The 56,646-nt window shown below is 61.7% G+C and carries 51 protein-coding genes and 1 riboswitch; of the genes, 25 read left to right on the top strand and 26 right to left on the bottom strand.

Going from position 1 to position 56,646, the window contains the following annotated elements:
* Positions 1–323 precede the first annotated feature (323 nt).
* On the top strand, positions 324–2,498 hold the full coding sequence (locus tag M0D64_RS16605) for a M1 family metallopeptidase (protein WP_266258522.1): 2,175 nt from the start codon (positions 324–326) through the stop codon (positions 2,496–2,498).
* Between the two features lie 168 nt (positions 2,499–2,666).
* On the opposite strand, the gene M0D64_RS16600 is transcribed toward M0D64_RS16605, so the two are convergent.
* Positions 2,667–3,401 carry a hypothetical protein gene (locus M0D64_RS16600; RefSeq protein ID WP_266258618.1) on the bottom strand — a complete coding sequence of 245 codons (735 nt, stop codon included), beginning with the start codon at positions 3,399–3,401 and terminating at the stop codon, positions 2,667–2,669.
* 126 nt (positions 3,402–3,527) lie between these two features.
* On the bottom strand, positions 3,528–3,719 hold the full coding sequence (locus M0D64_RS16595) for a hypothetical protein (RefSeq protein ID WP_154560468.1): 192 nt from the start codon (positions 3,717–3,719) through the stop codon (positions 3,528–3,530).
* Between the two features lie 240 nt (positions 3,720–3,959).
* Between M0D64_RS16595 and M0D64_RS16590 the strand changes: the two genes are divergently transcribed.
* From M0D64_RS16590 to M0D64_RS16580, 3 genes are all read left to right on the top strand, one after another.
* The gene (locus M0D64_RS16590; protein ID WP_154560467.1) at positions 3,960–4,916 is read left to right on the top strand and encodes a metallophosphoesterase; all 957 of its coding nucleotides are present in this window, start codon (positions 3,960–3,962) and stop codon (positions 4,914–4,916) included.
* 30 nt (positions 4,917–4,946) lie between these two features.
* Entirely contained in the window at positions 4,947–5,291 is a 345-nt protein-coding gene (locus M0D64_RS16585) for a cupredoxin family copper-binding protein (RefSeq protein WP_171927107.1), read from the top strand.
* A gap of 1,202 nt (positions 5,292–6,493) precedes the next feature.
* Entirely contained in the window at positions 6,494–7,639 is a 1,146-nt protein-coding gene (locus M0D64_RS16580) for a GGDEF domain-containing protein (protein WP_266258521.1), read from the top strand.
* A 9-nt stretch (positions 7,640–7,648) separates the two neighbouring features.
* Here the strand turns inward: M0D64_RS16580 and M0D64_RS16575 are convergent, their stop codons facing one another.
* Genes M0D64_RS16575 through M0D64_RS16565 form a run of 3 tightly spaced genes read right to left on the bottom strand, consistent with a single transcriptional unit; the run spans position 7,649 to position 9,223 of the window.
* Positions 7,649–7,855, bottom strand: coding sequence for a DUF1289 domain-containing protein (locus M0D64_RS16575; RefSeq protein WP_266239265.1), 207 nt, complete (start codon positions 7,853–7,855; stop codon positions 7,649–7,651).
* A 2-nt stretch (positions 7,856–7,857) separates the two neighbouring features.
* A complete protein-coding gene (gene dmeF, locus M0D64_RS16570; protein WP_266258520.1) occupies positions 7,858–8,934 on the bottom strand; it encodes a CDF family Co(II)/Ni(II) efflux transporter DmeF in 1,077 nt (358 codons plus the stop codon).
* 13 nt (positions 8,935–8,947) lie between these two features.
* Positions 8,948–9,223, bottom strand: coding sequence for a metal/formaldehyde-sensitive transcriptional repressor (locus M0D64_RS16565; protein WP_154560462.1), 276 nt, complete (start codon positions 9,221–9,223; stop codon positions 8,948–8,950).
* A 192-nt stretch (positions 9,224–9,415) separates the two neighbouring features.
* Here M0D64_RS16565 and M0D64_RS16560 point away from each other — a divergent pair, with 192 nt between their 5' ends.
* The gene (locus M0D64_RS16560) at positions 9,416–10,261 is read left to right on the top strand and encodes a phytochelatin synthase family protein (protein WP_266239267.1); all 846 of its coding nucleotides are present in this window, start codon (positions 9,416–9,418) and stop codon (positions 10,259–10,261) included.
* A 65-nt stretch (positions 10,262–10,326) separates the two neighbouring features.
* On the opposite strand, the gene M0D64_RS16555 is transcribed toward M0D64_RS16560, so the two are convergent.
* The 3 genes from M0D64_RS16555 to M0D64_RS16545 all read right to left on the bottom strand — a co-directional run bounded on the left by M0D64_RS16555 (position 10,327) and on the right by M0D64_RS16545 (position 12,794).
* The gene (locus M0D64_RS16555) at positions 10,327–10,974 is read right to left on the bottom strand and encodes a glutathione S-transferase family protein (protein ID WP_266258519.1); all 648 of its coding nucleotides are present in this window, start codon (positions 10,972–10,974) and stop codon (positions 10,327–10,329) included.
* 135 nt (positions 10,975–11,109) lie between these two features.
* Positions 11,110–12,582 carry a sodium:solute symporter gene (locus M0D64_RS16550; RefSeq protein ID WP_266258518.1) on the bottom strand — a complete coding sequence of 491 codons (1,473 nt, stop codon included), beginning with the start codon at positions 12,580–12,582 and terminating at the stop codon, positions 11,110–11,112.
* The gene (locus M0D64_RS16545) at positions 12,579–12,794 is read right to left on the bottom strand and encodes a DUF3311 domain-containing protein (protein ID WP_154560458.1); all 216 of its coding nucleotides are present in this window, start codon (positions 12,792–12,794) and stop codon (positions 12,579–12,581) included. Before M0D64_RS16545 ends, M0D64_RS16550 begins: the two co-directional genes overlap by 4 nt.
* A gap of 347 nt (positions 12,795–13,141) precedes the next feature.
* Here M0D64_RS16545 and M0D64_RS16540 point away from each other — a divergent pair, with 347 nt between their 5' ends.
* Both M0D64_RS16540 and M0D64_RS16535 read left to right on the top strand, forming a co-directional pair.
* Positions 13,142–13,819: a MarC family protein gene (locus M0D64_RS16540; RefSeq protein ID WP_154560457.1), complete on the top strand. Its 678-nt coding sequence runs from the start codon at positions 13,142–13,144 to the stop codon at positions 13,817–13,819.
* An 86-nt stretch (positions 13,820–13,905) separates the two neighbouring features.
* Complete coding sequence (locus tag M0D64_RS16535) at positions 13,906–14,739, top strand: class II glutamine amidotransferase (protein WP_266258517.1); 834 nt, start codon at positions 13,906–13,908, stop codon at positions 14,737–14,739.
* A 124-nt stretch (positions 14,740–14,863) separates the two neighbouring features.
* Here the strand turns inward: M0D64_RS16535 and M0D64_RS16530 are convergent, their stop codons facing one another.
* The gene (locus M0D64_RS16530) at positions 14,864–15,817 is read right to left on the bottom strand and encodes a LysR family transcriptional regulator (protein WP_171927101.1); all 954 of its coding nucleotides are present in this window, start codon (positions 15,815–15,817) and stop codon (positions 14,864–14,866) included.
* A gap of 100 nt (positions 15,818–15,917) precedes the next feature.
* On the opposite strand from M0D64_RS16530, the gene M0D64_RS16525 reads away from it, so the two are divergent.
* Positions 15,918–16,283 (top strand): nuclear transport factor 2 family protein, encoded by a 366-nt coding sequence (locus M0D64_RS16525; protein ID WP_154560454.1) that lies wholly within the window; start codon positions 15,918–15,920, stop codon positions 16,281–16,283.
* Between the two features lie 98 nt (positions 16,284–16,381).
* On the top strand, positions 16,382–17,011 hold the full coding sequence (locus M0D64_RS16520; RefSeq protein WP_266258516.1) for a glutathione S-transferase family protein: 630 nt from the start codon (positions 16,382–16,384) through the stop codon (positions 17,009–17,011).
* 16 nt (positions 17,012–17,027) lie between these two features.
* Here the strand turns inward: M0D64_RS16520 and M0D64_RS16515 are convergent, their stop codons facing one another.
* Together M0D64_RS16515 and M0D64_RS16510 are read right to left on the bottom strand one after the other, a co-directional pair.
* Positions 17,028–18,779, bottom strand: coding sequence for a cobalamin biosynthesis protein CobT (locus M0D64_RS16515; protein ID WP_266258515.1), 1,752 nt, complete (start codon positions 18,777–18,779; stop codon positions 17,028–17,030).
* A gap of 24 nt (positions 18,780–18,803) precedes the next feature.
* Positions 18,804–20,030 carry an AAA family ATPase gene (locus tag M0D64_RS16510; RefSeq protein ID WP_266258514.1) on the bottom strand — a complete coding sequence of 409 codons (1,227 nt, stop codon included), beginning with the start codon at positions 20,028–20,030 and terminating at the stop codon, positions 18,804–18,806.
* 283 nt (positions 20,031–20,313) lie between these two features.
* Between M0D64_RS16510 and M0D64_RS16505 the strand changes: the two genes are divergently transcribed.
* Positions 20,314–21,420 (top strand): porin, encoded by a 1,107-nt coding sequence (locus M0D64_RS16505; RefSeq protein WP_266258617.1) that lies wholly within the window; start codon positions 20,314–20,316, stop codon positions 21,418–21,420.
* Between the two features lie 505 nt (positions 21,421–21,925).
* The gene (gene tkt / locus M0D64_RS16500; RefSeq protein ID WP_266258513.1) at positions 21,926–24,010 is read left to right on the top strand and encodes a transketolase; all 2,085 of its coding nucleotides are present in this window, start codon (positions 21,926–21,928) and stop codon (positions 24,008–24,010) included.
* 32 nt (positions 24,011–24,042) lie between these two features.
* On the opposite strand, the gene zapE is transcribed toward tkt, so the two are convergent.
* Both zapE and M0D64_RS16490 read right to left on the bottom strand, forming a co-directional pair.
* Positions 24,043–25,149, bottom strand: a complete 1,107-nt coding sequence (gene zapE, locus M0D64_RS16495; RefSeq protein WP_266258512.1) for a cell division protein ZapE — start codon at positions 25,147–25,149, stop codon at positions 24,043–24,045.
* 19 nt (positions 25,150–25,168) lie between these two features.
* Entirely contained in the window at positions 25,169–27,490 is a 2,322-nt protein-coding gene (locus M0D64_RS16490) for a PAS domain S-box protein (RefSeq protein ID WP_266258511.1), read from the bottom strand.
* Between the two features lie 759 nt (positions 27,491–28,249).
* Here M0D64_RS16490 and M0D64_RS16485 point away from each other — a divergent pair.
* The 3 genes from M0D64_RS16485 (at position 28,250) to M0D64_RS16475 (ending at position 33,646) form a co-directional block, all read left to right on the top strand.
* Positions 28,250–28,708: a response regulator gene (locus tag M0D64_RS16485; RefSeq protein WP_171927094.1), complete on the top strand. Its 459-nt coding sequence runs from the start codon at positions 28,250–28,252 to the stop codon at positions 28,706–28,708.
* A gap of 282 nt (positions 28,709–28,990) precedes the next feature.
* Positions 28,991–31,207 (top strand): glycogen debranching protein GlgX, encoded by a 2,217-nt coding sequence (gene glgX / locus M0D64_RS16480; protein WP_266258510.1) that lies wholly within the window; start codon positions 28,991–28,993, stop codon positions 31,205–31,207.
* Between the two features lie 285 nt (positions 31,208–31,492).
* Positions 31,493–33,646: a hybrid sensor histidine kinase/response regulator gene (locus M0D64_RS16475; RefSeq protein WP_266258616.1), complete on the top strand. Its 2,154-nt coding sequence runs from the start codon at positions 31,493–31,495 to the stop codon at positions 33,644–33,646.
* A gap of 45 nt (positions 33,647–33,691) precedes the next feature.
* On the opposite strand, the gene M0D64_RS16470 is transcribed toward M0D64_RS16475, so the two are convergent.
* Both M0D64_RS16470 and M0D64_RS16465 read right to left on the bottom strand, forming a co-directional pair.
* The gene (locus M0D64_RS16470; RefSeq protein WP_154560446.1) at positions 33,692–34,711 is read right to left on the bottom strand and encodes a class I fructose-bisphosphate aldolase; all 1,020 of its coding nucleotides are present in this window, start codon (positions 34,709–34,711) and stop codon (positions 33,692–33,694) included.
* Between the two features lie 41 nt (positions 34,712–34,752).
* Entirely contained in the window at positions 34,753–35,073 is a 321-nt protein-coding gene (locus M0D64_RS16465) for a thioredoxin family protein (RefSeq protein WP_266258509.1), read from the bottom strand.
* Between the two features lie 356 nt (positions 35,074–35,429).
* Between M0D64_RS16465 and M0D64_RS16460 the strand changes: the two genes are divergently transcribed.
* From M0D64_RS16460 to M0D64_RS16445, 4 genes are all read left to right on the top strand, one after another.
* Positions 35,430–35,792, top strand: coding sequence for a DUF2628 domain-containing protein (locus M0D64_RS16460; RefSeq protein ID WP_154560445.1), 363 nt, complete (start codon positions 35,430–35,432; stop codon positions 35,790–35,792).
* 128 nt (positions 35,793–35,920) lie between these two features.
* Positions 35,921–37,243: a sugar efflux transporter gene (locus M0D64_RS16455; protein WP_266258508.1), complete on the top strand. Its 1,323-nt coding sequence runs from the start codon at positions 35,921–35,923 to the stop codon at positions 37,241–37,243.
* A 404-nt stretch (positions 37,244–37,647) separates the two neighbouring features.
* Positions 37,648–38,682: a phosphogluconate dehydrogenase (NAD(+)-dependent, decarboxylating) gene (gene gnd / locus M0D64_RS16450; protein ID WP_323135770.1), complete on the top strand. Its 1,035-nt coding sequence runs from the start codon at positions 37,648–37,650 to the stop codon at positions 38,680–38,682.
* 15 nt (positions 38,683–38,697) lie between these two features.
* Complete coding sequence (locus M0D64_RS16445) at positions 38,698–39,402, top strand: HAD family hydrolase (RefSeq protein ID WP_171927091.1); 705 nt, start codon at positions 38,698–38,700, stop codon at positions 39,400–39,402.
* A 34-nt stretch (positions 39,403–39,436) separates the two neighbouring features.
* Here M0D64_RS16445 and M0D64_RS16440 read toward each other — a convergent pair whose 3' ends face one another.
* The gene (locus tag M0D64_RS16440; RefSeq protein ID WP_257021129.1) at positions 39,437–39,562 is read right to left on the bottom strand and encodes a hypothetical protein; all 126 of its coding nucleotides are present in this window, start codon (positions 39,560–39,562) and stop codon (positions 39,437–39,439) included.
* A gap of 324 nt (positions 39,563–39,886) precedes the next feature.
* Here M0D64_RS16440 and M0D64_RS16435 point away from each other — a divergent pair, with 324 nt between their 5' ends.
* From M0D64_RS16435 to M0D64_RS16420, 4 genes are all read left to right on the top strand, one after another.
* Positions 39,887–40,009, top strand: a complete 123-nt coding sequence (locus M0D64_RS16435) for a hypothetical protein (protein WP_266239280.1) — start codon at positions 39,887–39,889, stop codon at positions 40,007–40,009.
* Between the two features lie 31 nt (positions 40,010–40,040).
* Positions 40,041–40,247, top strand: coding sequence for a hypothetical protein (locus M0D64_RS16430; protein WP_101563197.1), 207 nt, complete (start codon positions 40,041–40,043; stop codon positions 40,245–40,247).
* Between the two features lie 373 nt (positions 40,248–40,620).
* A complete protein-coding gene (locus tag M0D64_RS16425; protein WP_266258506.1) occupies positions 40,621–43,014 on the top strand; it encodes a phosphoketolase in 2,394 nt (797 codons plus the stop codon).
* 12 nt (positions 43,015–43,026) lie between these two features.
* Positions 43,027–44,199: an acetate/propionate family kinase gene (locus M0D64_RS16420; protein ID WP_266258505.1), complete on the top strand. Its 1,173-nt coding sequence runs from the start codon at positions 43,027–43,029 to the stop codon at positions 44,197–44,199.
* On the opposite strand, the gene M0D64_RS16415 is transcribed toward M0D64_RS16420, so the two are convergent.
* A complete protein-coding gene (locus M0D64_RS16415; RefSeq protein WP_266258504.1) occupies positions 44,196–44,462 on the bottom strand; it encodes a BON domain-containing protein in 267 nt (88 codons plus the stop codon). The two genes, M0D64_RS16420 and M0D64_RS16415, sit on opposite strands and share 4 nt — an antisense overlap.
* 211 nt (positions 44,463–44,673) lie before the next feature.
* On the bottom strand, positions 44,674–45,885 hold the full coding sequence (locus M0D64_RS16410; RefSeq protein WP_154560438.1) for a D-amino acid dehydrogenase: 1,212 nt from the start codon (positions 45,883–45,885) through the stop codon (positions 44,674–44,676).
* A gap of 175 nt (positions 45,886–46,060) precedes the next feature.
* Positions 46,061–46,154: riboswitch (glycine riboswitch) on the bottom strand.
* Positions 46,155–46,386: 232 nt separating this feature from the next.
* Here M0D64_RS16410 and M0D64_RS16405 point away from each other — a divergent pair.
* A complete protein-coding gene (locus M0D64_RS16405; protein WP_168435690.1) occupies positions 46,387–47,019 on the top strand; it encodes a LysE family translocator in 633 nt (210 codons plus the stop codon).
* Positions 47,020–47,131: 112 nt separating this feature from the next.
* On the opposite strand, the gene M0D64_RS16400 is transcribed toward M0D64_RS16405, so the two are convergent.
* A complete protein-coding gene (locus M0D64_RS16400; RefSeq protein WP_266258502.1) occupies positions 47,132–47,659 on the bottom strand; it encodes a GNAT family N-acetyltransferase in 528 nt (175 codons plus the stop codon).
* 12 nt (positions 47,660–47,671) lie between these two features.
* Positions 47,672–48,244 carry a helix-turn-helix domain-containing protein gene (locus M0D64_RS16395; protein WP_266258501.1) on the bottom strand — a complete coding sequence of 191 codons (573 nt, stop codon included), beginning with the start codon at positions 48,242–48,244 and terminating at the stop codon, positions 47,672–47,674.
* A gap of 223 nt (positions 48,245–48,467) precedes the next feature.
* Here M0D64_RS16395 and M0D64_RS16390 point away from each other — a divergent pair, with 223 nt between their 5' ends.
* Positions 48,468–49,172, top strand: coding sequence for a YceH family protein (locus tag M0D64_RS16390; RefSeq protein ID WP_154560435.1), 705 nt, complete (start codon positions 48,468–48,470; stop codon positions 49,170–49,172).
* 61 nt (positions 49,173–49,233) lie between these two features.
* Here M0D64_RS16390 and M0D64_RS16385 read toward each other — a convergent pair whose 3' ends face one another.
* The 5 genes from M0D64_RS16385 to M0D64_RS16365 form a co-directional block, all read right to left on the bottom strand.
* Positions 49,234–50,073, bottom strand: coding sequence for a MipA/OmpV family protein (locus tag M0D64_RS16385; RefSeq protein WP_266258500.1), 840 nt, complete (start codon positions 50,071–50,073; stop codon positions 49,234–49,236).
* Positions 50,070–50,954 carry a carboxylesterase gene (locus M0D64_RS16380; RefSeq protein ID WP_154560434.1) on the bottom strand — a complete coding sequence of 295 codons (885 nt, stop codon included), beginning with the start codon at positions 50,952–50,954 and terminating at the stop codon, positions 50,070–50,072. The genes M0D64_RS16385 and M0D64_RS16380 overlap by 4 nt, the downstream gene beginning before the upstream one ends.
* Positions 50,955–50,957: 3 nt before the next feature.
* Entirely contained in the window at positions 50,958–51,728 is a 771-nt protein-coding gene (locus M0D64_RS16375) for a DUF4118 domain-containing protein (RefSeq protein WP_154560433.1), read from the bottom strand.
* A gap of 462 nt (positions 51,729–52,190) precedes the next feature.
* Positions 52,191–52,709 (bottom strand): SLATT domain-containing protein, encoded by a 519-nt coding sequence (locus M0D64_RS16370; RefSeq protein WP_266239323.1) that lies wholly within the window; start codon positions 52,707–52,709, stop codon positions 52,191–52,193.
* Positions 52,710–52,811: 102 nt separating this feature from the next.
* On the bottom strand, positions 52,812–53,870 hold the full coding sequence (locus M0D64_RS16365; RefSeq protein WP_266258499.1) for an LLM class flavin-dependent oxidoreductase: 1,059 nt from the start codon (positions 53,868–53,870) through the stop codon (positions 52,812–52,814).
* A 185-nt stretch (positions 53,871–54,055) separates the two neighbouring features.
* Here M0D64_RS16365 and M0D64_RS16360 point away from each other — a divergent pair, with 185 nt between their 5' ends.
* The gene (locus tag M0D64_RS16360) at positions 54,056–55,030 is read left to right on the top strand and encodes an aliphatic sulfonate ABC transporter substrate-binding protein (RefSeq protein ID WP_266258497.1); all 975 of its coding nucleotides are present in this window, start codon (positions 54,056–54,058) and stop codon (positions 55,028–55,030) included.
* Positions 55,031–55,168: 138 nt separating this feature from the next.
* Here M0D64_RS16360 and M0D64_RS16355 read toward each other — a convergent pair whose 3' ends face one another.
* The gene (locus tag M0D64_RS16355) at positions 55,169–56,443 is read right to left on the bottom strand and encodes an acyl-CoA dehydrogenase family protein (RefSeq protein ID WP_266258496.1); all 1,275 of its coding nucleotides are present in this window, start codon (positions 56,441–56,443) and stop codon (positions 55,169–55,171) included.
* Between the last annotated feature and the right edge of the window lie 203 nt (positions 56,444–56,646).

The following is a 56,646-nucleotide window of genomic DNA, read 5'->3' as shown; positions in this document are numbered from 1 at the left end:
GGCTACGCACTGTCGCTAAAAACTGATCCTGTTTCTATCCACCTACCCGGAGACGCAGGTAAGCCGCCGCTTTGCCCGTCAGTCAGGCGATCGCATGAAACTGCACAAAAAACGGCTTACGTCGTCGCTCTGAAAGTATTGTAATAATTAGGAGGCGTAATTCGAAAATCGGCCACAAGTGCTGAGGCAGTAACACGTCCATATATTCTCGCTAGCAATCCGGCGCTAGTGCGGGAGACCTTTTTTGCTGAAAGAACAGAGAAACACAGCTTAAGCACTCATCGCACTTTCTTTATGCCGATTTTGTCAGTCGAGGATTAACTATGCGTATAAATTTCCGATTGCAGATACAGTGCCTGGCGTTAGCCGGAATAATGGTCCTGGCGGGCTGCGGCGGTTCAGACAGCTCGTCGACGCTCTCGAGCAAGTCCGCCCAGGCGCCGGCCGCCGCCTCCGAGGTGGCGCTTGCGCCGCCCACTGCGCCGATCGTTGCGGACGCATCGATCAACAAGAGCGTGCCGCCGGTCGAATTGCCCGATACGGTCACACCGATCAACTACAAGCTGTGGTTCCGGCCGAACCCGGCGCTCTCTTCATTCGACGGCCGCGCGGACGTCCAGATCAAGGTGCTGAAGGCCGTCAACGCGATCACGATTGCCGGGCATCGCGTCAAGTTCACGAACGGCACGATCACGCTGCAGCCAGGCAACATCCAACTGATCGCCACGCCGCAGGATGACGGCGATTTCTACCAGCTCCGGCCCGTGAGCGGGCAGATCGCCGCCGGCAACTACTCGCTGCACATGGAGTGGAGCGGCATCATCAACTTCAAGACCTACGACGATCCGGTCGCCAAAACCGGCGGCAGTTGCGGCAACGATCCCTATCCGGGTTGCTCCGCGGCGGAGGGCGTGTTCCGCGTCGACCTGAAGTCGACCGATGGCACGACGAGCGGCGCGATTCTCACGCAAGGCGAATCGGACCTCGCGCGGCAATGGTTCCCGGGTTGGGACGAACCGGCTTTCCGGCCCACCTACGAGGTGAGTGCGGAAGTCCCGCAGAACTGGAACGTCGTCTCGAACGCGGCGGAAAAGCCGGCCGTGAATGTGGACAGCGGCTACAAACTGGTGTCGTTCGAAAAGACGCCGCCGATGCCTTCGTATCTGCTCTTCTTCGGTGGTGGCCAGTTCGACATTCTCGAAGACGACTTCTCGAGCCCGCTGCCTGACCATAAGGGTCTCCATCTGCGCATCTTCACGCCGCCCGGCATGCGCGACTGGGCGAAACCGGCCATGCAGCAGACCAAGCAGGCGCTCGATTACTACTATCGCTATACCGGCATTCCGTTGCCGCTCACCAAGTTCGACACGATCGCCGCAAACGACGCGTTCAAGGAGCAGAAGGATCTGAACTTCGGCGGGATGGAGAACTGGGGCGCGATTCTCGAATTCGCCGACGATATTCTGCCGGCGCCTGGCACCACCATGTCCGACTATGGCGTGACGGTTTTGACGCATGAAGCCGCGCATCAGTGGTTCGGCGATCTGGTCACGCTCGACTGGTGGGACGACGTGTGGCTGAACGAATCGTTCGCGACGTTCTTCGAGAACAAGACCAAGGTGCGTTTCTTCCCGGACCGCTTCAGTTGGGTCGACGACGTGAAGAACAAGTATGCGGTCATCAACGCCGATCTGAAATCCACTTCGTTCCCGGTGCAGCCGAACTTCAACGGCTGGGCCTCGAACGACTTCGTGCTGAGCGCGAGCGCCTTTACGTACGACAAGGGCGGCCATGTGCTGAAGATGCTGGAGAATTATCTCGGCGAGGACGTGTTGCGCAAAGGGCTGCAGTCGTATCTGGCCGACTATGCGCTCGGCAACGGCACGCCGAAGCGGTTGTGGGACGAACTGGCCAAGGCAAGCGGCGAGCCGATGGTCGCGATCGGTGACAGTTTCGTGCGGCAAACCGGCGTGCCTTTGCTTTCGCTCGACACCCAGTGCGATCTGACGACCAATCAGACCGTGGTCACGCTGAAGCAGTCGCCATTCCCGAACCAGAACCAGTACCCCGGCACGCAATGGACCATTCCGTTGACGCTCGCCTACGGCGACGGACTGACATCGCGCAAGACGATTGCGATGAAGGACACGCAAATGCAGGTGCGCCTTAACGGCTGTTCCGCGGTGCTCGCGGATCCGAGCGGTCTCGACTACTACGTGACGAACTACAGCAACAACGCGTGGAGTCAGTTGCTGGCGCAGGGGAACGCGCTGAAGGATCCGGTTTTGCTGACCAGTCTGCAACTCGAGGCCAAGCTGCTGGTGAAGAATGGTCTGGCGGATCCGTCGCGGGCAACCAGTATTGGCTCGCTCAGCCCGACGGCTACGCCGCTGGCGCGTCAGTTGCTGATGACCGCGCCGACCACACAGTCGCTGCGTCCGACGATCCGCTATCAGGGCAAGTTCAAGCTGAAGCCGCAAGCGCAGCAAGGGCAATAAGCCCGGAAAGCCCGTAGCTGTATGGGCCGTAGTAAAAGGCAGGGCCGTGGCCCGCATCCTCATGCGATGCGGGCCACGGCACGTCTGCTGCATCGAGCGAGCGCAGCGTTTTCTACCATGCTCTGACATCTGCATCCGCTTGGATAAGCGGTCGAATGCTCGTGTCGCTCATGCCGAACTCGGTCGGCGCTCCAGCCAATTCCGCAACAGACCCGCTAGAAGCGCGCTGACGATCACGGCAAGGTAAAGCGAAACGAGACTGTGACGCCACGTATCGAGTGCAAGCTGGTGCATCAGCAGTTTCGAATCAGGCGCAGGGAGAACAACATGCATTGCCACGACGGCTTGCTTCATCCGCAGAAAACCCACGGCGGATAGCAATGGCAAACCAACGAGCAGGGCCAGCAGGGCGGGCCTTGCTCGTTGCATCGCCGGATAGTGACGCAATCGAAACCACACGCCGAGGCAGCCATGAATCCAGCCTGGCGCGAGCAGCGCAAGTTGCAGACCCTGCGTGCCGCTCGTGATCAGCGATATCACGATCCGCTCGTAGTTCGGCTCGAAGCCATACAACGACGTCGCGAGGCGCGTTGCTACCGCATGCCGGATGAGCAGCAGGGGCAGGCTGAGTCCGGCCCACAACCGGATCCATTCTTCGGGCGGGAGCGCCCAGTGACGACGCCCGTAAATCGTGCGCACAGCCAACGCGAAATGGAGCATGGCCGCACCGTACAGCAGGATCGTGCCGGGCATGCTATGCCAGATCCACAGGGCGAACGTGAGTCCGCGCCCGGCAAGATCGAGTGACCAGATGCCGAGCGCGTGATTGACCAGGTGCAAAAACAGATAAATAAGCAGCACCACGCCCGATCCAAGTTGCAGGCGGCGCAGAACGGGCAACAATTCCGGGCGCACATTATTCTCCTTTCAATTTGTATGCTTCGGAAAGCGGCATGGGAGGCCGTAGTCGAACCGCGTCGAGCATGCGGCCGCGCCGGCCGTCTCGAGTTCCTCCGCCCCTCACGCCCCTCACGCCCTGCGAGTGGGGGCGGCGGTGCGCTTCCGATGTCCGCTCGGTTGCACCGTACCCTGGCGCACCGCTTCGGCAAATCGCTGCAGCGCGGATAGCGAGCCGCACACGCTCTGGTATTCCTCCCGGCCAATCCTGCCGTCGAGGATGACCGCCATGCCCGAGGCACGGGCCATATCGATGATGTCCATTTTTGCTACTCCTTTCAGGTGCTCTCACCTGCATGACCGCCGCCGCGGCGCGGCTATTCCCATTTCCCCTTTGTTCAGGTGCCGCACATGTAAGCCTGTGCGGCTGGATTCATCAGTTGGCACAAATTTTCTTTTTCCTGGAATAAAACCGTCGGCACGCCAGTCTTCCTGATGAACCGAGTCGTGTGGCCCGCCGGATGATCCCGCGGTTTGCCTGCGAATCCCTATCGTGAGGTCAACATGTCGTCACATCATTCATCCGATCCTGCATTCAACCCGTCACGCCGTGGTGCCCTGAAATGTCTCGCTTTCGGCGGCGTAGGCACGGTGTTCGTTCTTGCCGGCGGCATACTCACACCGGTGGAACTGGCCCTCGCGGCCGACGCGAAATCATCCGCGACGTCCATGGGCGTGCCCCTTTTCCTGCAGATCAGCGATTCGCATATCGGCTTCAACAAAGAAGCCAACCCGGACGTCGCGGGCACGCTCAAACAGACGATCGACTACGTCAACGCCATGCCGGTCAAGCCCGCGCTGACCATCCACACGGGCGACATCACGCATCTTTCCAAGCCGGCGGAGTTCGATCTCGCGGCGCAGTTGATGTCGGGTCTGAATATCACGGAACTCCACACCGTGCCCGGCGAGCATGACGTGACGGACGGCCCCGGAACCGAATACTTCAGCCGGTTCGGCAAGGCGTCGGACAACAAAGGCTATTACAGCTTCGACCACAACGGCGTGCACTTCGTCGGACTCGTCAACGTGATGCATTTCAAGCCTAACGGCCTGGGTGGTCTCGGCGACGACCAACTCGCCTGGCTCGAAAATGACCTGAAGGGCCGCTCGTCCAGTACGCCGATCGTCGTCTTTGCCCACATGCCGATGTGGACGATCTACGAACCGTGGGGGTGGGGCACGGGCGATGCCGGTCAGGCCATGAGCTATCTGAAGCGCTTCGGCTCGGTGACCGTGTTGAACGGCCATATTCATCAGATCGTGTCGAAGGTCGAAGGCAATATCACTTTCCATACCGCCCGCTCGACAGCCTATCCGCAGCCGACCGCCGGCAACGGTCCCGGCCCCGGGCCGCTTACGGTAGCAAGCGATCAGCTCCCCAAGATGCTAGGGGTGACCAGCATCAAGATCGTGGGTCATCCGCGCAAGGCGACGCTTGCCGATACGACACTCGTTTGATTCCAGAATTTTTTTCGCAGGAGATCACTTATGCAAAACAATGCTATTCGCCGCGCGTTCTTTGTACTGCTCGGGAGCACAACGCTCATCGCGGCATCGGCCGGACTTTCCGTTGCGCGAGCGGAAACGCCCAGCGCCGTGGTGATCAAGAACTTCATGTTTTCGCCGATGGCGCTGACGGTCAAAGCCGGCTCGACGGTGACGTGGAAAAATCTCGACGGCGAGCCGCATACGGTCGTGAACGATGCGGGCATGTTCCGCTCCGCCGCGCTCGATCAGAACGACTCGTTCCAGTTCAAGTTCGATAAGCCGGGCGTCTACAAGGTGTTTTGCGGCATCCACCCGAATATGAAAGAAACGATCACCGTGCAATAGGTGACGGATCGGGTGTGGGGCGTCCTGCGCCCCACTAGGCATGCATGGAGTTTTAAGCCGTCGCTGCCGATAAGCACGCTCCAGATTGGCGTGTTTATTGCCTGACGCAGAGCTGCCGTGCATGTCCCCATCACTGGCTCCACCCTCACGTGGAAGCGTCCTGCAAGCGCTCGCGGCCCAGCCCGTGGATAGGCGCGGCGTTGAATTTTTTACCTGTCTCATCGACGCAAAGCGGACTCGCAAAGCGCGCGTTTAAAGCGCAGCATTACCGTGTTGTCGCTACCCGGCGAGCGGGATAAATTCTTCCACCAACAACGCCAGATCGACCCCGCTGAATCGTATTAACAATGTCTGCCGACGTGTCAGACATGTGAGGATTCCGGAGAGTATTGCGATGTTCAACGATACCGAATTTTCAAAATCTGCCGTAGAGAGTCCGGATACTGGCTTCGATGCTGGCGCTGAGCCGGCGGCTGCGGCACCGCCTGTGCGATTTGGACGTCTTGTCCTGTGTGTCGCGACGGCAAGCGCGCTGGCTTTTGGCGTAGTGGGTACGGTCGCGTACGGTGTCTGGTTCAACCACGATCAACAAGCGTATGCCGACGCCATGGCGCGCGCGCGCCAGGCGCTCGGCACGGCTGCATCAGCCGCTGCAGGGCCGGCGTTGGCGAAATCGATTGCACCGCCACGATCGGCCACTTTCGCGGCAACGCCGCGATCGGCGACGGCGGCAGCGGCAGCGGAGGGGACAGCGGGCGGTATGCAAGCACCCTCAGTAAAAGCGGTGACAACGGGAGCGCAGGTAACAGCAGTTGCGTCGGCGACGACGGGCACGCAGGCAACAGTAAATCCACCGGCAACAGCACGAATGCAGGCAGCAGCGGCAGCGCCGGACGGAGAAGAAGGCGGAAAACTGGCCTCCTGGTCTGGTCCAGTGACGCGACTCCCGGCGCATACGGTTAGCCAAACCGGCGGGGCCGACGCAACAACCGCCGGTTTGGCCGCGTCTTCCACGCCTGCCGCTCAACGCGCGGCACCCCCATCCAACTCTGCTCCGCAGCAGTTGGCGTCCGGCCGGCCAGGTAGAAACGCGCGCCTCGCGCAGCAGGATCGTCGCGCTGCTTCGGCGGCAAATGCCAAGCACAAAGACAGTCTGTTCGCCCGGATGGGTTCGTTCTTTCGTCGCGTAAGTTACCGGCAGCATGACAATGGAAGCCGGCAAGACATCTATTCCCATCCCTGAGCGGGCGCGTCCCCCTCGCGCCGCTCGTGGGCGCGCTCTCGCGATCCGCTTCAGGCCGGGCCCGGCTGCGATCGCCGCCACCGCGCTGGTTTGTCTGCTGATCGGCCTTCTGTACCTGGCGCTGCAAATCCGGACGATCTTTTCCGATCAGTTGAAGCAGGAATACGCGGGGCTCGTTCTCGAAGCGGTCGAACGGGCGGAAAGCGCCCGGAATCTGGTCGGCGTCTGGCAGCAACTGCCCGACGCCACGGATGCCAGTGCCGCCGGGTATCGGCACGCGCGTACCGAACTTGCCCATCGCCTCGCGTTGCTCGCGGCGCTTGTGAATGCGAGCCCGTCGGCGGCACCGCGTCTGCCGCCAGCTTCGCTCACACCCGACGCCGATCTGCGCGACACCGACGCCGTGCTCGGTACCGTGTCGGCCTGGTGGCGGGCGCAGCGCGATGCCGACAGCGCCGATGTGCGCGTGCGGATTGCCCATGTCGCACGCACGCTGATCGCGTCGGCGGCCTTGCTGTTCTGCATGCTGATCACCGCGCTGGGGATGTATGCCAAACGGAATCGTCTGCTGGCAGGACAGTCGCACGAATTCGAATGGGCGGCGCTGCACGACGCGATGACCGGCTTGCCGAACCGGCGCAAGCTGTTTGCCACGCTCGAAACGGCGGCGACGAAAGTGCCCGCGCGCACCGGGCCGCGCAAGATTGCCTTGCTGTATATCGATCTGGATGGATTCAAGCAGGTCAATGACTCGCTCGGTCACCGCGTCGGCGATGAGTTTCTGATCGCGGTTTCGAAACGTTTTCGCGAGTCGGTGCGTAAAGTCGATGTCGTCGCCCGGATCGGCGGCGACGAATTCGCCGTTCTGGTCCGTGAATTTTCAACGAATGCGGAGCTCGGCGAAATCGCCCGGCGGCTCATCGCCTGCGTGGTTCAGACGGACGAGGAGATGGGGGTCGGGCTGGTTCGCGCCAGCATCGGCATCGCCAGTTTTCCGGATCTCGTCGGCGATTACCGTCGCCTCGTGGCTGCGGCCGACGAGGCGATGTACCGGGTCAAGCGCAGTGGCAAGAACAGTTATGCGTTCGCTGATCCGGCGAACTGACAGGCGTCTCTAAGACGTTTGCGTCTCCGGCGTCTCCGGTACCTCCGGTTTTACCTTGGCCTTGCGGCGCGAGGCGTCATTGATAACCTGATGGCGCCGGTAGTCGGTCATGTTTTTCCACTCGCGAATCTCGTCCCGGGTGCGCAGGCATCCGATGCAGAAGCCTGTTTTGCCGTCGATTTTGCAAATGTCGATGCAGGGTGATTGAATTGCCATCTTCAGGCGATCTGTTCCGTTGGGTTGACTTCGACAGTGACGTGCGACAGTCCGTTAAAGCGTTTCAGCAACGCATGATAGAAACGCGAGTCATGGCGCGTTTCCCGGGTCGCGACGGATATTACCGCACTCATATGACCGGGGCCTACGCGCCAGACGTGCAGGTCGAGCACCTTGTCGCCGTTATCTTCGATGGCGTGGCGCACGTTTTCCGTCATGCGCTGGTCGGGGTTGATATCGAGCAGAATCGCACCCGTGTCGCGCATCAGTCCGTATGACCAGTTTGCAATCACCAGCGCGCCGATGATGCCGGCGAGCGGGTCCATCCAGAGCCAGCCGAATTCACGCGCGAGAACGAGGCCGATGATGGCCAGTACCGAGACCGCGGCATCCGCGATCACGTGAATGTAGGCCGAGCGGATGTTGTGATCCCGTTGGGCCGCGCTTTCGGCATCGCGATGGGCCGCGTGAGCGTGATTGTCGTGAGCGTCGTGGGCGTGACCCTCTGCGTGATCGTGATCCTCGTGCGCGTGATCCTCGTGCCCGTGAGCGTGTTCTTCATGCTCGTCACCATGATGTCTGTGCCCATGACCATGCCCATGGCTGTGTCCGTGATGATCGCCACGCAGCAGCCACACGCTTGCCAGATTTACCAGCAGACCGGCCACTGCAATCGGAATCGCTTCACTGAAATGGATGGGTACCGGCGAGAGAAAGCGCGACACAGCTTCGTAACCGATCAGCAGCGCAATCATGGCCAGCGCAATAGCGCTCGTGAATCCCGCGAGGTCGCCCAGCTTGCCAGTACCGAATACAAAGCGTGAGTCGCTCGCGTGCTTGCGCGCGTACGTATAAGCGAGCGCCGCGATCAGCATCGCCCCCGCGTGCGTCGACATATGCAGGCCATCCGCCACGAGCGCCAACGAACCGAACAGGCTGCCGCCGACGATTTCGGCAACCATCATCACGGTACACAAAGCGATCACCGCCCATGTTCTGCGTTCGTTCTTTTCATGGGCGGCGCCCAGAAAAATATGATCGTGTCCCGCGCCTAAGGCGGCGTTTCTAAAGTCACTCATGTCCTGCTCCGGTTTACTTGAAATAGCTGTGAACAACTTCGATGAGTTGTTCGGTGGCGCTGCCGACGGGGTCCTCGTCAGTATGTGCATCCACCAGGTGATTTCTGATGTGGTCCTCGAGCACGACCGCCAACAGACCATTCATTGCGCCGCGGCAACTGGTGATCTGCTGGAGAACGTCGGCGCAGCCGCGCTCGTCTTCGAGTGCGCGTTCTATGGCCTCGATCTGCCCCTTGATGCGGCGAACGCGGTTGAGAAGCTTCTGTTTTTCCCGAATCGTGTGGCCCATGAATGCTCCCTAAAATACCCTAGGGGGGTATATATTATCAGATCGAACGGACGCGGTTCAGTTCGCCGGCTTCCGGGCCGCACATTCACACGCCGAGCTGTTTCGTGTTAAAAAATCGGGGTTCGCCGATGCGGGATGAAATGCGTCGGCTTGGCCGAAGTCGTTCCCAAGTCATCCGCAGCGGAAGGGTTAATGTCCAGATATTCGTTGATGCGCGCCATGCAGCGCGTAAGCCGGCCTGAGTGGATTGTTGTTGTGCTGACGGCGACACTGGCGGCATGCGCGTCGCTGCCACCGGCTGCAAATCAAGCCACGGATCAAACCTCGCATCAAGATACGCATCAAGCCCCCGCATCGGGCACGGCGCGCGCAGCCGACGGGCCGCTGCCCGTTCCACCGAACCTGATCGCGCTGACGCAGCCAGTTGGCCAGAAGCGCTTGATGGCCAACGCCAATAACCAGTCGTACTGGCCGCTTTCGCAGTACTTCGAAACGCAGCGCAACGAAGCCTACTGTTCGGTCGCGACTTCGGTGATGGCGCTCAATGCATTGGGCATTCGCCGTCCCGAGTCGACGCAGTACCCGGATTTCCCATTCTTCTCGCAAGAGGATTTTTTTCGCAGCGTCGATCCGCAGGTGGCCAACGCCGCGCGAGTATCGAAGGAGGGCATGACGCTCGACCAGCTCAGCACGGTCCTAAGCGCATTTCCTGTCGAGGTGAGGAGCTTCCATGCCGGCGACCTGACGCTCGGTCAGTTTCGCGATCTGATTCGTGACACGACGGGCCATAGCGACCGCTTTGCGTTATTGAACTTCAGGCGGGTGGAGATAGGCGAAGCAGGGGGCGGCCATTGGTCGCCACTTGCCGCATACGACGCGGCGAGCGACAGCGCGTTGCTTCTCGATGTGGCGCGCTACAAGTATCCGGCCGTCTGGGTACCGGTCACGCAACTGTATGCAGGGGCGCAAGCGGTCGACAACGTGAGCGGACTTTCACGCGGCATCGTGATCGTCGGCACGCGCGCGAACTCGAACTAACTGACGTTGTTCACAACCAGGCGGTCACGCCAACCGCCGACGAGCGAAAATTAGTTGCGCGCGCATCAATCATCCTGGTTGCGCCATTCGGTAAGCCCCTCTCGCGCATTCAATTCAATGAACGAGGGCAGAGCCCGCAGCCCGCGGATATAGCGCGTGAGATGCGGCCAGCCGAGCGCGGGGCGTGGCATGTTGCGTGTCCAGCGCATCAGCATGACGGCGAGGAAATCGGCCGTGCTGAGCTTGCCGCCGACCAGATAGTCACGTCCGTCGGCGAGATCGGCGTTAAGGCGGTCACAGGCTTCTTCGATGCGTCGCCGCGCGAGTGCTTGAACCGCTTCGGCGCCCGCCGGATCGCCGTCGACGTCCGCGTAAAACCAGTCGCGCATGGCGGGCAGCAGCGTGTTGGCCAGATAGATCATCAGTTCCAGCCACGCGGCCCGGTCGGCGGAACCCGGAGCCGGCGCGAGGGCGGCTTCAGGATGCCGCTCGGCGAGCAGCATCAGCAACGCGGCCGACTCGTGGCGCGGCGTTCCGTCGACCACCAGCGTGGGAACACGGCCCGAGGGATTCAGCCGCAGATAGTCAGGGTTTCGCTGATTGCCGGCGTCGATGTCGACAAGATGGACATCGAACGGGATGCCCATTTCAATCATCATCCAGTGAACGGCCATGCTTGCCGCGCCCGGCGAGTAGTAAAGACGATAGTCCATTCATCCGCTCCGCATACTCATTCGATTCGATCGACTTCAATTCGGGCGAAGTCTAGCGCGATTCGCGAAAAAAGGGGTTGGCGCCTTAAGCGACCAACCCCTTCAACCGCTATGCAGAAAGATGCGAAGAAACGCTCAATGCACCGGCGCGTGAGTCTGCTCGACCGACCGCGGCTGCGTCACAGCGCTCACCACGGCAAAAACAATCACGTTCACGGCCAACGCCAGGAAGCCGATATTGACGTCCTTCAACGCGTCAGGCAAAAACGGCATCAACTGCCCGATACTCAGATGCATGGTCGTCGTCAGCGTGACGACCGCGACGCCCGCAAGAATCCCGCAAAACGCGCCGTACTTGGTCGCCCGGTTGTGCGGCAGCAAACTGCAGATCACCGCCGGAAACAGTTGGGTCACGAAGCTGTAGCCCATCAGCAGCAACGCCACGATCGTCTCGCCGCCATGCAGCGTAAAACCCACCGCCACCAGCGCCACCACCGGCACCAGGAAGCGTGCGAGCTTGGCCACCGTCGCGTCCGACGCCTTGCGGCTCACCATGCCGCGATACACGTCGTTGGCGAGCAGCGTGGACGCCGATGTCAGGATCATCGAGCCCGGCACCAGCGCCGTCAGAATCCCGGCCGCGCCGATTACGCCGACGAACCACGGGTCAAAAGTCTGCAACGACAAACGGAACAGCGACAGGTCTATGTCGCCACCCTTCAGGCCCGGCACCTTCAGCGTCGCCGCAAAGCCCACGAAGAACACGAACAGCAGAATCAACTGGTACAGCGGCAGCACCATCGCGTTGCGCCGGAAAATGCGCTCGTCCTTCGCCGTAAAAATCGAGCCGAACGTGTGCGGCCACATGAAGAAGCCCAGCGCGGTCAGGAGCACGGTCGACTGGAACCAGGTCACGCTCGAACCCTTCGCCGGGAAGGTCAGGAAGCCCGGGCGCGCGGCGTCGATGGCGTGGAACATCTCGCCGAAGCCGCCGTAGTAGTGCAACGGCAGATAGGTGCCGAGGAACAGCACGATCGCCAGAATCAGCGTATCTTTCACCACCGAATTCCACGCGGAGCCGCGCACGCCGGAGATGGTCACGTAAGACGTCACCACCGCGGCGCCGATCCAGATGGCGGCCGTCGACGAAATCGCGCCATACGAGGCAGTCGCCACGATGATGCCGAGGCCCTTGAGTTGCAGCACGAGGTACGGAATGAGCGCGGCCACGCCGACCAGCGCAACCAGTGTGCCGAGCGCCGGGCTGTCGTACTTGCGCGAGAAGAAGTGCGGCTGCGAGACGAGATGGTGATTCTTCGCGTAGCGCCAGATGGGCGGCAGCATCCAGTACGAGAGGATGTACGCCAGCGTGCCGTAGGCAAGAATGTAGTAGACCGGCGCGCCTTTGCCATAAGCAAAACCACTGCCGCCGAGGAACGTGAAGGTAGTGTAGATTTCGCCCGCCATCAGCAGGAACACGAACGCAGTGCCGAAACTGCGGCCCCCCACGGTCCACTGTTCGAGACTCATGTCGTGGCCGCGCCGCGCGCGCACGCCCAGGTACAGCGCAAACAGCGTAATGGCTGCAATGATGACGAGTGCGCTCATGATCGGACCTCCTCGGCATCAGTTGCAAGCTGCCGGTTGCTCGGGTCCAGACGGTAGATGATCGCCATGATGATCGAACTGAGCACCACCCACATGACGATCCAGGCCAGCACGAACGGCATGCCGAGCACCAGCGGCTCGACACGATTCACAAACGGGACGCCGAGCAGAATGCCGATGAACGGCAGCGCGGCGAGTACACGAAGCAACATGGGGGCAGCTCCTCGAACCGGTAAGTACGTCTCGTTGAAAGTGCGGCTTCGCTGGGGACTGTATGCCTGATGCTTCGGTTACGTAAAGTAAGTCAAAAAAGTGTAGGCTTTCCGAAAGTTGTGCGCGCATCTTTCGGCGCTCGTCTGCTGCGGTGCAGCGCCGCGCGCTGTGTGCATCGCCCCGTTTTTTGCCAATCTGCGTTCCGCGCCGCGATATCATCTGACCCACGCAACGCGAGCATCAATCTGGACCGCCCGAAGGCGTCCGGCACTTCAACCTGGCGTGGCGCGCCGGTGGGCAGTCAGTCGATCAGTCCGCCCGCGCCGCTGCCCGAAACGGATCGCATATGGTCGAAAGTCTGATCTCGGACATCCTCTTTGGCTTTACCGGGCTGATCAGCATCATCAACCCAATCGGCATGGCGTTCGTCTTTCTCGACCGGACAGCATCGCTCACCACGGAAGACCGCACGGCGCTCGCCAAGAAAATCGCCTTCAACGTTATGTGCGTGTTGCTTGTCGCCTTCTTTGTCGGCACCCCGATTCTTCATTTCTTCGGCATCTCCATGGAGGCATTGCGCATCGGCGGGGGCCTCGCGGTCGCCGTCGGCGGCTGGCAGATGCTCAACGCGCCCGACACGCAGCCGGCCGAGCAGCCGGCGGTCAAGCGTGTGGACGCGGATAACGCCACGTCGAAAGCGTTCTTCCCGCTCACCATTCCACTCACCACCGGGCCGGGTTCGATCGCCACCGCGGTCGCGCTGACCGCGAACCGCACGCATAAACTCTCGGCGTTCGTGCTGTCGAGCATCGCGTCGGTGGTGATCACGCTTCTGGTGGCGGCCACCGTGTATCTGATCTACAGCCGGGCGGTGGTGTTCGCCAAGTATCTCGGCGTGGACGGCACCAAGGTTGCGATGCGCGTCTCGTCGTTCCTGCTGCTGTGCATCGGCGTGCAGATTATCCTGACCGGTTTTTCGGAGTTCCTGATACCGATCGCCCAGATGCAACCCGTGGTCAAATAGCGATTGGCGGCACGCGCGCCTGGTCGAGGCTCGCGCGTGGTTCGTCAGACATCTCGTCGCATTTCGTCGCAACCGGAGGAGAACTCATGTGCCGCTGGCTCGCTTATACCGGTAACGCGCTGCAACCCGAAACGGTGCTGTTCAACGCCAAACACTCCCTGATCGACCAGAGCCTGCATTCGCGGCTCGGCCAGACCACCACGAACGGCGACGGCTTCGGCATCGGCTGGTACGGTCATCCCACCGACATCCCGTTTCGCTACCGCTGCATCCAGCCTGCCTGGAGCGACCGCAATCTGCGCGAGGCCGCGCGAGCGATCCGCGCGCCGCTGTTCGTCGCGCACATCCGTGCGGCCACCGGCACGCCATCGCAGGAAACCAACTGTCATCCGTTCCGTTACGGGCGGTGGCTCTTCATGCATAACGGGCTGGTGCGTAACTTTCCGTTGGTACGCCGCGATCTGATGCTGGCGATCGACCCCGAGTTGTTCCCGTCAATCGAAGGTTCGACGGATTCCGAGGTGTTGTTTTTGCTGGCGCTGACTTTCGGCCTCGAACTCGCGCCGGTTACCGCGCTCGAGCGGATGGTCGGTTTTGTCGAGGACGTCGGGCGCAAGCACGGTGTCGATGAGCCGCTGAACATGACCGTATGCGCCACTGACGGCGAGCAGATCGTCGCGGTTCGCTATTCGAGCGAAGGGCAGTCGCGCTCGCTCTTTCACAGCACCTCGTTCCGGCATCTGCACGATCTGTATCCGGACGACCCGCGCATCGCGACGGCGGGCGAAGACGCGTTCCTCGTGTTGTCTGAGCCACTGTCGGATTTGCCTGGCTGGTGGGAGGAGATTCCGGAGAGCACGGCCGTGGTCGCGCGGGGCGGAGAGATCGATCAGTATCCGTTCAAGCCGCAACTAGCGTAGGCGCGCTTTGATGCGCTGGTGTCGGGAGTTGGAAGTTCGTTCAACTAATATGGGCCGCCTCGTCGTGTGCACGACCCACGGCGCAACGGGTGTCGACTGAGAGCGAGCGCGAGCAACTCACGGCTTACTTCCTGCGTTGCTTCGGTGGCTTCCACGCCATCATTGCTTCGGCGCTCCATTGCGCGACAGTTAGCCTGGCAATGAGGAAGTCTGCCAACGCGCCCACCTTGGCGGGACGGGCGCGGGCCGTCGGCGTCACGAAGTAGAGACCGCCCTCAGGCAGGCGCCAGTCGGTGAGTATCGGTTCAAGCTGCTTGTCGCGGAAATACTGTGTGGCGACGAACTCAGGGAGTTCGGTGATCGCGAAGCCTTCGAGGGCTGTGGGCAGAAGCGCCTCGACGCTCGTCCCGCGCAGCGGACCCGTAGGGGTAACAGAGCATTCCTCGCCGGCCTCATTCGTGAATCGCCAAACGTCACGCCTGGATCTGTTCGCATAGGTGAGGCATTGGTGGGCTCTCAAATCCTCAGGGTGCTGCGGCCGGCCGTATCGGGCGAGGTAGCCCGGAGACGCAACGACAAAGCGGCGCACCGGCACGATAAGGCGCGCAACGAGGGACGAGTCTTCCAGGATCGCGATCCGAAGCGCGGCGTCAAAGCCATCTCCGATCAGGTCGGCGTGGGCATCGGTTAAGTGAAGATCGACAGCGATTTCAGGGTAGGTTCGGAAAAACTCTGGCAGAAGGGGCGCGACCCAGCGGGCACCGAAGGAAAGGGGCGCGGCAAGCTTGACGAGCCCTCGCGGCCGGCTGGAGGTTTCACGGGCGAAGTTCTCCGCGTCCTCGGCGTCAGCGTAGATCCTGGATGCGCGCTCAGCCATCATGTGACCGTAGTCGGTCAAGGCAAGGCGACGAGATGTTCGATTGAACAGGGTGCCGCCCAGGCGCTCTTCCAGCCGGGTGACCGCCCGCGAAACGGTGGCCACGGATACCCCCATTGCTCTCGCTGCGCCCGCGAATGATCGCTCCTCGGCAACCTTGGCGAACATCGCGATCCCTTCGAAGTCCGGTAGTTTTGACATCGACAATCCTGCAACGATTGATTTCAAACATTTCTATTTCGCATTATCGCGCTTCGCCGCAAGATTGTCTCTCCGAAAGAATGAACCAAGGAGAATAGCTATGTCTGACCGAACTCATGAACTGCTCCACCGCAACCTTCAAGAGGTATTCGGCGAAGGGGACCCAATCCGACGTCGCGCCGCGATCAAAGAGCTGTACACCGACGACTGTGCGCTCTACGTTCCGCCGGGCATCTTCCTCGGCCATGACGCACTCGACAAGTTTGCGGGGGAGCTGCGCGCGACGCACCCTCACTTCGTCTACACGCCTGTTGGCGAGCCACAGACTCTGCACAACGCCGGGCGTCTCGCATGGAGTTCAGGCGCGCCCGGCGAAGCGCCGGACTACACCGGCATCGACGTGATCATCGTTCGTGACGGCAAGATTGCAGCACTCTACGTCTTCCTCGACGCTCTTCCGACCTAACCCTGGCAACGCTCACGTGGTGTTTGATCGCGACGCAGCGAGGGTTGCGCTCAACGGGTGGCATGCCAGGAAACAATTCAAATCAAAGGAACTTTCAAATGGTCAAAGTACATGCGTACGCAACGCCAAACAGCGTCAAGGTACCGATCGCCCTCGAAGAAATGGGCGTCCCCTATGAACTCGTGCCGGTCAACCTGCGCAAGGGTGAACAGAAGTCGGATGCCTTCAAGGCCATGAACGCAAATGCCAAGGTCCCTGTCCTGGTGGATCAAGCTATCCTGGGTGGAGCTGACATTGCGCTGAGCGAGTCGGCCGCCATACTGGTCTATCTCGCCGAGGCGACTGGAAAATTGCTTCCCAAGGCAGGCGTCGAGCGCGCCCTGGTATTCGAACAACTATTCTTTCATGCCTCCGGGCTGAGCCCAGCGTTCCTGCAGGCCTTCCTGGTGAAGCTCCAGGCATCTGCGGCACCGGAAGCAGCAGCGCGGGCGCTGGCCGAGGTCAACCGCACGTTGGGTGTACTTGAACGTGCGCTGGAGCGGGGCAAGTTCGTTGCCGGTCGCGAGTTCTCGATCGCGGATATCGCGCACTTTGGCTGGATCTGGCGGCACGAGTCGGTCGGCGCGAGCCTTGAGCAGACGCCAAATGTCGCTCGGTGGTTTTCGGATGTCTCTGCGAGGCCTGCGGTGATCACCGCCATTTCGAAGACCATGGCACTCGCTCAGTAACTTCTAACTCGCGACACTAGCGCGTCAGCAGCATCGAACTCAACACCGAGAACACCGTCGACGGCAATTCGGCAAGGCGGCTCACCACCACATTGTGTGGATAGAAGTCCTCGACCGCATCGGTCAGCACGCCGATTCCCAGCAGTTCGATGCCGCGCTTCTGGATCGCCGCGACGCGTTCGCGCAGATCGTGGCGCAGTACCTGCGGGTCACCGTCGCCGGTCGACGGATAGCCGTCGGAGAACACGATCAGGATGCGTCGCTCGGCCTGATGATCCGCGAGCCGCGTCGCGGCCCAAGCGAGCGCCTCGCCGTCAGGATTTTCGTGGCCGCAATCGATCGTGGCGATCCCGCTCAGATCCGTCGCACCAAAGCGTTTGTAAACTTTCAGATCGAGTCGCTCGACAAAGCGGTTATAGCGCTGCAAATCCGCGCCGGCCGCCAGTTGTCGCTCATACAGTTGCTTCATCGGCGCGGACTCGAGCGAGCAATAGCCAAGCACTTCGCAGTCGAACGACAACTGCGTCAGCGCATCGCACAGCGCGGTCGCGCACAGGCGCGCGAGCTCGATCTTGCGCCCGGCCATCGAACCGCTGCGATCGATCAGCAAGGTCACCGCGACGTCGCGCCCTTTGGCTGCCCGCTGCGTGCGAAACGGCGTGCGGTAACCGGGCGAGGTCGCCAGTTTGGCGAGCGAGGTGCGGTCGATCTCTCCGCGTTCCTGTTCGCGACGCCAACGGATGCGTTCGTCGGCGCTCAGCGCACGCTCCAGTTTCTCCTTGAGCGGCGCGGTGTCCGCTCGGGCTTGCGCGCGAAGCTCGCGCCATGTCGCGCTGTCGCCTTGACCGGTGACGTCGGTGATCTCGTCGAATTCGGTGGCGAGCGGAATCGAGAGCCGCGTGCGAGCGGCGTCTGAAAGCGTACCGGCTTCTCCATCGGAACGGGCCGACGCTTGCTGTGCATCGGCTAGCGATTGCCCCATGCCCACCGCATTTTCCGCTTGCGCGCCACCGCTTTTATCTGACGGCGGTGAGGCTGCATTGTCCTGGTCGGGGAGGGCCGTGTCGTCATCGTCGAGTGGCGCCGAGGAAGACGCGGCGGTTTCCGTGTCGATGTCTTCAACCGGATCCGCGGTGAACACCATGCTGTTGACATCGCCCGCCGACAAAGCCCGCACGCGCGCCACCAGGGCCTGCGCTGCCGCGATGCTATGCGCGGTCGAACGGCTTCTGCGCGACTCGTCCAGCAGATCCTGGGCGGCGTGCAGCGCGGCCAGCAGGGAATGGCTCGCTTCGGTCCGGGTCGGTTGCTCGTCCCACAGCGCGCGCTCCACCAGCCAGACCAGCCGGTCGCGCCAATGCAGCTTCGGCCAGCGTTGCCGCGCCTGCTCAGCGGCATGCGCTCGCAGTTTACCGATGAACCAGCGTGCGCCCGGATACTCGTCGAGCAGTTGCGAAGAAACGCGGCGATCCTCGATCACCTGCGCGAGATTCGCCGCCACGCCCGGCGGCAGCGCGTCCATCTGTGCGAGTGACGAATGTTTGGCGCGTGCCACCAGCAGATCCAGATAGCCGATCAGCACGTCGCGCTCGACGCCGCCGCTCAACTCGTAATCGGGAATCACGATGCGGCCGGGCTCCACGCGGGGCCCATCCGGACTGAAGGCGACCGTCACGCCGTATTGCCCGGTCAGCACGCGCGCCACTTTGCTGAGCGTCGATTCAAACGCGAAGCCTCGCGTGTCGCGCATTGCGTGCATGGCGTTCATGGCGCGTGTCGTGGTCACTGACCGTCAGGCAGCCGGCGCAATGTGATGGCGAACGATGCCGCGAATCAGCGCTGCGTCTTCGGGGTTAACCTTCGCATAGATCGCAGGACCGGCGGCGCGTTCGGGTTCGCCGGTGCGCAGCATCAGCTCGGCCCAGTCGAGCAGGCGCCGCGTGGAGAATGCGCTCGACAGGTCTTCGCGAGCGAACGCCGCGCGGCAGTCGGCGGCAATCGCGGCGAGGGTGGTGGCGAGCGCGTGTGTCATATGCGGGGCGAGGGTGCGCATCAGCACGTCGGCTTCCTCGGCGGGCGTCAGGTAGTCCAGCATGTAGACGCGCCAGCGATCGAGAAACGCCTCGTTCATCAGATTCGCACCCTGATACAGATGACGGAACTGGCTCATTGCACCGACCGCATTCGCGGTAGCGAACAGCCGGAACGCGGGATGCGGCGCGACGATCTCATTGCCTTTCTCTTTCAGCACGAGACGACCGTGCGGTTCGAGCACGGCGGTGAGGGCGGCGAGAATCGACGGTTCGGCGAAATCGATTTCATCGACGATCAGCCAAAGGCCTTCGCGCATCGCCGTGGGCAGCACGCCGTCCACCCAGATCGTCTCGCCGCCCTTGACGGTCCAGAAGCCGACAAAATCGCCGACGGTAGTTTGCCCGTTCATGTCCGAGCGCAACACGCCGTGATGCGAGCGCGCGGCGACCTGTTCGATCAGGCTAGTCTTGCCCGCGCCGGTGTGACCGATCAGCATGACGCGTCGGTTCTCCACGATATCTTCGACGATGTCGTTAAAGCGCTCGGAAAATAGATAGGCCGGATTGATGCGCGGCACGAGCGGATTGTCGACCCCGCAGGGCACGTCGACACGACCGATGCGCACGGTTTCGCCCTCACCCTCCACCTGCAGATGGCGCTTCGCCGCCGAGGCCAGCGCCGCAACGCGCTGCAACTCCGCCATGAAGGCCACCCGTTCTGCCGCGCCTGCTTCGTCCGCGGCATCGGGCGTATCAATCGCAAAGCCTTCGCGGCGCCACTTCTTCAGCTTCGCGCGCAGGTTTTCCGCATCGACCACCAGATCGATATCGACCGATCCGGTGCCGTTGCCGTCATCGACGCCATGTTCGAGCCGATAGTTTTCCGGCCGGTCCGCCACGCTGACGCGCCACCATTCCGCGCCGTTTTCTGTCGCACGTTGGTAAAGGCCAAGGTTTTCGTCTTCGGTCAGTTCAGGCACGTTCATGGCGAGTGGCAAAGGATGAATGGGCAAACGATCAATGCGTTTCTATTTGGCTGATGCCGAATGACCGACTATCTTATCGTGAGTACCTTTCGATCTCATCGATGAGGATTTCTTTTGAGGCGCGCCAATTCCACTGCGGATTTTCAATGCCGGGCGCGCAGTCCGCAAATGCTTATTGCGTCAAACGGATAGGCCAGCAAGCACCGATCACCTATAGTTCGGCGCGAAACGTGTAGTTTTACAACATTCTATTCTCGACAAAGAAACTCACGGCAAAACAATGATGAGACTACATACAAAATTAGTGGCCGCCCTGGCGGTGATCAGTCCGCTGGCCTATGGTCAAACCAGCGTGTCGTTATATGGCCGTCTCGACGGCGGCGTGGAATACCTGAATCACATCAATAATGGCGCGGGCGGCAGTTCGACCCGTTGGAGTGCTGAAGGCGGCGATTGGGGCACCAGTATGCTGGGCCTCAAAGGCAATGAAGATCTGGGCGGCGGGCTGAATGCGATCTTCAACCTCGAAACCGGTCTGCAAATCATGAACGGCACCACTGGTGGCGGACGGTTGTGGTCACGGCGTGCCTTTGTCGGCCTGAAGAGCGATCAGTGGGGCACGCTGCAGGCCGGGCGCAATCTGTTTATCGATAGCGACGGCGTGTGGGAATTCGACCCGTTCGTGCAGGAGGCGTTTTCGTCGGCATCGCTCGTGCGCGGACGCAACTGGCAGCAGACGAGCAACAACGTCGAGTATCACAGCCCGGTGTTCTGGGGCTTCGACGTGCAGGCGCAATACGCTTTCGGCAATCAGGCGGGCGCATTCAACAGCGGTGCATCAGGCGAGTTCGGCCGCTCCGACGGCATCATGCTGACGTATCACTCGCCACTCTTCGACGTGCGCGGCATCTACGACGAACTGCGTGACAGCAACGGCCGCTTCAGCAATATCTTCCAGGCCTCGCGCGAATATTTCGCCGGTGCGAATGTGCATTTCGATGCGTGGAAGATCCAGGGCGCGTATACGCATTACTCAGCGCCGGATTCACCGGCGGGCGTGGCCGACACTGCCGATCACTACTGGCTCGGCGCGACGTACAACATCCAGTCCCGCTGGGCGGTGACGGCGGGCGGCTATTACATCAAGGTCGGCGACGGCAGCAGCGATGCCGCGCACGACCCGTCCGGCCACGCGATGATGTACGTGCTCGGCACCACCTATAACCTCTCGAAGCGGACCTTCGTGTACGGCACGGTAGGCTACGTGCGCAACGGCAGCAACTCGAATTTTTCGCTTGAAGCGTCGCCGCGCGACGCCACCAATAACACGAGTCCACTCGCCGGCGAATCGCAAACCGGCGCGTATGTCGGGATGCTGCATCAGTTTTAACGCAGCTTTAGCGGCCGTCCGTACGACGGCCGCAGCAACCCGTTGCGGCAACAACCGCATGTCGATTTGCCCAAGCGCACTGGAACCGAATTGATCGGATTTCCAGTGCGCGCTGTTTTACTCCCACCATTCTCGCGTTGAGCCAATCCTGATTCGGGTGGAACAGGTATTGCTGGTCGCCGGTGCGCAGCTTGCTGCCATTGGAGGCACGCCGCGCGGCGATCGACTACGGCCGCGAGATCGTGGCCGCCGACCGTGCGGCTCCCGAGAAGTAACGCGCCAGGCAATGCCGCAAGCCGTTTGAAAGAACTGCCTCCAATCATCAGCACAACCCGGAACAGGATGTAACGCGCCGTGCAGATTTACGCGCATCGGCGCATCATCGATGAGCCTTGTGGTCCTCAAGCGTTCTTCCACGTTCTTCCAGACGAACACCGGTCGCCGACCACGCCGTTTCAATACGCGTCCCGGCGATGTCTCCAACCGCCGAACAAGGAGTGTCCCCATGCAAAACGATCCCGCCCTCGATCAGTTGTGCATCAACACGATTCGCACGCTGTCGATGGACGCTGTGCAAAAGGCTAATTCCGGTCACCCCGGCACGCCGATGGCCTTGGCGCCGGTCGCCTACCATCTGTGGCAAAACCACCTTGTTTATGATCCGGACGAGCCGCTGTGGCCGAATCGCGACCGCTTCGTGCTCTCGGTGGGGCACGCGTCGATGCTGTTGTACTCGCTGCTGCATCTGGCGAACGTCAAGGCCGTGGACCACGACGGCAAGCCGACCGGTGCGCCCGCCGTCTCGCTCGATGACATCGAACATTTCCGCCAGCTCGACAGCAGGACGCCTGGCCACCCCGAATTTCGTATGACCAGCGGCGTGGAGACGACCACCGGTCCGCTCGGCCAGGGGCTGGGCAATAGCGTCGGCATGGCGATGGCGGCACGCTGGCACGAAAGCCACTTCAACAAGCCCGATGCGCCGCTGTTCGATTACCGCGTCTACGCGCTATGCGGAGACGGCGACATGATGGAAGGCATCTCGCACGAAGCGGCGTCGCTCGCAGGGCATCTGAAGCTGTCGAATCTCATCTGGATTTACGACAGCAACCGCATCACCATTGAGGGCCACACCGACCTCGCTTATAGCGACGACGTGGAGAGCCGTTTCCGCGGCTACAACTGGCACACGATGCACGTAAACGATGCCAACGACGCCGCGGGGCTGGAAGCGGCATTTGCCGAAGCAAAAAGCATCACGGACAGGCCGACGCTGATCGTGGTCCACAGCATCATCGCCTGGGGCGCGCCGCACAAGCAGGACACCTCCGCTGCGCATGGCGAGGCGCTCGGTGTCGAAGAAGTGGCGCTGACCAAGAAGTTCTATGGCTGGCCCGAAGACAGGTTCTTCTACGTGCCGGACGGCGTGCATGAACGCTTCGCGCAGGGCATCGGCGCACGCGGCAAGGCGGCGCGCGAGGCATGGCAGGCGAAGTACGACGCGTACAACAAGCAATACCCGGAACTGTCACGCGAATTCGCACAGATGGAAGCGCACGAATTGCCGGAGGGCTGGGACAGCGACATCCCCACGTTCGATACAGACCCGAAGGGCATCGCCTCGCGCGACTCCTCAGGCAAGGTGCTCAACGCGATTGCCGCACGCGTGCCCTGGATGATCGGCGGTGCGGCCGATCTCGCGCCGTCCACCAAAACGAATCTGAAGTTCGAAGGCGCGGGCAGCTTCGAATCCCACGACTATGGCGGGTGCAACCTGCACTTCGGGATTCGCGAGCACGGCATGGGCGCGGCGGTGAACGGGCTCGCGTTGTCGAATATGCGCCCGTTCGGTTCGACCTTCCTGATTTTCAGCGACTACATGAAGCCGCCGATTCGCCTTTCCGCAATCATGGAAGTGCCGGCGATCTACGTGTTCACGCACGATTCGATCGGCGTCGGCGAGGATGGTCCGACCCATCAGCCGATCGAGCAACTGGCTTCGCTGCGTGGCGTGCCGGGACTGACCCTGCTGCGCCCGGGCGACGCGAATGAGGTCGCCGAAGCGTGGCGCGTGGCGATGTCACATCCGCGGCGGCCGTCGTGCATCGTCGTGTCGCGTCAGGCGTTGCCGACCCTGGACCGCACGCGCTATGCGTCGGCCAAAGGCGTGCAGAAGGGCGCTTACGTGCTCGCCGATGCGCCTGACGGGCAGAAGCCTGAAGTGATTCTGCTCGCCACGGGCAGCGAATTGTCGCTATGCGCCGACGCCTACGAGAAGCTCAAGAGTGAAGGGATCGCAGCGCGAGTGGTGTCGATGCCGTCGTGGGACATCTTCGAGCAACAGGACGAGGCCTATCAGGATTCCGTGCTGCCGCCCGATGTGGATGCGCGCGTCGCTGTCGAGCAGGCGGCAACGCTGGGTTGGGACCGCTATGTCGGGCGGCACGGCGCGCAGGTGGTGATGCATACGTTCGGCGCGTCCGCGCCGTTCGCCGATCTGAAGAAGAGGTTTGGCTTCACGTCCGAGCATGTGTATGACGCGGCGAAACAGCAGATTGCGCGGGTGAAGGGTAAGAGCAGCAAGGCGTAGGGTGTGTCTGCAGACGGTCGTTCACGCCGCTGTCATGGCTGAACGACCGTCTGCGCTGCAGCGATCTCAATCCTGCCGGCAGTGTTGTCGAGCGTGCTGCGATAACCGCGCGATTGCATTTCGGCGAGACGGCTCAGCGTTCTCGACAGATCGTGCGCGCCTTCGAGTCCGCTCAGCGCCGCCTCGATCGGCTGATCGGACGCGATGAACAGCGCGCATTTGCGGTCGTAGAAGATATCGACAAGCCATATGAGCCGCTGCAGCGTATGCGCTTTGGCGAGCCATTCAGTGTGCACCTGGTCGAGAATCAGACCGTGCCAATGCTCGGCGAGGTCCAGATAGTCAAGGTGTGAACGGCTCGCCACGCACAGGTTGTCGAAGTCCACCCATAGCAACGCAGCACCTGCGGCGCGCGCGGCGAGCGGCCGGCCTGCCGCGCTGACGGTGGCAGGCTCCAGCGTCTCGTTGCCTTCATAGCGCTCGAAAATTTCCAGGAGCGCGTCGCCAGTTGCCGCGTCGAGCGGTGCAAAGAAATGCGACAGCGCGGCTTCTTCGCCGCCGAAACGATAATCGCGTGCGCCGTCGAAGTGAATCATCGTGAAGCAACGTTTGATCTGTTCGATCGTCGGCAGGAAACGCTCGTGAAACTCCGGGTCGGACAGCAGGGCGTCCGGTGCGTAGTTCGAGGTCAGCACGATGCGCGTGCCCAGGCCGATCGCGGTATCGAGAAACCGGCCCATCAGGAACGCGTCGGCGATATCGTGCACGTGAAATTCGTCGAAGCACAGCAGCTCCACGCCGTCGAGCCATTGTCGCGAGACCGACCCCAGCCGGTCGTCGCCGCGCGGCTCATTCACCAGGCGCCGGTTCATCTCGCGCAGAAATTCGTGGAAATGCAGGCGCCGCTTCCGGCAGCTTGCCAGCTCAAATACCGTATCGACCACCAGGCTTTTGCCGCGACCGGGCAAGCCGTGGCAATAGACGCCCTGATGTGCCGGCGTGGAACCGGACTTTGTGCGTCGCCCGTTTGTCCCGTTTGCGCCCAGCAACGTGACGAGCGCCGCGATGGCATCGCGCTGAGTTGCATCGGGAACGATGTCGTGCGCGGCGAGGGCACTGATTACCTGATCATCGAGCATAGGCTGAAGTTTCTGTGCGTTAGCGGCTCAATACGCGTTGTAATTCCCGCGGATCGACAGGCTTGGTGAAATGATGGTCGAAGCCTGCTTCTTCAGCGGTCTGCTTGTCCTGCTGCTGACCCCAGCCGGTGACGGCGATCAGCAGAATGTCGGCGTCCTGATGATCGTGGCGAATGCGCCGCGCCAATTCATAGCCGTTCAGACGCGGCAAGCCAATATCGAGAATCACCGCCTGCGGTGCGAATTCGCCGATCAGTTCCAGCCCGGCGATGCCGTCGCCGGCTGTGCGCACCTCGTGGCCTTCGAGTTCGAGCACCATGGCGAGGCTATCGGCGGCGTCCGCATTGTCGTCGACGATCACGACGCGCAAACCTGCCGTACGCGGCATCTCGGCCGGTGCGCTCTCCGACTGCTCCGGGGTCGCTTTCGATAGTGGCAGGCGGATCACGAACTCGCTGCCGGTGCCTGGACCGCTGCTGAATGCGGCGACCGTGCCGCCGTGCAGTTCGGCGAGACCGCGCACCAACGCGAGGCCGATACCGAGACCGCCTTGCGAGCGCTCCAGCGCCGGGGCGAGTTGCGAGAACATTTCGAACACGCTGTCCAGATGCTCGCGCGGAATGCCGATGCCGGAATCGCGCACGACGATCACCGCTTCATCGCCTTCGCGCTCCGCGGCGAGCGAGATGCTGCCGCCGGGCGGCGTGTACTTGGCCGCGTTGTTCAGCAGGTTCAGAATCATCTGCGACAGGCGTGTGGGATCGGCGTCGAGATAGAGCGGCTCGCGCGGCAACGTCACGCTCAGATGATGCGCCGACGCTTGCACGGTAGGCCGCGCCGCTTCCATGGCGGATTGCATCGCACGCGCGAGTTCGAGCCGCTGCTTGCGCAATTCGAGCTTGCCCTGGGTGATGCGCGACACTTCAAGCAGGTCGTCGACCAGATGTGTCATGTGCTGCAATTGCCGGTCGAACACGTCGCGAGACCAGCTCAATTGCGGGTCGGCGAATTCCTTCAGACGCAGGATTTCGAGCACGTTGCGCATCGGCGCGAGCGGATTGCGCAGCTCATGCGCGAGCGTGGCGAGAAATTCGTCCTTGCGGCGATCGGCTTTTGAGAGTTCCAGATTCAGGCGCTGCAATTGCTGTTCGGCACGCCTGCGCCCGGTGATGTCGCGGCTCACGCTGACCGCGCCATAGATGTCGCCGCGCGCGTTTGCCAGCGGTTTGACCACCGTTTCGCAGACCCCGCGTGTGCCGTCGCGCCGCACGAAAGTCAGTTCGCGGCGCCACGTGCCGTCCGCGGCGAGGGCGGCGAGCACTTCCCGGTGGATGCGTAACGCGTCTTCCGGCGGATAGAACATGGCGATCGGCTTGCCGAGAACTTCGCGCCGGCGATAACCCAGCACGCGCTCGCCTCCGGCGTTGAAATCGGTGATGTTGCCGCGCAGGTCGGTGATAACGATCGCGTCGCTCAGGTGTTCGAAAATCGCTGCCTGGCGCAGCAGCACGGTCTGCGCATCCTTACGTTCGGTGATGTCGATGCCGAGGCCGTAGATTGTCAGCGGCTCGCCCTGGCGGTCGTAGGTGGCGCGGCCACGGCCTTCCATCCAGCACCAGTCGCCGCTTGCATGCAGGAAGCGGAATTCGGCGACGTAGTCGTCACCGCTTTTCACCGCATGATCGACTGCCTCGTTGAGCGCAATCAGGTCGCCGGGATGAATCAGTTCGAAAAAGCCACCGGGCAATTTGGCAAACCGTCCCTCGGCGTAGCCCGCGAGCGCTTCCAGTTCGCGGCTCCACCAGAATTTGCCTGACTTCGACTCTTGCGACCACGCACCCATGCGCGCCCCGCGCATGGCGAGGCTCAGCACGTCGCGGCTTTCCTGCAATTCTTTCTGAGCGAGTTGATGCGCGGCGACAGACGCTTCTGCGTTGCGGCGCGCAAGCAGCAAGTCCTGCTCGTACTTGTGACGATCCGCGACGATCAGCACCGCCACTTCGAGGTAGCTGCTTGCGCCGTGATCGCGGCGCACCGCGTTGAGCAGCATCGGCACCATGTGGCCGTCCCGATGCAGCATGTTCAGTTTGACCTCGGCCACCGAACCCTGCATTTGCAGCAGCGGCGACCAGTGCGTCCGATGGAACACCTTGCTGTCGACTGTCAGCAGATCCTGAATGTGCTTTACCTCGGCAAGCTCCGGCGCGCTATAGCCGAGCCAACTGCAGAAGGTTGCGTTCACACGCAGGATCCAGCCGTCTGGGGTGGTCACGAGCAGGCCGCAGGCGGCGTGCTCGAACAAGGTATCGGCGGACGGCAAGGGGCGGTGCGTGCTTTGCATCGTCTTACAGGCTCAGCGGCGCGAGGTGGCGTTGCATGCGCTGGTCGCCGACACCATGCGCCAACATCATGGTCCGCTTGCCGCTACCGAAAATCTTTACGTTGTTGCGCTTCGTGACGCTCATCGTCGAGTCCTGTGGCCTGCCGGGATGGGTAGGGAATACGCCAGGCCCGGCATCGATGCGGAATGTTACCGCAGTCTCGCCGCGAGGCCTGGGCTGCGCGCCGACATGGAAAAGTCATTCGTATCGTTGGCATGCCCGGTTCGCGACGGCGGTCTCAGCCCGGCTGTGCGGGATAACCCGCAAGCAGGAATCCTCAATGCGACGCCGTTTTCCGACGAAATTTCGCGTTTTCCTTCAACTGAAGTTTGCGTGTTTTCCCCAACTCGCAGTGACTATATTCGCTCGTATACAACGGGCCGATGATGCAAAGGTGAATATAAAGCCATGCGCAATGCACGCAGCAAGGGCGGCATGCACGGCGGAAGTGCGTTTCATCCGTATTTCAACGCAATATTGCGTGCTTGCGCACGATGTGTCCGGAGGCGTCAAGACAGCATAAATCAGGAAGCGGTAGTCGGCCCAGTACGGTATGGTGATGAGGTAGCGCGTGTGCAGCGGCGGATCGAGCGTGGCGTGGCGAAAACCGAAGCGTATGCCTGGCGAGCGATAAGCGCTTGCCGCGCGGTGGGAGCGAATCTTGCACGCATGTTCCTCGATGCCCAAACGTGGCACCAGAAAGAAGCCGGGAGACCAGGGTGACGTTCGACGACAGAATGGACGAGAGCGATGACGTCGTGGTTTGGCGGACTATTCAGTATGCGATGGCATCAAACCGTCGCGTGCTCGTGGTCGACGATTACCGCGAGGCGGCCGAAGCTTTGCAGATGCTGCTGAGCGCCGACGGCTTCGAGTGCCGCGCGCTGTGCGATCCGCTCGCCGTGTGCGGCATGGCCTGTGAATGGCAGCCGTTCGCCGTTCTGCTCGACATCAAGATGCCCGGCCTCGATGGTCTTGAGCTGGCTCGCCGCCTGCGGGCCAATCCGTTGACTTCGGACATGCTGCTGGTGGCCTGTACGGCTTTTGCTTCGCGCGAAGACAAGGTGCGCGCCAAGGCCGCTGGTTTCGATGCGCATTGTGCCAAACCCCTGACACCGGAGCGCCTCTTGCGCGTGCTCGAGTCTGCCGCCGCGTTGCATACTGTGGGACCACAGTAAAGACGGCGTATTTATGCCCGATGCGTTAATTCCTCTGCGAAGTTCTCACCGGTCAGCCGGTTCAGCGGACACTCTTTAGCCCGCGTCATTCCTGTCTCCATTCATGCACGGCGAATGCATCGTATGCAGTGCTTGCACTGCGACGTCCGTGCGTTTTTCCGTAGTTGCCTGAAGGACGCCTTGTGCTGCGTGCGCAACACTCAGGTCCATAATTTGCTGGAGCAGCAAGCTTGCGCGCTTAAAACACGTGCGCAAGCGCCTTCAGCTTCCACAGGAATCCCTATGTCATCCCAGGCCAGCTATTCGACGCGCATCGCGGAAGGCACACCTTTCCCGCTTGGTGCGACGTGGAACGGAAGCGGCGTGAACTTCGCGCTGTTCTCAGCGCATGCAACCGGAGTCGAACTCTGTCTGTTCGATGAAACCGGCGAGACAGAAATCGAACGCATCGAGCTTCCGGAGTACACCGACGAGGTCTGGCACGTGTTCGTGCCGAATCTGAAACCAGGTGCGGTGTACGGCTATCGGGTCCACGGACCCTATGAACCGGAAAAAGGACATCGCTTCAATCCGAACAAACTCCTGCTCGACCCCTACGCCAAAGCGCATATCGGCGAGCTCAAATGGGCGCCGGAAATTTTCGGCTATACGCTTGATTCGGAAGAGGGCGACCTGTCATTCGACGAGCGCGACAGCGCGCCCTTCGTGCCGAAGTGCAAGGTGGTCGACGCCAACTTTTCGTGGAGTCATCCGGAACGCAATGCGCTGCCCTGGGAGCGCGTGATCTTCTATGAAACGCACGTGCGCGGATTTACCAAACGTCATCCCGAAGTACCGGAGAATTTGCGTGGCACCTTTGCGGGACTCGGCCAGCAGGTGGTGCTCGATTACATCAGGAGCCTCGGTGTCACGTCGGTCGAATTGATGCCGATTCAGACCTTCGTCAACGACAGCCATCTGCTCGACAAAGGCCTCACCAATTACTGGGGCTACAACACGATCGGATTCTTCGCGGCCGACCCGCGCTTCTTCGCTTCGTCGATCGACTCGGTCGGCGAATTCAAGGAGATGGTGGACCGTTTTCATAATGCCAACCTCGAAGTCATTCTCGACGTGGTCTACAACCACACCGCGGAAGGCAACGAGCGTGGTCCGACGATCTCCTTCAAAGGCATCGACAACGCGTCTTACTATCGATTGATGCCGGACGAGCCGCGCTATTACATCAACGATACCGGTACCGGCAACACGCTCAATCTGTCCCATCCACGCGTGCTGCAGATGGTCACCGACAGCTTGCGCTACTGGGTGACGGAGATGAAGATCGACGGTTTCCGTTTCGACCTCGCCACGATTCTCGGCCGTGAAACGCACGGGTTCGACGAAGGCGGCGGCTTCCTCGACAGTTGCCGGCAGGACCCGGTTCTCTCCGCCGTGCGACTGGTTGCTGAGCCGTGGGACTGCGGCCCCGGCGGCTATCAGGTGGGCGGCTTCCCACCCGGCTGGGCCGAATGGAACGATCGCTTTCGCGATACGGTGCGCGGCTACTGGAAGGGCGACGAAGGCGAGGTCCCCGATCTTGCCAAACGCCTGACCGGTTCGGGCGACAAGTTCAACCATCGTGGGCGCCGTCCGTGGGCCAGCGTAAACTTCGTCGCCGCGCACGACGGCTTCACGCTCAACGATCTGGTCTCGTACAACGACAAGCACAACGTGGCCAACGGCGAAGACAACAAGGACGGCCACTCCGACAACAAGTCATGGAACATGGGCATCGAAGGGCCGACGGACGATGCGGAGATCCGGCAGCAACGCGAGCGCCAGAAACGCAATCTGCTGGCCACGTTGCTGCTCTCGCAAGGTACGCCGATGATCCTCGCGGGCGACGAATTCGGCCGCACGCAGAAGGGCAATAACAACGCGTATTGCCAGGACAATGAGATCAGTTGGGTCGATTGGGAAGGCATCGACGACGACGGCCGTGCACTGACCGAGTTCGTCAAGAATCTGACCACGCTGCGCCATCGTCTGCCGGTACTGCGTCGCGGGCGCTTTCTCACCGGCGAATATAACGAGGCGCTCGACGTGACCGACGCGCGTTGGCTTTCTCCTGACGGCACCGATCTTTCGCAGGAACAGTGGGACGATCCGTCAATGCGCTGCTTCGGCCTCGTGATCGACGGACGCGCTCAGGCGAGCGGCATTCGACGTCCCGCGTCCGATGCGACCTTGCTGCTGGTGCTGAACGCGCATCACGACGTGGTCAATTTCACGCTGCCCGACATTCCCGAAGGCGATCAGTGGACCTGTCTGCTGGATACGAATATGCCGGTGCGCGCAGAGTTGCCGCAATTCAGCGCCGGCGACGCGTATCAGGTGACCGGCCGTTCATTGCTGCTGTTCGCACTTGACGCGCCGAGCCGCGCGACGCAACGCGTGTTTGATCGCCTGGAAGAACAACTTACCACTGACGAAAACGAACGCCCGGCGGGAACGTGACCCGTTACGTCTGACTAAATGGGACCTACCCGGAACCAACTCACCTGAGTGTTCTTCACCGCGCTGCAACACGCGGTGAACGGCCTATCAGTGGACGCCCTACGTGCGCAATGCGTGTGCCCGACTAACGGCCGCCACACGTGCGTCGTTTCCGTCACGAGCCACGCTATGGAGAACGGCGGAAGTGCGGTAAATTCCGGGGAGCGGAAAAAGCGCACGGACAACGCGGGACGCGTCGTGCACGACCACCCCGACCCGTACTCATCTTTCATGGAGATCGTGACCGTGCAACGTGCCGAACGTGTTGCAGTCGATTTCCCCATGCCGTCGCGTAATTTCGCGGTGACGCGGCGCGTGCTTCTGATCGTGCTCGCGGTTTCGATTGTGTTTCCTTTGGCCTGCCTCGCGGGTTACGGGTATTTCGATTACCAGCGCCGGATTGCCGATTCGAACGACATGATCGACCGGCTCGCGCGCGTCACCGAGGAACAGGCCGTCAAGGTGCTGGACCTCAACCAGCAGATGGCCTCGCGCATCGTCGACCTGCTCGGCAACGACAATGACGCGCAGATTCGCGCGCAGGAAGCCGGCTTGCACGACCGTCTACGGCAAATCGGCGGCGACTTTCCGCAGGTCGCGTCGATTTACCTGCTCGGTGCGGATGGAAAACTGCTGGTGTCGAGTCGCGCTTATCCGGCGCCGGTCATGTCGAATAGTCAACGTGAAGACTTCACTGCCGCCAAGGCGATGCGGCCGCAACCCTATTTCTCACTGCCCTTATTCGGGCCGCTGTCGCAAACCAATGTGTTCAACACTGCGACCGGCCGCTCGGGCGAGAATGGGCAATTCCTGGGCGTGGTGTCTGTGGCGTTGCGCACCGACTACTTTTCGCGCTTCTACCGTGAACTGACGAATGGCGATACGTCGCTCTCGCTAGGTCTGTACCGTCAGGACGGCAGCTTGCTGGTGCGTTATCCGGCGTGGCCGAGCGGCGCCAAGCCTACCCAGCAAAGCGCGTTCATCGCGGCATTGCGCGACAAACAGTTATTCGGCCATATCCGTCTGACGTCAACGGTCGATGGCGTTGAACGGCTGCTGGCGTTTCGCCGCGTCGGCGACTACCCGCTCTATGTGATGAGCGCGTATGAAGCGGGCTCGATCGGCGCCGCGTGGCGCGAGCATTTCATGGCGATCGCGGCGATCACGGCCGTGCCTTGCGTGGCGATCTGGCTGCTGGTGTTTTTCTCATTGCGCCAGCTTGCCGGCGAGCGCCGCGCGTGGGAGCGCTGGCAAGGCGAAGTGGCGATGCGTCTTTCTGCCGAGGCGTCGAGCCGGCAATTGCAGCGCATGGGTGCGCTCAGCAATCTCGTCGCCAATGTCGCGCACGATTTCAACAATCTGCTGATGGTCGTATCGGCCAACACCGAACTCGCGCGCTTGAAGCGCTATAACAACCTGGAAAAAGAGGTGCAGGCCGTCGAGCGCGCCACCGCCACGGCGGAATCGTTGACACGGCGGCTCCTGAGCGTGGCGAAAAAACAGCCGCTCAAGCAGGAACCGGTCAACCTCGCCACATGGTTACCGAGCGCCGCGCCACTCATCGACGCGGCGCTCGGCGACAACATCGAAATGGCCTTGAACATGGTCGACCATGTCTGGCAGGTGCTGGCCGACCCGACCGACCTCGAATTCGCGATCATGAATCTGGCGGTCAACGCGCGCGATGCGATGCCGCGCGGTGGCCGCTTCGTGATCCGTTGCCAGAACAACCGTCTGGTGGGTAGCGACACCTTGCTGCCCGACGGCGAATACGTGCTGATTGCCTGTTCCGACGACGGCGAAGGGATGCCCGAAGGCATCGCCCGTCACGCGTTCGATCCGCTGTTCACCACCAAGCTGCGCGGCTTGGGCTCCGGCCTAGGCCTCGCCCAGGTCCTCGCCATGTGTGAACAGGCCGGCGGCACAGCCAAAATCGACAGCGTGCCGGGCAGTGGCACAACGGTCAGACTGTATTTGCCGCGCTATCGCGATCGGCAGAAGGCGATAGTGCCCGATGTAGAAACGGCGCAACAGCCGGCACCGGCTCCAATGGGCGTCGTGTTGCTGGTCGAAGACAACGAAGATGTGGCGGCGGGCGTAGCCGCCGTGCTGGAAACCTTCGGCTGCGAAGTGCGGCATGAGCCGACCGCCGACCTGGCGCTCGACGCGCTGAGCGGTGGCGCGAAGTTCGAACTCGTGCTGTCCGACATTCAGATGCCGGGCAAGCTAAACGGCATCGACCTTGCGGAAAAAGTACGCAGCGCGTGGCCGGCGCAGAAGATCGCGCTGATGACCGGCTACGCCGACGAGCTCGAACGGGCGCGCCGGCTCGGCGTAGCGATACTCGCCAAACCCTTCAATATCGACGAGCTGCACGCGCTGGTTGTTTGCGAACCGTAAGGCCGCCTTGGCAAGCGCGGCACGCGTGGACGGCTCGCCGTGGGACTAGCTCTTTTCCTGCGAAGCGTCGTACTTGCCGAGCGCCGCCGCGCTGTTCAGGCGGGCGCGCTTGAGCAGTGCCTGCTGGGCTTCCTTGACGTTGCTCGCTTGTCCTTTCCATGCTTGCAGCGGCGGTTCCTGCAACGCGCGGCCATACGAGAAACTCAGATTCCACGGCAGCGGCCCGAGGCGATTCATTGCATCGAGATTGGCCGTTGCCTCTTCCGGCGTTTGCCCGCCGGATAGAAACACGATCCCTGGCACCGCCGACGGCACCGTGCGCTTCAGTATCCGCACCGTGTGCGCCGCGATGTCCGAGGTCGACGATTGCTGAGCGTGCTCAGAGCCCGCCAGCACCATGCTCGGCTTCAGCAGAATGTGTTCGAGCACCACGCGATGCCGGTGCAGTGCGTTAAAGACTTCGTGCAACACGGCCTCGGTCACTTCCGCGCTGCGTCCGATGGTGTGATCGCCGTCCATCAGTACCTCCGGTTCGACGATCGGCACGATGCCCGCTTCCTGCGAGATCGCCGCGTAGCGCGCAAGGGAGTCGGCATTCGCTTCGATGGCGAGGCGGCTCGGCAAGCTAGCCGTGATGTTGTAGACCGCGCGCCATTTCGCAAAGCGCGCGCCTTGTCGCTTGTAATCGACGAAACGCCTGGCCAGGCCGTCGAGGCCTTCGGTGATTTCGTCACCCGGGGCGAGTGCGAGCGGAATCTTGCCGAGGTCCACCTTGATGCCGGGCACGATGCCGTTCCTCGCGGAGAGTTGCGGAAAAGGCGTACCGTCGTCCGCTTTCTGCCCGAGTGTTTCTTCGTAAAGGATCACGCCGCTCACGAATTCGCCGAGCCCCGGCGTGGTCAGCAGCAGATTGCGATAGGCGCGGCGGTTTTCCTCACTGGATTCGAGGCCGATCGTCTTGAAGCGTTTGGCGATGGTCGGGCCGCTTTCGTCGGCGGCGAGAAGACCTTTGCCGGGTTGGGCCATCGCATCGACGGTGGCTTGCAGCTCGCTACGGGTGTCCATGAAGTGTGCTCCCAGTAATCCGGTTAGCGGATGAAGTCTAGTCAGAGCGAAGTGAACGCCTCGGCTATCTCGGTGGCGTTAGCCGGGCGCACAATGCGTGCGACTTCGGCGCCGTCGCGCATGAAGATCAGCGTGGGCCACAGTTTCACCTTGAAGGACCGGCCCAGCGGGCGGCCGGGACCGTCTTCGATTTTCAGATGCCTGATGCCGGCATGCGGTTCGAAAGCTTTTGCGATCGATGCCTGTGCGCCCTGGCAGTAGCCGCACCAGTCCGTGCCGAATTCTATGACCGTGACGCCCGGGAAGGCGTCGACTTCGGCTCGTGCGGGCGCTTTGGGGGAATAGGCTGTTCGGGTTGCCATGAGTGCTCCGGTGCTTTTTTACCTGTGCCGGCAGGGCTTTCCACTGTCGCGGAGTCTCGCTGCCCGTCGATTTTTGTAAGAGTAGCAGCTATGGTCAGGATCGTCAGCGCGGGTGGCAGTTGCCTGTGCGCAGGCAAACCCACAATGCCAGCCGAAGCACAAAACCTGCTACCTCGCGCATTGCGTTACCGCCAGCGCCAAAGCATCCTGACCTGGAGGGTTCTGGAAAAAGTCCTCAACGCTAACGTGTTGTTCCTCGGCCAGTGCCTGTATTCACACAAACGCATATTCTTGTCAGCGTGACATGTTAAACGTCATGATTCGCCCTCGAGGCACCATCGCGTTCAGGAAAGGACATGGCAGAAAAGATCTACCTTCGGCACCCCGGCAAGGATGAAACGGTCGCGGTCGCCACCGGTTTCAGTTGGGGCGCGTTGCTATTGGGCTTCGTCTGGGCCATGTCGAAGAGAATGTGGTTTGCCACGTTCATCATGCTGGCGGTCAACACGTTGCTGTTTTTCTCGGGCTTGTGGGGTGAAACGATCGGCACGATCGGGCTGGTACTGTCGGTGCTGTTCGGCGTTGCGTGCGGCGTTTATGGCAACCAGTGGCACCGTTGGACGCTCGAGCAGCGCGGATACGTCGTCGTGCGTCCGGCGGGAGCGGATAGTGCTGAGGCTCAAGCCACTCACGCACGTCCCCCTGAGCAGATCCCCTGAATTGGGATGCGAGGGCGCAGGTTTACGCGTCGGCAAGCCAGGCCGATAATGCCCCGTTCGTTCCGGCCACGAAGTCTGCGCCGCGCATCGCGCGTCGCAGACTCGCTTTCCCTGACCCACCGCCACCCGTGTTGAAAACCTCCCGTTTTTTCGACCTGCTGCACATCCCTGGCTTCAAGCCGCTGGCCGCCGCCACCCTCATGCTCGGTGTGGCGATGTCGTTCACCGCTCCGTATCTGTCGCTGTTCGGCGTAGAGCGCGCCGGCATGACGCCGCTCAGGCTCGGCATCTTCATGACGCTGATCGCTGCCAGCGGGGTGCTCGCCAGCACCTTCGCCGGCCGCTGGAGCGACGCGAGCGGACGGCATCGGCCGTTGCTGCTGGCGGCACTGGTGGCCGCCGCTCTCGGTTATCTCTGTCTATGCGTAGTGCGTGACTACCGGCTGCTGCTGGCGGTCGGCATTGTCTTCATCGGCGCGGGCGGCTCGGCCATCTCGATGGTGTTCTCGTTCAGCCGCGCGGCACTGCCGGTGCCGGACCCCGCGGAGCGCGCATTCGCCAGCGCCACCTTGCGGACCATCCTCTCGGCGGCGTGGGTGTTCGGGCCGTCGGTGGGCGCACTGGTGCTCGCCGGCGCCGGCTTCTATGGGCTCTTCCTGTTCGCGGCGGCAAGTTTCGCGACCTGCGCGACCATCGTCTGGCGCATGCGGGAGCCGCAAGGCCATCTGGGCGATCACACGGTCGAAGACACGGCCTCGGAGCCGTCGGCCTCGATCACCGTGCCGCCGCTGACCGCACCCGGCGAAGATGCGCACGAGGACTTGCCGGGCGTCGCCTCGCAGAACGACATCCGCCGTGCCGTGGCCGCGCTCACCTTGCTGGGTCTCGCCGCGAACGCCACCATGATCGTGCTGCCGCTCTACATCGTGCACGGCCTGAACGGCACGCATCTCGACGTGTCGGTGATGCTCGGCCTTGGCGCCTTGACGGAAATTCCGATGATGCTCGCGCTCGGCGCGAAGTCGTCGACGCTGCACAAGCCGAACTGGCTGGCCGCCTGCGCAGCGGTTCACGCGCTGTATTTCGTCGCGATGTCGATGGCGGGGACTGTCCATGTGCTGATCCCGATGCAGATACTCAACGCGTTCGTCGTCGCGGTGACTTCGTGCCTCGGCATGGTCTACGTGCAGGATCTGATGCCGCACGCGCCGGGGCGCGCGACGGCGTTATTCTTCAACGCAGCGCGGGTCGGCTCGATTCTATCCGGCGTGTTGTCGGGTTTGCTGGTCGAGGCATTCAGCTATCGCGGCACGTTCCTGTTCTGCGGATTGCTGGCGCTTTGTGCGCTGGTGCTGTTTGCCGTGCCGGGTTATCGTTATCCGCTCATGTGGCGCGCGGTGCGGCGTTTTGCGCTCACACAATACGAGAAGGTCCAGGCGCGCCGGCAATAGGGCTTGCAGTTCGTACTTGCCACGCCCTTGGCGCGCTCAAACCGATCCGATCCATGCCCACATGTGGCGGCGCCCGCGAAAGCGTCGCGCTTTATCCCGTGCCAGAAGTGTAAGAAGGCAGTTAGCTAAATCGAAGCCTACGTCCTGACTGCAGCGCATACCGAAGCACGTCCGGAACTTCTGACTGCGCAAAACCTCAGCAAAGAAGCGTATCGTCGTTCGATGCAGACGGGGATGCCCGATTCACTGCATGGACGGTGCGAGGCTGCTACCGTGTGTCCGTCGGATCACACAAAACGCAACTACAGTTAGGAGAGCCACTTGCCGCCTGCGGAGCGGGCGGCATGGCCGCAGCACACCGAGCCAGATCGAGCAGCGCAACGAGACACTTTCCGGAGCGAGATATGCAGCTAGGCATGATTGGATTGGGACGCATGGGCGCGGACATGGTGCGGCGCCTGACGAAGGGCGGTCAGCAATGCATCGCTTACGACGTCCAACCGGCGGCGGTGGAAAAACTGAAACAGGACGGCGTCGCGGGTGCCGCATCGCTGGAAGACCTGGTCGCGCAACTGCAAAAACCGCGCGCAGTGTGGCTGATGGTGCCCGCAGCGGTGGTCGACAAAACGCTCGAGAACCTCGTGCCCTTGCTGGAGCCCGGCGACATTGTGATCGACGGCGGCAACTCCTATTACCACGACGACATACGCCGTAGCGCCGAACTCGCACAGCGCGGGCTTCACTATGTGGACGTCGGCACGAGCGGCGGCGTCGCGGGACGTGAGCGCGGCTACTGTCTGATGATCGGCGGCGAGACTGAAGTCGTGAAACGGCTCGAACCGATTTTCTCGACGCTTGCGCCGGGTGCGGGCGCAGCGCCTGCCACGCCGGGGCGCGCAGCCGGCAGCACGGCCGATCAGGGCTTCCTGCATTGTGGCCCGCAGGGGGCGGGGCACTTCGTGAAGATGGTCCACAACGGCATCGAATACGGCATGATGGCCGCGTATGCCGAAGGCCTGAACATTCTGCGTCACGCCGATGCCGGCAAACACGCGCGCGAAGCCGATGCCGAAACATCGCCGCTGCGCCGTCCCGAGCTTTACCAATACGAACTGAATCTCGCCGAGGTCACCGAGGTATGGCGGCGCGGCAGCGTGATCGGTTCGTGGCTGCTGGACCTGATAGCAGGATCGCTTGTCAGCGACGCCGATCTGCAGAGCTACGCAGGGCGCGTATCGGATTCGGGCGAAGGGCGCTGGACGGTGGCGGCAGCGATCGACGAAGGCGTGCCGACGCCGGTGCTGAGCGCGGCGCTATTCGCGCGTTTCAGTTCGCGGGGCGACGCGGATTTTGCGAACCGGGTGTTGTCGGCCATGCGGCACGACTTCGGCGGTCACGTCGAGAAAGCGGCCACGCCGGCCGATGGACACAAGAGCTAATTCCGGGGAGCCGCAATGCAAGCCTCTAATACCACGCCTCACGACGTCGTCTTTCTATTCGATTGCGATAACACGTTGCTGGACAACGATCATGTGCTGGCGGATTTACGCGCGCAGATGAAACGGGAGTTCGGCGAGCAGAACTGTGCGCGGTACTGGGAAATTTTCGAAGGTCTGCGGGCGGAGCTTGGCTACGCCGATTACCTCGGCGCGTTGCAGCGGTATCGGCTGGAGAACCCTCGGGACACACGCCTGTTGTTGATGTCGGCGTTTCTGATCGATTATCCGTTTGCGAACCGGCTGTATCCGGGGGCATTGGATGCGATCAAACATGTGTCGCAGTGGGGGCCTGCGGTGATTTTGTCCGACGGCGATGTGGTGTTCCAGCCGCGCAAGATTTCCCGTTCGGGCCTATGGGAAGAGGTGGGGGGACGGGTTTTGATCTACATCCATAAGGAACAGATGCTCGATCAGGTGATGGAGTGCTATCCAGCCCGGCACTATGTGATGGTGGACGACAAATTGCGGATTCTGACCGCCATGAAGAAGGCCTGGGGAGAGACGCTGACTACGGTTTTCCCTCGCCAAGGGCACTACGCATTCGATCCCAAGGAGATTTCCAGCAATCCGCCCGCGGATGTGACTATCGAGAGGATTGGGGAGCTGGCTGATATCGACGTCGATATGCTTCTGAGCGGCGGGACGGTAGGGGGCGCCTAGATTTTCTGCCTTTCACCGCCCACCGGGTGGCTTGCTAGCCAAGGCCCAGCAATTTGACCAGCAAGCCGAACACGCCCACCAGCACGGCGACACCGGCGCACAACAGCACAAGCGAGAGAAGGAGAATCAGGGGCCCTTTGAGGCGGCTGGGTGTCGACATGGTGGCCGTTCAGATAGAGGGCGAGCAGCAGAGGATGCGCCAGATGCGGCCCGCCGTCGCGCATTTAGCATGAAGAGCTTAATCGCATTCACTTAATGCCCACTTAAAGTCTGGCGCAAGACCGGCGGCTTCTGCCGCGCCAACGGCGCCCGTCAGCCGGACAGTCCAACACCGTACAGACACGGCGGCCAATTGAGCGCATGATCCTTGCTTGGCGCGCGTCGTAAGCAGATTTGCTCAAAATCGGCCGCGCGCTCAATCGGATGCCCACTTTCACGTCGCAGGCGATCAAACGCAGTGCGGCCGGCGGGCCAAGGAAAAATCATGACATCCGCAATCTGGGGCATCGTAGCAGGCATGGCGCTGATGTTCGGCGCTTCGATGTACCTGCGTCAGCTTCGTCTCCTGCACCGCCCGGACCACCGTTGGACTGGCAAGAAACGTTGATTCGTCACACATCCTCGAAAAGGGAGGCACCATGTCACCAATACCTGCTCCGCGACGTTCGCCGTCGCCGTTGCGTCAGTCCGATTCGCCTGGCGCCGTGCGCGACCGGCGCGCCGAACTCGGCCGCGCCGACGAAGCGCGCGCCGAGCAACGCGAACGCGACGACACCCGCAACGATCCCAATGCCAGCAAATGGCGCTACCAGCCACCACAACGGAAAGAGAAAGAGCCGGTGTAAGGCCTTCAACTGAACACCCGCAAACGAACGAACAAACAATCGAACGGGCGTTAGCCAACGTTCGGGCCGGCAATCGGATCGGCCATTTCCCTATCGGCGCTTCCCGCGCCTACACGAAAGCGACGCACACGCGTCGCAGGATCAAGCTTTGGACGATCGCGCCGAACCATGACGCGCATGTCCTGTCACACCCCTGACGATCGCCGGCCCGACCCCAGGAACCTTGCACAACGGACCTTTTCCCTACGCTTGCGTTATGTCATGCGCATGACAGGACGGCCGCCATTGCCGGTTTTTCTTCACTGATCGCGTCGCGAACAATCGCTGCAGCACCCGCTAACCAGCCTGACAGTCCTTTTCAAGGAGTGGCACCATGGCCGAAGCAACCTCCCGTCCGTCCCCGCCGAAAACATTGGAGCCCGAAACGTTGCGCAAGATGGACCGCTACTGGCGTGCCTGCAACTACCTCTCGGCCGGCATGATCTACCTGCGCGACAACCCGCTATTGCGTGAACCGCTCAAACCCGAACACATCAAGAATCGCCTGCTGGGCCATTGGGGCTCGGACCCTGGGCAAAGCTTCCTGCTGGTGCATCTGAACCGGCTGATCAAAAAGCTCGATCTGAACGTGATCTATGTCGCCGGACCGGGCCATGGCGCGCCTGCCACGCTGGCTCATTGCTACCTCGAGGGCCACTACTCGGAAATCTATCCTGACCGCAGCGAGGACGAAGCCGGCATGCAGCGCTTCTTCCGCCAGTTCTCGTTTCCCGGCGGCATCGGCTCGCATTGCACGCCCGAAACGCCGGGTTCGATTCACGAAGGCGGCGAACTCGGCTATAGCCTGTCGCACGGCTACGGCGCCGCGTTCGACAACCCCGACCTGATCGTCACGGTGATGATCGGCGACGGCGAGGCGGAAACCGGACCGCTGGCCACCTCATGGCACTCGAACAAATTCCTCAACCCGATTCGTGATGGCGCGGTGCTGCCGGTTCTGCATCTGAACGGCTACAAGATCGCCAATCCGACGATCCTCGCGCGGATTCCCCGTGAGGAACTCGAATCGTTGCTGACCGGCTATGGCCATAAGCCGTATTTCGTCGAAGGCGACGATCCGGACACCATGCATCAGCAGATGGCCGCGACGCTCGAACAATGCATCGGTGAAATCCGCGCGATCCAGCAACATGCTCGTGAAGCCAATGATGCAACGCGGCCGCGCTGGCCGATGATCGTGCTGCGCTCGCCGAAGGGCTGGACCGGGCCGAAGGAAGTCGACGGCCATCAGGTGGAAGGCTCGTGGCGCGCGCACCAGGTGCCGGTGCTCGATCCGGTCACGAATAGCAAGAGCCTGAAGCTCGTCGAGAGCTGGCTGCGCAGTTATGAACCGGAATCGTTATTCGACGAAGCAGGGCGTCTGGTCGAGGAACTGCGCGAACTCGCGCCTGAAGGCACGCGCCGCATCAGCGCCAATCCGCATGCGAATGGCGGCCTGCTGTGCAAAACGCTCGACCTGCCGGCGTTTTGCGACTACGCGGTAGCGGTGAAAAAGCCTGGCGGCTCGTACACGTCGCCCACTGAGGTGCTCGGCACGTTTCTGCGCGACGTCATGCGTAACAACATGACGAACTTCCGCGTGTTCGGCCCCGACGAAACCGCGAGCAACAAGCTGACGGCCATCTACGAGGCCTCCGAGAAAACCTGGCTCGCCGAAACCATGGCAAGCGACGCAGACGGCGGTGAACTCTCGGTGGACGGCCGCGTGATGGAGATGCTGAGCGAGCACACGCTCGAAGGCTGGTTCGAAGGTTACGTGCTGACAGGACGTCATGGGCTTTTCGCTACCTATGAAGCGTTCGTCCACGTGATCGATTCGATGTTCAACCAGCACGCCAAGTGGCTGGAGAAAGCGAAGCGCGATCTCGGCTGGCGGCAGCCGGTGCCGTCGATCAACCTGCTGATCACGTCGCTGGTATGGCGCCAGGATCACAATGGCTTCACGCATCAGGACCCGGGGTTTCTCGATGTCGTGACCAACAAGAGCCCGGACGTGGTGCGTATTTATCTGCCGCCCGATGCGAACTGTTTGCTGAGCGTCGCCGATCATTGTTTGCGTTCGCGCGACTACGTCAACGTGATCGTCGCCGACAAGCAGCCGCATCTGCAGTATCTCGAGATGGATTCGGCCGTCACGCATTGCACCAAGGGCATCGGCATCTGGGATTGGGCGTCGACGGATCAAGGCGTCGAGCCGGACGTGGTGATGGCGTGCGCGGGCGACATCGCGACAATGGAAGCGCTTGCCGCCGTGCAGATTCTGAAAGAGCGCTTTCCCGAGTTGAAGATCCGCTTCGTCAACGTGGTCGATCTGTTCCGCCTGATGCCTGAACATGCGCATCCGCACGGTCTGTCCGATCGCGATTTCGATTCGTTGTTCACTACCAGCACGCCGGTGATTTTCAACTTCCATTCGTATGCGTCGTTGGTGCATAAGCTCACGTACAACCGCACCAATCACGGCAATCTGCACGTGCACGGCTACCACGAGAAAGGCAACATCAATACGCCGCTCGAACTGGCGATCATCAATCAGGTCGACCGTTTCTCGCTGGCGATCGACGTGATCGATCGTGTGCCGGCGCTGCGCGGTGTCGGCGATCACGCGAAAGAGTGGTTGCGTGGGCAGATCATCGAGCATCTTGCTTATGCGCATGCCGAGGGCATCGACAAGGAAGAGATCCGCAACTGGACGTGGAAGGGCTGAGCGGAGCGTGTCATGGAGACTCATGAGAAGACCGGCGACCAGGCTCCGACGATTCTGGTGTTGAACAGCGGTTCGTCATCACTGAAATTCGGACTGTTTACGCGCTGCGCGCACGCCGGCGGCGATGAAACATTGCTGCTGGAAGGGAGTGCAGAAGGTATTGGGCGAGGCGACGGAAGCCTGCGAATCAAGTCGCCTGACGGCCGCGTGCTGGTGCAAGAAGAGGATGTACTGGAGTCGCAGACCGACGCGTTGCAGAAGCTCGCGCGCGTGCTTGCGGAGCAGAAGCACGGGCGTCCTGCTGCGGTGGGGCATCGCGTGGTGCATGGTGGGCCGCATCTGCGAACTCATCAACGTTTGACGGCTGAAGTCCGGCAGCGCTTGCAGGACGCCGTGCACTTTGCGCCCTTGCACATTCCACCGGCGCTGGCATTGATCGACGAGGCAAGCAGGATTTTCGGCGACGCAGAGCATTTCGCCTGCTTCGATACGGCGTTTCATTCCACGCTGCCGGCACGCGCGGCGCAGCTTGCGTTGCCGCGCCGTTACGCGGAGGCTGGTGTGATTCGCTACGGCTTTCACGGGCTGTCGTATGAATCGTTGGTGACGCGGCTCGGCGCTGACTTGCCGCCGCGCACGGTGTTCGCCCATTTGGGCAACGGCTCGAGTTTATGTGCATTGCAGAACGGCAAATCCATCGATACGTCGATGGGGCTCACGCCGACCGGTGGCATACCGATGGGCACGCGCAGCGGCGATCTCGATCCGGGCGTGCTGCTGTATTTGATGCGCGTGGAGAAGCTCGATGCCGATGCGCTGGAGACGCTGTTGAATCGCCAGAGCGGCCTGGCCGGTTACGCCGATGGCGAGAGCGATATGCAGGCGCTGGAAAAGCGCGCTGCGGCGGGCGATGCGAATGCATCGCTGGCGCTGGATGCGTTTGCTACCGCCGTGCGCAAGACGATTGGCGCCTATGCGGCTTTGCTGGGCGGGATCGATTTGCTGGTGTTCACGGGTGGCATCGGTGAACACAGTGAGGAGATTCGTAAGCGAGTGTGCGAGGGGCTTGCGTTTTTGGGGCTGTCGGAAGGGGATTCAGTAGGGAAGGTGAGGGCGATTCACACCGAGGAGGAGAAGCAGATCGCAAGACATTGCCGGACGCTGTTGCGAGCGGAAGCGGGTTAGGGCAACTTAGCTTTGATGATGGCGTGATCAGAGACGCCGGTGACGCCGAACAGGCGAGAGACGTCTTCGAGTGCGGCAGCTCGTTGCTCGTTATGTTGAAGTACACCGAGCAGGGTGATGCGTCCGTGTGAGACTTTGACTTGCAGGGTGTTTGGGGGGACGGCCGTATCCCATGCCAAGCGTCTCGTGGCTTCTGCGGCGATTTGTTCATCAGTGAGCCGCATGCTTGGGTTGCTGCGCGTGACGGAGCGGGATCTGGTCATGGAGATTCCCTCGAGAGTGGACACCGATTGGACAACACTAGCAGATGTCGCTGGATTTGCCTTTGGCGACGCTTCCGGACCACCTGTCAGATCGAGTCCAGGCTAGTAAGCCTCATCGCAAAAGGGCGGCGGCCGGTTCGATGAACAACCGCGGCGGCGCGCGCAGCGCCGCCGCAAGTATGGCAGTAAGCGCCGCGCACGCAAACAAGCCCTATTGAATGGAACCCGCCAAAACCTGCGCCGTAGCCGCCGACAACGTCCACCCCAAATGCCCATGCCCGGTGTTATAAAAAACGCCGCGCCGTTTTCCGCGCCCGACCTTCGGCAACATACTCGGCAACATCGGCCTTAACCCCGCCCAAGGAATCACTTTCGAAGTCGACACCTCAGGAAAATACCGTCGAGTCCAGTCGACCAGCGGCGCAATCCGATCCGACCGGATATCCCGATTGAACCCATTGATCTCCGCCGTCCCCGCAACCCGGAACCGATCCACGCCAAGCCGGCTCGTCACGATCTTCGCGCTGTCGTCGAGCAAACTTACCCAGGGCGCGTTCTGCTGACTCACTTCATCATCGAGACATACGGTGATCGAATACCCCTTAACCGGGTAGACGTTCACGTGATCGCCAAGCATCGCCGCGAAGTCGCGGCTCTTCACACCGGCGCACACCACGATCCGCTCGAAAGCAAACTGTTGCGACTCACCTTCCAGATTGACCATCAACGAGAACCGTCCCTCAGCCGGCTGCTCGATCGCCGTAATTTCCGCGTCGTAGTGAAACTCGACACCATGCCGCACGCAAGCATCAGCCAACCCGCGCGTGAACTTGTGAATATCGCCAGTGGAATCGGAAGGCGTAAAAAACCCACCAAAAAAATCGCCATGCAACGTCGGCTCGATCGTGTGCAACTCGCTCGACGTCACCGGATTCCGGTCCAGCCCACCTTCGCGCAGCAGTTCATTCACCTTGCTGGCCGCATCGAATTCCTTGCGCGTCTTGTAGATGTGCAAGATGCCGCGCCGCTCCAGATCGAAGTCGATCCCTTCGCGCTCGGCAATCGAAAACAGATGCTCACGCGCAGCAATCGCGAGCCGCACCGTTTCGACAGTGTTCGTGCGGTAATGCGGGATCTGCCGCAGAAATTCACCCATCCACGAATACTTGTGCCACGTGGGCATCGGATTGAGCAGCAGCGGGGCGTCGCGCGTGAGCATCCAACGCAAGCCCTTCAGCACCGTGGCCGCGCTGTTCCAGACTTCGGCATTGCTGGCGGACAACTGGCCGCCGTTGGCGAACGAGGTCTCCATCGCCGCATAGCGATGACGTTCGAACACGGTGACATGGTGGCCGCGCTGCGCAAGGGCGTGAGCAGTCGTAACGCCGGTAATGCCGGCGCCGATAATGGCGATTCGTGACATGACATGGTCCAGAGTAGTTGAGCATCACCGGTGTCGATTTCGTGTCGAAACCGGCGTTGATGCCCCATCTGTCCATGTACCTGAGAGTTTCTTCCTGTGAGCATATCGCTTGCGATGCAAGCGGTATGCAGGGAATCCCCTTCGGTGGGCGCGCGTGGCGCCGCTCTCCAGATGTTCCAGCTGCGCGGTCCTTTTGCCTGAGAGTTTCCGGGGCGGTTGCTCCGTCGGCGTCGTCACAATCCTCTGACGATCTCTCCCGCGCTGCATTGCAGAACGGCTCGACGATACCGGGCAATAAATTTCACCGCAAGTGTTTCTTTCGATGCAGCGCGCAATCGGCACAGTACGGTGCCATATGCAACGGCGCGTCCGCCCCACTGGCGCAATCAAAGCCATTCAACTGCCTATAGGGACTTTTTATGTGGGGGTTTAAGGCTTGAACCGGCGGCGTCGGCTATATTTGGCGGCATTGCCCGACTTCAATTCCCACAGGAGAACGCCGTGCCCGCTGCCACAACGCTGCTTGCCTTTGCCCTGGTCTCGCTCGGCATGGTGCTCACGCCCGGCCCGAACATGATCTACCTGATCTCCCGATCGCTCTGCCAGGGGCGGCGTGCGGGGCTCGTGTCGCTCGGCGGCGTCGCGCTCGGCTTTGTGTTCTACATGTTTTGCGCGGCGTTCGGTATCACCGCACTGCTGTTGACGGTGCCCTACGCGTACGACGCGCTGCGTTTCGGCGGCGCGCTCTACCTGCTGTATCTGGCGTGGCAGGCGGTCAAGCCGGGCGGCCGCTCGCCGTTCCAGGTGCGCGACCTGCCGCACGACAGCCGCGGTAAACTGTTCACCATGGGGCTCGTCACGAACCTCGCGAATCCGAAGATCGCGGTTATGTATCTGTCGCTGCTGCCGCAATTTATTTCACCGGAGCACGGCAGCGTGCTCACGCAGTCGATCGCGCTGGGTTGCGTGCAAATCGTCGTCTCCGTCACGATCAACGCGTTGATTGCGACCATGGCAGGTTCGATCGCCGGGTTTCTCGCTGGGCGGCCGATCTGGCTACAGGTACAACGCTGGCTGATGGGCACCGTGCTCGCCGGTCTGGCCGTACGGATCGCGCTCGATTCACGCCGTTAAGCCACGCGATGCAGACTCGCCTGAGTCTGCATCGCGGCCTTCCTCGCCGAGCATCGGTCAGTATCGACCACCATGCTCGTGGTGCATCACAGGCGGCCTGCCTGCGTCACGCTCACAGCGTCTTGTACATGATGGTGGTTGAATCAAGCCGCTCTTCCAGCGTGTCGCGGCAAAATTGCGGAATCACTCCGGCCGTCTGATAACCCAGCGAGGCATAGAGCGGCTCGGCCTTGTCGCCGGTGCGCGTATCGAGCGTCAGCAGGCTGCGCTGCAACTGGTGCGCACGGTGTTCCAGTTCCGCCATCAGCGCTTTGGCGATGCCCTGGCGGCGGAACGCGGGGTGGACCAGCAGCTTGCGCACCTCGGCGCGATGACGCTGGTTCGGCATCGTGTCGTAATCGAGTTGCACGGTGCCGGCGATCGCCTCACCATGACGAGCAACAAAAAGCACCAGCGCGCCCGCACGCAGCGACGGCAGCACCTTGCCGCTCCAGAACGCCTCGCTCTCTTCGACGCTATACGGCAATACAAAGCCAACGCTCGCACCGTCATGGACGCAGGCACGCAGCAGCGCGCCGAGTTCGGGCAAATGGCGAACGAGGCCGTCGGCGGAAAAGGTCGTGATGGTAGTCGCGTTCATGGCGGCTCGAACTCAAACGATGAAGAGGATGTAGCGCGCCGCGCTATGCGAGGGCGTGACGAACGCGCTGGGGCCGAACAACTGGTAGCGCAGGCAGTCGCCGGGTTGCAGATCGTGACTTCGGCCGTCGACGGTGATCTGCAGTTGCCCTTCAAGCAGGATCAGATGATGCTCGAGGCCGGCTCTCGGCGACGCGTCGTATGTGATGCGTACGCCGGCATCGAGTTCGCACTCTAGCGCCTCGCCGCTCAGCGCCTGGGCGGGCGGCGACACGGAGCGGCGCCGGAAGCCGACGCTCGGGTCGACCCAGACCGGCTGCGCGTCGCGCGGCAACAGCGGCGCGAAGTCATCTTCGACCATGTGCATGAGACGCGACATCGGCAAGCCATAGGCGACGCAGAGCTTGCCCAGCACGCTCGCCGTGGGGCTCACGGCGGCGTTCTCGAGGCGCGAGAGGGTGGCGCGGCTGACGTTGCTCAGCTTGGCGAGATCGTCGAGCGACCAGTTGCGCTCGGCGCGTAATCCGCGCAGACGCTGGGCGATGCGGCGATCGATGGCGTTGTCGTCGGCGAGCGTGTTTTCCATATTCGGGAAATTATCTCGAATATGGGAATTCGTCAACGAAACAAAAATGCGCCGAACCGGATGCGAACACGGTCCGGGCACGCTTCGCCATTGCGGAGATTCGTACACTGCGAGCGGCCGGGCCGTTTATCATAGTGGCCACCAACTAAAACCCGCCGCCAGGCTGTGCAACGGTAAGGCACACCAATCACGAGACCCGGCGGCGCATGCCGCGACATCTTCTATGAACTCCACTCCCGACGCTGTTTCCCGTCCCTCCATCCGCGCCTTGACCTTGCTTGAGGGGCGCGTGCTTGGTGTGCTCGTCGAAAAGCAGCACACCGTGCCGGATAGTTATCCGCTTTCGCTGAACGCGTTGACCTTGGGTTGCAATCAGAAAACCGGCCGCGCGCCGGTGATGAATGCGACCGAAGCCGAGGTGCTGACCGCCATCGACGGATTGAAGCGGCTGAGCCTGGTGATGGAAGGCAGCAGCAGCCGTGTACCGCGTTTCGAACACAACATGAATCGGGTGTTGGGGTTGCCGAGCCAGTCGGCAGCGTTACTGACCACGTTGCTGTTGCGCGGTCCGCAGACCGGAGCCGAGTTGCGCTTGAACAGCGCGCGTCTGCATGGATTTGCCGACATCTCGTCGGTCGAGGCGTTTCTCGACGAACTGGCTGCCAACGATCCGCCGCGGGTGGTGAAGCTGGCCCGCACGCCGGGCGAGCGCGAAAATCGCTGGATGCATCTGCTATGCGGCGAAGTCAGCGCAAGCGATCTTGCCCAGCCGGGCGGGGACGACGAGGTCGTGCCGCTGTCGGCGTTCGAGGCGGTCAAAGCTGAACAGAAGCGGCTTGCCGACGAGGTGAGCCGGCTTCGGGTGGTGGTGCGGCGAATGGCTGCCGAATTGGGGATTGAAGTTGAAGAGCTGGGTACGGGGGATTGAAACGCGATTGGTGATTGGCGGTTGGTTTCTCGCACGCTGCGAGCGCGCGAGAAACCAGAAACTAGAACTTGTAGTTCACCGAAGCGAGCGTATTGAGCTCGAATCTTTTTTCGGTAATCGGGCTATTCGCCGCGTCGTGCTCCAGTCGCCCGAAAGTCGCGGAAACCGACCCATTCCAGTGCTTCGAAAAGTCGTAAGTCACCATGGCGTTCATATGGACGTCCCGCACACCCGCACTGGTGCTATACGTGGGCAATCCTGACGCCGCGCTCTGCTGCCCGGACACGCCGAAAAACGTCCGCGTATAAGTACCATTCGCCCAGGTGAAGCCTGGTCCCACCGAGAACAACCAGCCGCCAACCGGCGCGGATGCGACGAAATCCGTGCTGACCGTCGTCCCCTGGTGATGCCCGGCGATATCCTGGTACAACGCCACCGACCCGGTAAACGCCCACCACGTATAGTCGGCGAAGAGCTTCAGTTTCGGCCCGCCATTCACATCACCAAGTCCATGCAGGCGCGGATCGTCGGACTCCTTGCGCATCTGGAAATCGAAAGTCAGTGCAGCGCCCACGTGATAGGCAGGACCGCGCAGCACGTTCACGCCGAGCACGTCTGGGCCTTGCGAGAAAATCCGGTCGTCGTATGAGATGTCCAGCGCAGGGAACGGGAATACGCTCAACTGGCGGGACCCCGGGTACTTGGGCGTAATCACCACGCCAGGACCCACGCCGATTTTCCATTTGCTGTCGGTGGCCGCGCCGGTACTGGCGTCAGTCGTCGCGTTCGGACTTGCATCGTCCGCGTAGGCAGCGCGCGCAGCGCAAAGGCCGAGCGCAGCGGCGAGCAGCAGCGACATGCGTGCGGGTTTGCCGAACCTCAGCGTGGTATCCGCCGTCATGCGCGCTCCTTGCCAAGCGCCGCGAGTTGCCTGAGGCGTCGCGCCAGAGCCTTCGAGACGACCTGTTGTTTGCCGTCGTCGCCGCTATGGACGGCTTCGCTCTCGCGCAGAAACAGGGTGGTTTCGCGCGCGACGATTTCGCGCTCGTTGTCCGACGTAATCATGTGATACGAATCATCCAGCCAGATTGTGCGTAAAAAGGCAGCGCCGATATTCGTGGCGACAAAACGTGCGTTGCGTGGGCTCGACGTCTCATCGTCGATCGCATGGACAATCAGGCAATCGGTCTTGATGTCGCGTACCTGCGTGCGCACGCTCGCGGCGAGGCGGCTCGCCTGGTGCAATGCCGGCAATGAAATCGTCGACGGACCGACTTCGCTGAAGTCACTGCGCTGCATCGCGCGGGCGATCTTTGCACGAAGCGCTTCGTTGCGCAGGCCGAACGGCGCCTCCTCGCGGTAGCGCCAGCGTTTGCGCATCGGCGTGAAGTACGCCCAGTTGAGCAGGAAACGATACCAGGGGATCGCCCAGCCGTCGTATGAGAGCGTCAGCGACAGCAACACGAGCGACTGCGCCCCTGGACGGCGATGCGCCAGAGCCAGCGCCAGGGCCGCGCCGATCGATAGCCCGCAGATCGAGACGCGGGCAAAGCGCTCGGCCAACGCGTCGTACTCGCGCACGGCCGCCTCGAGCCACGCCTCCATCGCTTCTTCTTCCGAGCCGGCGCTGTAGCCCGGCAGGACGGGCGCGCAGGTGGTGAAGCCCTCGGCGTTCAGATAGCGGGCGAGAAAACGCAATTCGAGCGGCGAACTCGACAGGCCGTGCAACATCAGCACGGCATGATCGTCGCCGGGTAAGAAGAGACTCGTCGGTTGACTCATGGATCAGGCTCCGATCCGTAGGACGAGAAACTCGCCGGCGTGGGTGGTGAACCGTTCGCACATGCACTCGGTCAGCTTCGACGGACCATCGCCACTTTTCAGGTGCACGCGATGGCTGCCGGGCCACAGCGCCTTGCTGAGCCGCTGGATGTCGTCGGGATCGACATCGGCGAAGCGCGGGCCCGGTGCAATCTGGTTGGGCAGGCGCGGCAGCACGCCTTGCGGCTTGACGTCGTTGCCCGGCTGTAACGCGTTGCGCTCGAGCGCCTGAATGAAAATGAACGTCCTGTGGTGATGGGACAGGTGGCGCAGCAGCCGGTGTGTTTCGTCGACGCCGCGGCGTGCCAGCATGCGTTCGTTATCGTGACGCAGCAGCATTTCATAGCGCGACTGCGCAACGGACGCGATCAGTTCGGCACGAAACTGCGAGCGGCGCAGGCGTTCGATCAGCACGATGACAAGCAGCGTCACCAACGGATACGAGACCAGCAGGACGAGGTCGGCGCGATCGAATACGTCGATGGTTGCGTAGGGCGGGACGAACAGATAGTCGGCGATACCCAGGCCGAGCACCATGACGGTAAGCGCCGGGGCCAGCCCGCAAAAGTACTCGACCAGCGCCGCCGCGATATAGAACGCGGTGCCCGGCATGATCGGTCCCAGCAGCGGATGGAGCAACAGGCGTACTCCGCTCGCGATCGCCAATGCAGCGGCCGCGGTGAGCCAGACGCGGGTTCCCCGTGGTGCCCAACGACGGGCGTTTTGGACTTCCATAATCTTTTTTTTAGGGAGCGATTGCGCTTCCCGATTGAGTGTGGCAATGCGCTTTTAAGCGCAGGTCGGACGATACCATAATCGGGCGGACGCAAAGGCCCGGAAAGACGTAAATACCGGAAGGCCGGGCGGGACTATCGTGTTTGGAATCAGTGGTGGAAAAACATACCTATGGATAGGGGTATTCTCACCACCGAGCATTGTGCAGGCAATGTCCTTAAGTGACGCTTAAGTGACCCTTAAGGGCCGCAAGGCGCGGCCCTTATAGGCTGTCAGGCGCCTCAACAGGAATTGTGGTCGATTCCAGCAATTGAAACTGGATGGACAAATGACATGCTGCGGGTTCCGCGCATATACATCAGCGGCCGCGTTGCTTCAATTGAAGTTAATGCCATTTACAAATGACACAGAACATTTACGACGACCCCCGCATTCTTCGACAACTACAGTCAACTGGGTCGCTCAGGCATCGCGGCTTCGTCGCGGTTCGGCGGACAGGGTTCGCTGGGTGCGATAGAAAATGCGCGGCGGCACGTTGGGTGAATCTTCCGCGAGCCGGTCGAGTTCGTCGCGGATCGCGGTGAGATAGTGGCCATCGCGGGCATCGGCGTCACCTGCGAAGATCGCTTCCAGCCTGCGCCGCACAGCGCCATAGCGGGCCCCCGCCGCGCGATGCTTTTCCGCACGCTCCGCATATCTGAGGAAGGTTTGCAGCGCGGCTGAGACCGCCGCCGCAACGCTCACGAAGCCCACGAAGATCCTGAGCGCCGGCGAGACGGCGGTCGAAGTCAGCGACGCAAACACGGCCGTCCCCACAAACGCGGTCAATGCGGTGACCAGCCAGCCGACGCTGCGGTCCCGCGCCGATAGCAGGTCGGCCATGTCGTAATGGCTCATCTGGGATTCACGCGCGCGCCGGATCCACTTCAGCAGAAGCTGGTCTTCGTCGACCGGGGGCTCGTAGGCAGTCGGGTTCTTCATCTCGCTCATCGGGGCTGTCCAGTATCGCAAGCGTAGCGCATGCGCCTGACGATACTGTGCCACATGAGTGCGACGCGCCGAAAGCCGCGGACCTCGCCCGGATCAGCCGAGCAGGTGACGTACCCGCGGAATCACTTCTTCGGCAAAAATGCGCATGTCAGTCTCGAACGGCTGGAATTGCAACATGAATAACTCGATCCCGGCACGATGAAAATCGGCGATCCGCTGCGCGACCGTGTCATAGCTGCCGACCAGTCCAGCCGCCGTGCCGCCGTTCGAGCCCACGCGCGGCGTTTGCGCGAAGGTCTGGAACATCGCCGCCTTGGGGTCGATGTTCGATTTCTGTTGCTCGCGTAGCGGGGCATCTTTTGCGGCCAGTGCGAACAGATGGGCGAGGTGCTGATCGGCGGCCTCGCCGGACTCACGAGCGATGACGAAGGCCGACAAACCAAAACGCAGCGGCTCGTGCGGAGCGGGGCGCTTGCGGCCGGAGACATCCGCGATCAACGCTTTGACGGCGTCCAGTGGCTGGCCGTTGATGAACCACACGTCGCCCTTGTCGGCGACCAGTTCCCGCGCCGGTTCCGATTCGCCGCCCACATAGATGCGCGGACGGCTGCGAAACGGATCCGCGGGGCGCAATAGATAGTCATCCACATTAAAATGCTCGCCGCGAAAACGCGTACGCTCGCCGCGCAGCAAGGAATCCACCACTGTGATCCACTCGCGACCGTACGCATAACGCGCGTCGTGCTCCGCGAAGCCGATACCGGCGCGTTCCAGCTCAGGACGATTCCACGCGTTGACAAGATTGATCGCGAAGCGCCCGCCACTGATGTGTTCGATCTGCTGCGCCATCTTTGCCAACACCACCGGGTGATACAGATACGGCTTGATGGCGGCGATGATCTCGATGCGTTCGGTTAGCGCCGCGAGCGCGGCCGAGGCGGTCCACGCTTCGAGCTGATCGAAGTCGGGATTGTGCGGATTGATCGTATGTTGCGCGACCAGCACGGAGTCGTAGCCAAGCCGCTCGGCTTCGAGAACGAGGGCTTTGTTTCGCGCCCACGACGCGTCGTACGGTTCATCGGGGTCCTGCAGCGCGGCGCGGCTGCCATGAACCAGTGCCCAGACGCCGAAGCGGGGAGGGAGTGTCGACATAACGCAGAAATCTCCACGGTGAAAGCGTGCGCTTCAACTCGCATCAAACTTCGAATGATGAGCGATACCGCCGCCACGCGTTCCAATTTCTACCCATATCGATCGATGAAATCAGTCTTTGGCCGTGTGTCGTTCTTTTATATATTCAGCGATTCCGCATACCCACTTCACATGGATCTCGATCGATGCCCCTCGCTTTCTCCGGCTCCCGAAGCCTGCGACGCCTCTGCGTATGCCTGACGTTGATCGGCGGCGTGCTGTCGACCGACGTGGCATGCGCCAACGAAACGGTGTCGATCAGCTACCAGCGCTCATCGACGCTGTTCATTCTGTTGAAGCGAACTGGCGCCCTCGAGAAGAAGCTCAACGCGCTCGGCTATGACGTGAGCTGGCACGAGTTCTCGACTGGCCTGCTGCAGTCGCTCAACGCGGGCAGCGTCGATCTGCATGCGGATGTCGCGGATGCCTTTGCGCTCTTTACGCAGGCCGCCAATGCGCCGCTGACCTACTACGCCGAAGAGACCTCTGCGCCAACCGCCCAGGCGATTATCGTGCCGCCGGATTCGCAGATTCATTCGGTGGCGGACCTGAAGGGCAAACGCGTGGCGGTGTCCAAAGGCTCGGGCTGCAACTTCCTGTTGCTGAGCGCTTTGGCTAAAGCGGGTCTGACGATCAACGATATACAGGTGCGCTATCTGGAGGCGCCCGACGCGCTCGCCGCTTTCCGCGGCGGCAATATCGATGCATGGGCCATCTGGGACCCGTTTCTCGCGGCCCAGCAGCGTGAGGCACATGTTCGCGTGATCGCGGACGGCAGCGGCGGCGTCGCTCAATACAACCGTTTTTATACGGCGACAACGACCTTCGCTGACAAGCATCCGGATGTGCTGCGCGTCGTATTCGACGAATTGAACACGACGGGCAAGTGGGTCAAGGCGCATCCCCAGGAAGCCGCACAGATTCTCGGGCCAGTGTGGGGCAATATTCCTGAACCGACTGTCGAATTGGCGAATAGCCGTCGCAGCTATGACATCGTGCCGGTAAAACGCGATCAATTGGTCGAACAGCAGCGTATCGCCGACACGTATCGCGCCGCGGGGCTGATTCCCGCGACCTTGAAAGCGACGGACATCCGTATCTGGACGCCCTCGGCGAAGTGATCTGAGGAACCTGTTGGATCCAGCGTCGAACCAGATTCCTGCCGGGCAAAAAGTTCTAAGGCCGCGTGAGCGGCCTTAGTCGTTTTAGCGCGCCGGGTGTGCCGCGGCATAGGCGGCCACCTCTCGATGTGAAACTTTTTACAACTGAGCCGCCGCCGTGGAGACTTCCGGATTCCGCGCCACGCCAAACCTTTCCTTGTGCGCAGTTCCATTCAGATAGAAATCACCGATAGCGGCTTCGCGGATGATTGCCGGATTGTGCGACGCCAGCACACGCGCATTGCGCCAGTACCGATCGAAGCGGCGCGTCTCGCTGGTCGCCGATGCACCGCCCACTTCGAACAACAAAGTCGCCGCTTGCAGGGTTTGTTCGATGACGATCTGCTGCGCCTGGAAAGTCTGGATGTCGAGGCGCACATAGGTCTGTTCGTCAGTGCGGCCTTCCTGCCGCGCGACCGACACTTCATCGATCGCGCCGGCTAGCGAAGCGCTGATGCTCTGCGTCGAGTACGCAAGGCTTGCAAGCCGGCCGACTACCCGATGCACCAAGGGATTGTCGCGCGGGCTCGATTCACCCGGAACGCCGAAGGTTCGCGTTTTACCCTGCGTGAACGCCACCGCATCGCGCAACGCCGCGCGACTGATACCGGCAAGGTTCGCGACATGCAGTGCCTGATAGTACGCAGTAAGCAGACTGTTACGGCGTGGTTCGGAGGCGTTATATCGGCGGTACAGATTGTCGAGTGAGACCGGCACGTGATCGAAACGTGCCGTACCGCTACCGGTCAGACGCTGCCCGAAACCATCCCAATCGTCGATGCGGGCGAGGCCTTGCGTATCGGTTTTGACGAGTACGCGGACGTCGCTTTCGCCGTCATGCGCGGTAACGTCGACCCAGTCAGCGTAGAGCGTGCCTGTGGTGTAGTACTTCTCGCCGTCGAGATGCCACGCACCGTCGGTTTGGGTGAGGCGCACGCTGTTGTTGGTCACGCCGGTGCGTTCGGAAACGGCGCCGCCGATAATCTGACCTTGTGCGATACGCGTGAACCATCGGTCACGCAACGATTCATCGCCGTTTTCCAGCAGCGATTCAATAAATCCTCCGTGCACGCGCAGGATTTGCGGAAGGTTCGAGTCCGCTTCGCCGAGACGCGTGACTAACGCAAAGAACGCTTTCAGCGAGATGCCTTCGCCACCGAAGCGCCTGGGCACGCGCAGTTTGGTGTAGCCGGCTTCGCGCAGCCATTCCACCGGCGCGTAGGCCAGTTCCCGATTCTGTTCGCGTTCTACTGCACCTTCGGCGATGCGGGCGAATACAGGTGCGAAGCGTTGGGTTAGTTCGTTTTCGCCGAACGGGTCTGCTGCATCTGCGGTGGTGGGATTCGGGGATGCGTGCGATTCAGATGTTGGCATGAGTTCTCCAGAGCGGGCCGGGCGCCGAGCGCAATCTGAGAACGGTACGGGAGGGGAAGGGGGTGGGCAACCAAGTATTTGGCTGATTCTTAGAACGGGGAGTGAAATGGTTTTTTTGCCTGCGCGGCGCTTGTTTGTCTGTTTGCCTGGGCTTTGGCCTTTCCTTGTTTTGTTAGTGGTCTATTAGCGTTGCCCCTGTGCGG

It is taken from the genome of Paraburkholderia sp. WS6 (assembly GCF_030464835.1).
Classification (GTDB): Bacteria; Pseudomonadota; Gammaproteobacteria; order Burkholderiales; family Burkholderiaceae; genus Paraburkholderia; species Paraburkholderia madseniana.
Note: the sequence above shows the minus strand (reverse complement) of the source record. Positions and strands in the feature narration are given on the sequence as shown.

Bases quoted from the DNA above. Each gene is read 5' to 3' on its own strand.
- M0D64_RS16410 (WP_154560438.1), bottom strand. From the start codon at position 45,885: ATGTCACGAATCGCCATTATCGGCGCCGGCATTACCGGCGTTACGACT.
- M0D64_RS16435 (WP_266239280.1), top strand. From the start codon at position 39,887: ATGACATCCGCAATCTGGGGCATCGTAGCAGGCATGGCGCTGATGTTC.
- M0D64_RS16560 (WP_266239267.1), top strand. From the start codon at position 9,416: ATGTCCAGATATTCGTTGATGCGCGCCATGCAGCGCGTAAGCCGGCCT.
- M0D64_RS16565 (WP_154560462.1), bottom strand. From the start codon at position 9,223: ATGGGCCACACGATTCGGGAAAAACAGAAGCTTCTCAACCGCGTTCGC.
- M0D64_RS16460 (WP_154560445.1), top strand. From the start codon at position 35,430: ATGGCAGAAAAGATCTACCTTCGGCACCCCGGCAAGGATGAAACGGTC.
- M0D64_RS16395 (WP_266258501.1), bottom strand. From the start codon at position 48,244: ATGGAAAACACGCTCGCCGACGACAACGCCATCGATCGCCGCATCGCC.
- M0D64_RS16585 (WP_171927107.1), top strand. From the start codon at position 4,947: ATGCAAAACAATGCTATTCGCCGCGCGTTCTTTGTACTGCTCGGGAGC.
- tkt (WP_266258513.1), top strand. From the start codon at position 21,926: ATGCAAAACGATCCCGCCCTCGATCAGTTGTGCATCAACACGATTCGC.
- M0D64_RS16550 (WP_266258518.1), bottom strand. From the start codon at position 12,582: ATGAGCGCACTCGTCATCATTGCAGCCATTACGCTGTTTGCGCTGTAC.
- M0D64_RS16580 (WP_266258521.1), top strand. From the start codon at position 6,494: ATGACAATGGAAGCCGGCAAGACATCTATTCCCATCCCTGAGCGGGCG.
- M0D64_RS16385 (WP_266258500.1), bottom strand. From the start codon at position 50,073: ATGACGGCGGATACCACGCTGAGGTTCGGCAAACCCGCACGCATGTCG.
- M0D64_RS16375 (WP_154560433.1), bottom strand. From the start codon at position 51,728: ATGGAAGTCCAAAACGCCCGTCGTTGGGCACCACGGGGAACCCGCGTC.
- M0D64_RS16505 (WP_266258617.1), top strand. From the start codon at position 20,314: ATGAGACTACATACAAAATTAGTGGCCGCCCTGGCGGTGATCAGTCCG.
- M0D64_RS16530 (WP_171927101.1), bottom strand. From the start codon at position 15,817: ATGTCAAAACTACCGGACTTCGAAGGGATCGCGATGTTCGCCAAGGTT.
- M0D64_RS16370 (WP_266239323.1), bottom strand. From the start codon at position 52,709: ATGAAGAACCCGACTGCCTACGAGCCCCCGGTCGACGAAGACCAGCTT.
- M0D64_RS16595 (WP_154560468.1), bottom strand. From the start codon at position 3,719: ATGGACATCATCGATATGGCCCGTGCCTCGGGCATGGCGGTCATCCTC.
- M0D64_RS16520 (WP_266258516.1), top strand. From the start codon at position 16,382: ATGGTCAAAGTACATGCGTACGCAACGCCAAACAGCGTCAAGGTACCG.
- M0D64_RS16575 (WP_266239265.1), bottom strand. From the start codon at position 7,855: ATGGCAATTCAATCACCCTGCATCGACATTTGCAAAATCGACGGCAAA.
- M0D64_RS16555 (WP_266258519.1), bottom strand. From the start codon at position 10,974: ATGGACTATCGTCTTTACTACTCGCCGGGCGCGGCAAGCATGGCCGTT.
- M0D64_RS16400 (WP_266258502.1), bottom strand. From the start codon at position 47,659: ATGAACGCGACTACCATCACGACCTTTTCCGCCGACGGCCTCGTTCGC.
- M0D64_RS16380 (WP_154560434.1), bottom strand. From the start codon at position 50,954: ATGAGTCAACCGACGAGTCTCTTCTTACCCGGCGACGATCATGCCGTG.
- M0D64_RS16365 (WP_266258499.1), bottom strand. From the start codon at position 53,870: ATGTCGACACTCCCTCCCCGCTTCGGCGTCTGGGCACTGGTTCATGGC.
- M0D64_RS16355 (WP_266258496.1), bottom strand. From the start codon at position 56,443: ATGCCAACATCTGAATCGCACGCATCCCCGAATCCCACCACCGCAGAT.
- dmeF (WP_266258520.1), bottom strand. From the start codon at position 8,934: ATGAGTGACTTTAGAAACGCCGCCTTAGGCGCGGGACACGATCATATT.
- M0D64_RS16525 (WP_154560454.1), top strand. From the start codon at position 15,918: ATGTCTGACCGAACTCATGAACTGCTCCACCGCAACCTTCAAGAGGTA.
- zapE (WP_266258512.1), bottom strand. From the start codon at position 25,149: ATGCTCGATGATCAGGTAATCAGTGCCCTCGCCGCGCACGACATCGTT.
- M0D64_RS16415 (WP_266258504.1), bottom strand. From the start codon at position 44,462: ATGACCAGATCCCGCTCCGTCACGCGCAGCAACCCAAGCATGCGGCTC.
- M0D64_RS16605 (WP_266258522.1), top strand. From the start codon at position 324: ATGCGTATAAATTTCCGATTGCAGATACAGTGCCTGGCGTTAGCCGGA.
- M0D64_RS16590 (WP_154560467.1), top strand. From the start codon at position 3,960: ATGTCGTCACATCATTCATCCGATCCTGCATTCAACCCGTCACGCCGT.
- M0D64_RS16515 (WP_266258515.1), bottom strand. From the start codon at position 18,779: ATGAACGCCATGCACGCAATGCGCGACACGCGAGGCTTCGCGTTTGAA.
- M0D64_RS16535 (WP_266258517.1), top strand. From the start codon at position 13,906: ATGTGCCGCTGGCTCGCTTATACCGGTAACGCGCTGCAACCCGAAACG.
- gnd (WP_323135770.1), top strand. From the start codon at position 37,648: ATGCAGCTAGGCATGATTGGATTGGGACGCATGGGCGCGGACATGGTG.
- M0D64_RS16445 (WP_171927091.1), top strand. From the start codon at position 38,698: ATGCAAGCCTCTAATACCACGCCTCACGACGTCGTCTTTCTATTCGAT.
- M0D64_RS16490 (WP_266258511.1), bottom strand. From the start codon at position 27,490: ATGCAAAGCACGCACCGCCCCTTGCCGTCCGCCGATACCTTGTTCGAG.
- M0D64_RS16440 (WP_257021129.1), bottom strand. From the start codon at position 39,562: ATGTCGACACCCAGCCGCCTCAAAGGGCCCCTGATTCTCCTTCTCTCG.
- M0D64_RS16545 (WP_154560458.1), bottom strand. From the start codon at position 12,794: ATGTTGCTTCGTGTACTCGCCGCGCTGCCGTTCATCGGCATTCTGCTC.
- M0D64_RS16540 (WP_154560457.1), top strand. From the start codon at position 13,142: ATGGTCGAAAGTCTGATCTCGGACATCCTCTTTGGCTTTACCGGGCTG.
- M0D64_RS16470 (WP_154560446.1), bottom strand. From the start codon at position 34,711: ATGGACACCCGTAGCGAGCTGCAAGCCACCGTCGATGCGATGGCCCAA.
- M0D64_RS16420 (WP_266258505.1), top strand. From the start codon at position 43,027: ATGGAGACTCATGAGAAGACCGGCGACCAGGCTCCGACGATTCTGGTG.
- M0D64_RS16465 (WP_266258509.1), bottom strand. From the start codon at position 35,073: ATGGCAACCCGAACAGCCTATTCCCCCAAAGCGCCCGCACGAGCCGAA.
- M0D64_RS16390 (WP_154560435.1), top strand. From the start codon at position 48,468: ATGAACTCCACTCCCGACGCTGTTTCCCGTCCCTCCATCCGCGCCTTG.
- M0D64_RS16425 (WP_266258506.1), top strand. From the start codon at position 40,621: ATGGCCGAAGCAACCTCCCGTCCGTCCCCGCCGAAAACATTGGAGCCC.
- M0D64_RS16360 (WP_266258497.1), top strand. From the start codon at position 54,056: ATGCCCCTCGCTTTCTCCGGCTCCCGAAGCCTGCGACGCCTCTGCGTA.
- glgX (WP_266258510.1), top strand. From the start codon at position 28,991: ATGTCATCCCAGGCCAGCTATTCGACGCGCATCGCGGAAGGCACACCT.
- M0D64_RS16510 (WP_266258514.1), bottom strand. From the start codon at position 20,030: ATGAACGTGCCTGAACTGACCGAAGACGAAAACCTTGGCCTTTACCAA.
- M0D64_RS16430 (WP_101563197.1), top strand. From the start codon at position 40,041: ATGTCACCAATACCTGCTCCGCGACGTTCGCCGTCGCCGTTGCGTCAG.